Source organism: Phenylobacterium sp. Root700 (assembly GCF_001429025.1).
Taxonomy (GTDB): domain Bacteria; phylum Pseudomonadota; class Alphaproteobacteria; order Caulobacterales; family Caulobacteraceae; genus Phenylobacterium.
The window spans coordinates 184,361-240,839 of the sequence record NZ_LMHT01000012.1 but is presented as its reverse complement, the minus strand read 5'-3'; the positions used below and the strand labels follow the sequence as shown (position 1 = coordinate 240,839).

Sequence of the window (56,479 nt, the reverse complement as noted above, 5' to 3'; positions counted from 1 at the left end):
GCTCATGCACCAGCGCAGCGGCGCGGCGTGATAAAGCGGGGCGGGCGAGATGTAGACGCTGTCGTTCTGGAACCCGAACAGCCCCTGGGCCATCATCGCTAGCGCCACCGGGGCGTCGATTGGGGCCCCGCTCAGCGGCGGCTTGATGCCTTTGGGGCGGCCAGTCGTGCCCGATGAGTAGAGCATGTCGGCGCCGGAGGTCTCATCGGCGATCGGCGTCACCGGCATCTTGTCGCGCGCCGCTTCGAAGCTCTCGTAGGGCGCGCGGGCCTCGCCGACCATGAACAGCTTCACCCCCGGCAGCAGGGCGGGCATCTCGTCGATCACCGGGCCGACGCCGGCCGAGGTGATCAGCACCTTCGCCTCGCAGTCGGTCATGATGTACTCGATCTCGCCCGAGGTCAGTTTCGAGGAGATGCAGGCGTAGTAGAGGCCTGCGCGCTGGGCGGCCCAGGCGATCTCGAAGAAGCGTGGATGGTTGTCCATCAGGATCGCGATCACGTCGCCGCTCTTCAGCCCCATCGACCGGAACAGCTGCGCGCCCTGGTTCGAGCGCTCGTCGAGCTGCTTGTAGGTCACCGTCTCGCCGGAGCCCGCCATGATGTAGGCGGGGCGGTCGGGATGGGTCTGCGCGTGGGTAACCGGATGCATGAACTCTTCCTTGCGGCGGTCGGGCGCTTGTCTCGCGTCTCGACCGTCCTCCCTGAGTTATCGTTGTTCAGACGAATATGCGGCGCTTGACGGACCGTCCGTCAAGCGGGGCGGAATGAACAAAACCACGGGAGGATCAGATGGCGAACCACAGCTTCGAGACCTTGGCTTACGACCTTGAGGACGGGGTGGCGACGATCACCCTTAATCGTCCCGAGAAGCTCAACGCCTTCAACACCCAGATGATGAAGGACCTGATCGCGGTGTTCGACGTCACGGACGCCGACGACGCGGTGAAGGCGGTGATCGTGACCGGGGCCGGGCGCGGCTTTTGCGCCGGGGCCGACCTTTCGGCCGGCGGGGAGACCTTCGACTACGACAAGCGCGGCGGCGACGCCCTGGCGGCGCGTCAGCGGGACGGCGTGCAGCGCGATGGCGGCGGGCTGGTGTCGCTGCGTATCTATGAGAGCCTGAAGCCGGTGATCGCGGCGGTGAACGGGCCGGCCGTCGGGGTCGGGGTCACCATGCAGCTGCCGATGGATATCCGGCTGGCCTCGACCGAGGCGCGGTTCGGCCTGGTGTTCGCCCGGCGCGGCCTGAACCCCGAGGCGGCCTCGTCCTGGTTCCTGCCCAGGCTGGTCGGCGTCCAGACGGCGCTGGAGTGGTGCTACACCGGGCGGGTGTTCTCGGCCCAGGAAGCGCTGGAGCGCGGGCTGGTGCGCTCGCTGCACGCTCCCGACGAGCTGTTGCCGGCCGCCAAGGCCCTGGCTCGCGAGATCGTCGAGAACACCGCGCCGGTCTCGATCGCCCTGACCCGTCAACTGATCTGGCGGATGGCCGGCGCGCCGCATCCGATGCACGCCCACCGCGCCGACAGCCGCGGCATCCAGACTCGCGGGGCCATGGGCGATGCGCGCGAGGGCGTGATGTCGTTCCTGGAGAAGCGTCCGCCGGTGTTCCCGAACCGCGTTTCGACCGATTTGCCCGATATTTGGCCGCATTGGGAGGCGCCCGAGTTCAAGTGAACGCATGGTTAAGCGCATTGTGATTCGATGGTGGTCGGCTTCGATCCGGACCGACCATGAATCTGCCGCCGTTCCCGTCCGATCTTGAACCCACGCCGGAGGCCGCGCAGGCCTCCCGCGCGCGGGGCGTGCTGCTGAAGCGGCTCGCTGACGTCGTCTGTCTGCCGATGTCGCGAGTGAACGCCTTCGAACGCGCGATGACCGCCGACCTGCTGGTCGACATGCTGCGCGAGGCCGAGCCGGCCGAACGCAAGAAGGTGGCGCGCCGGCTGGCCGGCCTGGTGGAAATCCCGGCCAGCCTGGTGCGTCTGCTGCTGCGCGATGAGTCCGACGTCGCCGAAGAGCTGCTGATCAACGCCGTCGTGCTCTCCGACGCCGATCTGCTGGATTGCGCGCGGATGACCGGTCTGGAGCATCGGCGGCTGATCGCCTTGCGCCGAGGGGTCAGCGAGGTCGTCTGCGACGTCTTGATCGAGTTCGGTGAAATCCTGGTGCTGGAGTGCCTGCTGCGTAATGACGACGCGCGGTTCTCCACCGGCGGGGTCGAGGCGGTGGTGGCCCTGACGCGCGGCGACGCCCGGCTGACCGCCACCCTGCTCCGGCGGCCTGAACTGCGCCCGGCCCATGCCTATGTGCTGTTCTGGTGGGCCGACGCCGAGACGCGGATGATCATCCTTCAGCGTTTCGCGGTCTCTCGGGAAGTCTTGCAGGAGGCCGCCAGCGACATCTTCGCCATGGCGGCTGAAGAGAACTGGCAAGATGCGCTCTCACGCAAGGCTCTGCAGTTCATCGAGCGGCGCCAGCGCAATCGCGCGGCCATCGACAAGAGCCCCTTCGACAGCCTGGAGGACGCCATGGCGGCCGCCCAGCATGGTCTGACCCGCGAGATCGCCGAGGAGATTTCCTATCTCTCGGGCCTGAAACCCATGACTGGGGCGAAGATTTTCACCGATCCGGGCGGCGAGCCCATCGCCGTGCTCTGCAAGGCGACCGGTCTGCCCAAGCCGGCGATCCGCGCGCTCTGGCGCGGCTTGAAGCGATCGGAGAGCGACGGCGCAGGCGGCATGGCGCCTGCGCTGGAGCGGGCGATGCTGGTCTACGACATGATCGCGGTGGACCGGGCCCAGACGGTGCTTCGATATTGGAACTGGTCGCTGACCTCGGCGCTGACGCCTGCGCTGTTACGCGCCATTCGTGATGGTGACGAAGACTCTCTGGACGAATACTCGGCGCCTCAAAGAGCCGCCATGCTGGCCTTGTCCAAGGACTTCGGCCGCTAAACTCTGCCGTTGTGACATTTCATCGCACGGCAATAGTCACGCCTTGTGCAAGAATTTGTTGCGGTGCAGCACCCTAAACTTAATGGTGAACGTGTTCGTTGAAGAACAAGAGTCTGTTCCATGCTTGTGCTTGAGTTGGCTTCCAGATATTAACGCGATCACTGATGTCGTGAATCAGTCATCCCCCAACTTGGTGCAACCGCACTCACGGAACCGAGAAATATGGACGAGAAATCGGAAGTCATTGAGATGACGGCGGATATTGTTTCCGCGTATGTCGGAAACAATTCGGTCGCCGCGGCCGATCTCCCCAATCTGATCCAGAGTGTGCACCGCGCGTTGGCGGGTATTTCCTCGGGTTCCGATGTTCAGGAAGCCGCGCCCAAGGAACCGGCGGTTCCTGTGCGCCGTTCGATCACGCCTGATCATCTGGTTTGCCTGGAAGACGGCCGCAAATTCAAGTCGCTCAAGCGCCACCTGCGCACCAAGTACAATATGAGCCCTGAAGAATACCGTGCGAAGTGGGGTCTCCCGAAGGACTACCCCATGGTTGCACCGAACTATGCTAAGGCGCGTTCGGATCTGGCCAAGCAGATGGGCCTTGGTCAAGGTGGCCGTCAGGCGCCGCGTAAGCGCACCAAGTAAGACAGGCCGGCTAACCACCGACTTTGAAACGCCCGCCCTCACCGGCGGGCGTTTTGCTTTGGGGGGTGCGGCCGATGCGCTCGCCGAGGCGGGTCGGCCTACTTTTGGCCTGATTTCTTACTACGCGGAAAGATTTCCACTTGCCGCAGAATCACCCTCCGGGCGATAAGTGATTCGTCGTGATTCCAAGGGGTTGTTAAGGAATCTGAATATGGCCGCACAGATCGGAGCTTCGGCGGCGGCCGCCCGCGCACACGAGGAATTGTACGCCTATTGGGCCCGGCTTCGGCATGGCGCCCAGCTGCCTGGGCGAAGCGATATCCGCCCGGAGGACTTCAAACGCCTGCTGCCGACGGTCAGCCTGATCGACGTGCGCCGTGACCCGATGGAGTTCCGACTGCGCCTGGCCGGCACCGGCCTCTACGGCGTCTATGGTCGCGAGATCACCGGCCGGACCTTGGGCGAGGTCTACAACTCAGCCGCGTCGGATTACTGGCGGCACGAACTGACGAAGCTGGTTCAGGATCGTCGCCCGGCGGTCGGGGCGCACAGCCTGGCCTGGCGCGGCGCCGCCCACCTGTCGATCCTGTGGCTGCGCCTGCCGTTGGCGTCGAACGGCAAGGATGTCGACATGATCCTGGGTTACGACGCCGTGGTCGGCGTCCAGGGCGACTCGGTCATCAGCGGCATACGCGCCGCCTAGAAACCTTAGGCCGCGGTCAGCGCCTCGGCGTCGCGCCGCACCCGGCCAACCATCGAGGCCAGGCCATTCGACCTCTGGGCCGACAGGTGGCCGCTCAATCCCAGCTTCTCGAAGGCGGCCTTGGCGTCGAAGGCCAGGATGTCCTGCGCGGGCTTGCCCGAAAACAGCCGGAACAGCACCGCGATCAGGCCGCGCACGATGTGGGCGTCGGAATCGCCGCGAAACACCACGGTCCCATCGGCCTGCGGTTCGGTCACCAGCCAGACCTGGCTGGCGCAGCCGCGCACCTTGTTGGCGTCGTTGCGCTCGGTGTCGGTCAGCGGCTCCAGCTCGCGTCCCAGGTCGATCACGTAGCGGTAGCGTTCCTCCCAATCGCCCAGCAGGTCGAATTCTTGGGACAGCTCTTCGAGGTCTTGCGTGATCGTCGTCATATCAATTGCGACTTAGGCGCCGCGAGGCCCGAACGCAACCGGGGCCTTAAGCCGCGGGCAGGCGAACATTGGCCGTCAGGCCGCGACCTGGCGCCGACAGCAGCTTCAGCCGGCCGCTCATCGCCACGCACAGCAGTTCGACGATGGGCAGGCCAAGGCCCGCGCCCTCGCTACGCCGGGTCAGGGCGTTCTCGCCCTGCTCGAACGGCAGCAGCAGCCGGGGGATGTCGGCCGGATCGACGCCCGGACCGCGGTCGATGATCGAAATCTCCACGCTGTCGCCGAGCGGCTCGGCGCGGATCATGATCTCAGACCCCTCCGGGGCGAAGGTCACGGCGTTCTGGATCAGGTTGGTCAGGATGTTGCGAAGGCCGCGTGCGTCGGCGATCACCAAGGGCAGGGCGCCCTGGTTCTCGATCGCGATGGTCACGTTGTGCTGGGTGATCTCGTCGCGCAGCCCGTCGATGGCGTCGTCCAGGGCGTGATCGATCGACTCCGGGCGCAGGTCCAGGTCCATCGCCCGGCCTTCCAGCCGCGCGATCTCCAGGACCTGGTTCACCAGGTTCAGCAGCCGGGCGCCGCTCATGCGGATGATGCCGGCGTATTCCTTGTACTGCGGGGCGCCGAGCGGGCCGTAGAGCTCCGAGGCGATGATTTCGGAAAAGCCGAGAATGGAGTTCAGCGGCGTGCGCAGTTCGTGGCTGACCATGCGCAGGAACGAGCGCTTGGTTTCATCCAGCGCCGCCTCGCGGCGAGAACGCGCTGTCGAGCGCGGCGCCGCCTCGGCGGCGGGAACCGGTTCCGGCTCGGAGCCGTGGATCGGTCGTATGGGAGCCGCCTGGGCCATGGACTGTACTTAAGAGCCTCGCGGACTTTGACCCACTACCCCTAGAGGGCCCCGCTTACGATTTCGTTTCGACCAACAAGATCATGTGGTTGGCGCCCAGAATGGGTCGCGCGCAAGGCGAGCGGCCTCGCGGGGACTCACGACGACCGCTACAGTAGATCCTCGAGTCACCGCCCAGTGAAGGAGGCGTCGAGACATCCCGTGATCGAGAGCTCCCTGCCCAGGACGACGTCGAAGACTGGCCGCAGCGGCTTGGTCTCGGTCCTCGCTGTTCTGGGCCTGGGTCTGGCCGGCGCGGCCGCGGCGATCCTTACGGGCGGCGTCGCCGGCCCCTTGGCGGTCTGGTGCCTAGCGCCGCTGGCGGCGGCGGCGGTCATGAACCACGGCGAACGCCTGGCGCTCGGCGCGGCGGTTTCGCTGGCGGCGGTCGGCGTGGCGGCGCTGGCTGGACTGACCTTGCAGCTTCCGACGCCGGGCCCGGCGCTGGCCAACATCCTCGGCGTCGTGGCCATGACCACAACCGTGGTCGGCCTGGGCGCGGGGCTGGTGATCCTCCAGCGCGGCGCGGGGCAGGACGCGCGAGCGCGCCGTGAAACCGAGGCCCGCCTGCGTCAGGCGCTCGACGACCAGCCGCATCTGCTGGTGGCGATCAACCGCCTGGGCCGGATCATCGGCACCTGGGGGCCGGAACCGGCCGGTCTCGCCGCCGGCAATCGGCTGCTCATCGATTTGGTCTCGCAGGCCGACCGCGCCCGCGTGCAGGAGGCGCTCGCTGTCGCCCTGACGGACGGGTCCGCCGAGGTAGGGTTCGCGCCGGAACATGCGCCGGACGGCTGGCTGGCGCTCAGCCTGCGCCGGGTCGGCGGCGGCCGGCTGATGGGGTCGGTCCGCGACGCCGCCGCCGCGCGCGACCACGAGGCCGGCCTGGAACGGGCGCGCGCCGACGCCGAGGCGCAGAACGCGGGCAAGTCGCGGTTCCTGGCCAATATGAGCCACGAGCTGCGTACGCCGCTCAACGCCATCATGGGCTTCTCCGACATCATGCGGCAGGGCTTGTTCGGCCCGCTTTCGGGCCGCTACGCCGAGTATGCCGAGCTGATCCACGACTCCGGCGGACACCTGCTGGACCTGATCAGCGACGTGCTGGACATGTCGAAGATCGAGGCCGAGCGGTTCGAGCTGGCTCGTGACGTCTTTGATGTGCGCGATACGGTCGCCGGGGTCCTGCGGCTGATGCGCGGACAGGCCGACCGGGCGGGCGTGCAACTGCGCGGCCTGTTGCCGCGCGATCCGCTCGATGTCGTCGCCGACCGTCGGGCCGTGAAGCAGATCGCCCTGAACCTGCTGTCCAACGCCCTGAAGTTCACGCCGCGCGGCGGCGGCGTCACGGTGACGGTCCATGCCGATGGGAACGTGCTGGAGCTGGTCGTCGCCGACACCGGGGTCGGGATCGGCGCCGAGGATCTCCTGCGGCTGGGCCGGCCCTATGAACAGGCCGGAGGCCCGGCGCAGCGGGCGGCGGGCACGGGCCTTGGCCTGTCGCTGGTCAGGTCGTTCGCCGAACTGCACGGCGGCCAGATGGAGATCGAAAGCCGTCTGGGCGAGGGCACGACGGTGACGGTGCGGCTGCCGGTGATCGAACACCCGGTCGTCGCCAACGTCCCTTAGCGGCTGGCGACCTGCAGGAAGGCGCGGCCGGCGGCGAAGTCGCCGACCTCGACATAGGCGCGGCGCACGGCCTCGCCTTCTCCGGCCCCAAACAGGAATTCGACGGCGACGGCTTCGCGCGGGTCGAGCTGGGCCAGCGCTTGGGCGGCGCTCGGCGGGAAGCGGAAGGCCCAGGCGCTCTTCATGTCCTTGGGCGTCAGGTCCAGTCCGGCCGGGCTGCGGGCCTCGGCCGAATAGACGCTGCGGGCGGCCGGCGGCGGCAGCCGGCGCGCCAAGGGCAGGGTGGCGAGCGGTTGGCCGCGATTGTCCAGATACGGACCCTGGGTGGTCGAGGCGTCACGCAGCACCAGGTGCGCGGCGTAGGGGACCTGGCCGTCGGGAAAGTGCGCCACGGCCATGAGGGAGTTGGCCCCTTCGCGGCCGGCCAGCCCGAAGATCATCCGGTTCCAGCCGAAACTGGCGGTCTGTTGCAGGCGCCAGCGGATGGCCGGGCCGCTCGCCCGATCGGCGCGCCACTCGGCGAGTTCGCCCGGATAGGTCATTCGGCTGAGCTGGGCGTAGCCGTCGAAGGCGTGCCGCACGCGCGCCGCGGCGAGGCTGAGGTCGTCGGAATCACAGGGGCTGGAGGCCGCCTTGGCCCAGGCGCGCCGTTCGGTGGCCGCTAGGCTCGCCCTGTCGACGCCGGCGCGTACAGCCGCGCCCCGCGCCTGCATGCGGCTCGCCGCCAGCGCGGCCCCGATCGGAGCTTGGAACAGCCCACAGCGGGCGTCGGCGGCGGCCATCACCGTGCGCTCGTAGAAGAGGTCGGCGGCCTGCGCCATCGACACACCGGGCGCTGCGAGAAGCCCCCCCGCCGCGGCCAGACCCATCCATCCACACACGACGCGCCGCGCGGTTCTGCGCGTACTCGTCATGCTTCCTTCTTTTCTCGTATGTTCGAGAACTTCGGGCGACCGTAGAAGCACAGCCTTTCCGCTCCGTTATCGAGACCGCCAAAATGTTGCTTTCCACCGACATCTGGGTCGCGGCGCTGATCCGCCGCGTCGAACTGGGCGGCGGATATGCGGTCGTGGTGCGCAAGGGCGACGCGCGGGCCGGCAGCGTCCTGGTCAAGGTGATGAACCGAAGCGACCGCACGTTCAGGCTCTATGGCGAGGCCACCAGGGGCGACGGCGAGCGGGTCTGGATGCGCCCGGCCCTCTCCGACCAGGAGAGCGATCTCGACCGTTATATCGAGCGCGCCATCCGCATCGACCCCGACATCTGGGTCGTCGAGGTGGAGGACAAGGACGGCCGCCACTTCCTCACCGAGGCGGTGGAGGAGGGCTGAGCGGCAAGGTTAGCGGCCGATTCACCGCCTTCCTCAACCGCCGCGTAAGCACGGCCATGGCAAACAACCGCGTTCCCGAAACGTGAGCGCTTGCCGAGTATGCTCTTTCTCCTGAACGACGTTGTGATCAACCTCAGCGGCATGGCGCTCTCGCCGCAGATGGCCGGGCGGCGGTTCAGGGCTCTGCCGTTCAACGTCGTCAGCCAGCTTGGTCAGGAACTCTATTCCGAAGAGCCGCTGCTGCATTTCGACCGACCCGAGCGGGCCAGGCGGCTCGCCACCCTGATCAAGGCCAAGGCCCCGGCGATCAATGCGGCGCTGTTCGTGGCGCCTCGCTACGGCTGCACGCCCGACGAAGTCACCCTGCGCTACGCCAATGTCGACTTCGAGGTGATGGCGCGCCTGAGCAGCCGTCAAGACCAGGGCCTGATGGACACTGTCTGGACCGACCGTCAGGTCTGGCGGCGGTTGGCGGCTTAGAGCAACCTCACCATTCGCCGCGGCGGTGATTGGTGACCCACCGGTGCATGCCCATGACATTCAGGGTGTGCATGGTGTCGAACGCGATCCACGACTTCACCTCGTCGCTGAAACGCACATTGCGATAGAGCTGATCCCAGGACTGGCCGTTGCGCACCAGGTCCAGCACCTGCTGGTGCAGGTCGATCATATAGGTGCGCAGCGCCGCCTCATCGGACTTGGTGGCGGGGGTGTAGTGGCCGACGTCGATGAAATCCACGTCCTGCTGCAGGACCCAGTCGAGGGTCTCGATCCAGCCGGGATAGTAGAAGTCCAGGAAGTCGTTGTAGGGCATCGACTTGCTCTCGCAGACGTCAGTGCACTGCAGCGCTTTGTACTTGGGAAACAGCACCATGATCATGCTGTCGGAGTGGCTGGGCGCCACCCGGTGCAACAGCACGGTCTCGCCGCCCAGCGTGATGGTCATGTCCTTGTCGAAGACGCGGTCGGGAACCGCGGTGGGGATCTTCTCGCCGACGATCGGCTCGATCGCGCGCTGGTTGGCGACGACGATGGCCCCGTCCTTCTGGAAGACCTGCGCGCCGCTGACATGGTCGGCGTGCCCGTGAGTGTAGACTACGTACTTCACCGACACGTTGAAGCGGTTCTTGATCTCGTCGCGCAGCCAGCCGGCGGTGCAGGTCATGGCCGGATCGATGACCAGCGCGCCCTCCTTGGTGATCAGCACCAAGCCGCTGTGGACCGCCAAGCCGGCGCCGGTGGTGTGGCGGTAGAGGTTTCCCTTAACCTGCGTCAGGCCGCGCGGGTTGCTTGGGCAGTCGGGCGCGGTGAAATCGGGCAGGACGCTGCGGTTGGCGTACTGGGCCTGGTTTACCGGAATTCCGTTGTCGGCGGCCTGGGCGCTCGGGGCGAACGAAGATAGCGCCAGCGCGGTGAGCGCTGACATGGCTGGAAGCATCTTCATTGCGCCGTCCTCATGGCGATGGGGCTGGACCACCGTATGCCTCTTCTCGGGGACCGCAATCGCCTCACGCGGCGCTGATCGGCAGGGCTGAGACGACGCGCGGGCTTTCGCGCGGGGCGTGGCTGCGCTACCTGCGGGCCATGAGCAATTCTCCCGCCGCCGAGGCCGCCCGCCGGCGCACCTTCGCCATCATCTCGCACCCGGACGCCGGCAAGACGACCCTGACCGAAAACCTGCTGCTGGCGGGCGGCGCGATCCGCGCGGCTGGCGCGGTGCGCGCGCGCGGTGAGAACCGGCGGACCCGGTCTGACTGGATGAAGATCGAACGCGAGCGCGGCATCTCGGTCTCGGCCAGCGTCATGACCTTCGACCACGCCGGGCTGATGTTCAATCTGCTGGACACCCCTGGCCACGAAGACTTCTCGGAAGACACCTACCGGACCCTGACCGCCGCCGACGCCGCGGTCATGGTGCTGGACGCCGCCAAGGGCATCGAACCCCAGACCCTGAAGCTGTTCGAGGTCTGCCGCCTGCGCGACATCCCGATCGTCACCTTCATCAACAAGATGGACCGCGAGGCCCAGGACCCCATCGAACTGCTGGACGAGATCGCCTCGAAGCTGGCGCTGGATCCCGCGCCGCTGTTCTGGCCGGCGGGCTCGGGCGGACGGTTCAAGGGCATGCTGGACCTGCGGACCGACAAGTTCCTGCCCTTCGCCAAGAAGACCCACGACAACAAGGATGAGGGCCATCCGGACGCCATCGCCTTCCACGGCAATGCGGTCGACCGCTACCTCGATCCCGACGAACAGGCCGAACTGGAAGAGGGCTCCATGCTCGTCCAGGAGGCCTCCAAGCCCTTCGATCCCCAGTCGTTCCTCGAAGGCCACATGACGCCGGTGTTCTTCGGCTCGGCCCTGCGCCACTTCGGCATCGATCAGCTTCTGGAGGGCCTGGGCGCCTACGCTCCGCCGCCGAAGGCGATGTCTGCGGTGAAGGCCGGCGCATCCACCCATGTCGCGCCGGGCGACTCCGAGGTCACCGGCTTCGTCTTCAAGGTCCAGGCGAACATGGACCCCAACCACCGCGACCGGATCGCCTTCCTGCGACTGACCTCGGGCAAGTTCCAGCGTGGCATGAAGCTGAAGGTCCAGAACACCGGACGTCAGCTTTCGGTCAATGCGCCGATCATGTTCTTCGCCTCCGACCGCGAACTGGCCGAGGAAGCCTTCGCCGGCGACGTGATCGGCATCCCCAACCACGGCGTCCTGCGGGTGGGCGACAGCCTGTCGGAGACCGGGACCCTGCGCTTCGCCGGGCTGCCGAACTTCGCGCCGGAAATCCTGCAGCGGGTGCGCGTGAAGGACCCGCTCAAGGCCAAGCACCTGAAGAAGGCGCTGGAAGGCCTGGCCGAGGAGGGGGTGACCCAGCTGTTCCGCCCGGTGATCGGCGCCGACTTCATCGTTGGCGCGGTCGGACCGCTGCAGTTCGAGGTCATGGCCGACCGGCTGTCCAACGAGTACCAGCTCGACGTGATCTTCGAGCCGGCGCCCTATTCCGAGGCCCGCTGGCTGACCGGCGAAAAGGCCGAGGTCGAGGACTTCGCCAATAAGCACAAGGGCGCGATGGGGACCGACATCGACGAGCAGCCGGTGTTCCTGGCCAAGTCGTCCTGGGAAATCGGCTACGTGGCCGAACGCTTCCCGAAGATCGGTTTCGAGCGGTCGAAGGAACGCGCCTAGTCGGCGTCCGGCTGCGAGAACCGCAGCCGGTTCCCGAACGGGGCCAGGACCCCCATGGTCGTGTGGCCGTAGCCGGTCTCTTCCAGCCTGGGCGGGCCTACGCAAGTTCCGGGCCAGTTAGGGTTAATGTCCGTACACAAGAAATTCAGACTTCGTTAACCATAACCAGCAAGTTAACCACTTGTTTACGAACTCGGCTCCGGGTTTGCTCCGTCTGGTCTGAACCTTCCGTAGGCGTCCCGTGATGAGACGCCGCGAGGTGATCGGAGCCTGGTCATGTTCGAGTTCGGTCGAGAGCTAAAGCGTCTGTTCGGCTCTGACTCCCTCAACGCCCCGCGTGACGGGCTGACGGGCGGCGACGCCTCGTTGCTGGAGCTGCTCGATCTCAAAATGATCGCCCAGGAGGGCCGCGCCGCCGATATCGCCGCCGGCCGGGTGGGGGCCAAGGACAAGGCCCAGCGCCGGCTGGAAAGCGCCATTATCTGGCGCGAGGTCGCCCGCCGCTCGGGCGACGCGGCCGCGCTGCGCAAGGCCGCCGCCACCGCCGAGGCCGCCGCCGAGGCCTTCGGGCGCGACCGCCGGCCGGACGGCTGGGCGCGGGCGCGCTGCGAACAGGCCTTCTGCGCCATGCTGGGCGCCGAGCTGTTCGGCGATGAAGGCTTGAACGCCGCCGCCGACGTCGCTTTCCGTGACGCCCGTTCGGCCGCGCGCGGCGGGCTCTCCCTGCCATTGGCCGATGTCGGCATTGTCGCCATCGAAGCGCGCGAACAGATGGCGACCGGCGACGCCCAGGCCGCCCGCATCGCCGCCGCCCGGTTCGCAGGTCCGATCTCCGGGCTGGAAAGCCTGACCCGCCGTTGCCGCGCCGCGCGGCTGCTGGCGGTCGAGGCCCGCCTCGTGCTCGCCGACCTGCTGATCGGCTGGGGCGCGCGCCTGCGTGACACCGAACTTCTCACCATGGCCCACGACGAAGCCGACCGCGCCGCCGATGGGCTGGACGTCGCCTATGAGCCGCTGAGCTGGGCCCGCGCCGTGGCGCTGCGTGGCCAGGCGCTCAGCCTGCTGGGCGAGGTCACCGGCGAGGTCGAGGTGATGGCAGAGGCCGTCAGCGCCCTGGCCGAGGTGGTCAGCGAACTTTCCCGCGAACAGAGCCCGCTCGATTGGGCGCGGATTCAGACCGCCCTGGCCCAGGGCCTTCAGGCGCTGGGTGAAGCCGGCGCGTCGGAGCGCGCCTATGAGCAGGCCGTCACCTGCTACGATCGCGCCGCCTACGTGCTGAAGAACGCTCCGGCCCTGTCGCTGCGCGCGTTCGGCGCTTCTAACCGCGCCCTCTGCCTGGCGCGCTCGGCCGAGCTCTCCGGCGATCTCACCGTGCTGGACGCCGCTGAGTCCGCGTTCAAGATCGAACTGACCGCCATCGCCGCCAAGCGCGACCCGGCCGCCTGGGCCCTGCTGCAGGTGAACCTCGCCCGGCTCTATGAAGCCCGCATGGACATCACCGGCCTGGATCGCGGCGAACGCGCCTCGGCGGCCATGGCGCTGAACGCCGCCCTCGACGTGTTCGGCGAGATGGGGCTGCGCTCGCTGAGCGCGATCGCCGCCGACGCCCTGGAGCGTCTCAGCACCGCAGGAGCATCCGCAAAGTCGGCCTACTAGGCCGCTTGCTACCCAGGCGTGTTTGCGTCAAGCGTTACGCGGTTGTTCTGGGGGGAACATGCGAGCGCTTGGCCTAGCCACGGTCCTATTGGGCCTGATGACAATGATCGGGCCGGCCCTGGCCGTGGAAACTGAGGCGGACTGGCTGAAGAAGCCATCCGCCGAGGACTTGCTGGCCGTGTGGCCGACCCAAGCGATGAAGGCCGGCATCGGCGGCCGCGCTCAAATCGCCTGCAAGATCAGCACGCAGGGCGCGCTGTTTGACTGCATCGTGGAAAGCGAGACGCCAGCTGGCGCGGGCTTTGGCGCCGCAGCCATAGCCCTGACCCCGCAGTTCCTGATGAAACCAGCGACGCGCGATGGAAAGCCGGTGGTCAGCGGCGCCAGTATCCCGATCAATTTCGTGGCGCCGCGCACGGCCACCGGCTCGCACATCCCGGGCCAGGGCCTCTACGCGCCGCTTACGCGCGAGGTATTGAGCGATGTGTCCTGGCGCCAGGCGCCGACCTATGCCCAAGTCGCGGCAGTCTATCCGCTGAAGGCGCGGGAGGCGCAGGTCGGTGGGCGGGTCACGCTCGTTTGCAAGTTCAAGGAAGACGGCAAGATCGGCCGATGCGACGCCCTTCAGGAGGAGCCGAAGAGGCACGGCTTCGCTGCCGCCGCGAAGACGCTGGTCGGTGAGTTCCGCGGCCCGGCGGCCATGTCGGACGGCAAGTCGACGGTCGGCGTCATGACCCAGATCCCATTCACCTTCGCGGTCGAGATGCTCGATCCGGAAAGGCGCCTGATCGGCAAGCCCCGCTGGACCGCTCTCCCGAAGGGCGAGGACATGATGGCAGGCTATCCGAACGCCGCGATTCAGGCTGGCGTTCGCCAGGCCCGTGTGATCATCGCATGCGACGTGGCGTCCGGCGGGCGACTTTCCGGCTGTGCGCCTGAGAAGGAAGAGCCGGCGGGACTTGGCTTTGCAGCCTCGGCGCTTGCCCTGGCGAACGCGTTCGAGGTCAGCCGCTGGACGGCGGAGGGCCTGCCTACCGTCGGCGGTCGGATAAGGGTGCCGATCCGCTACGATCTGCCCTAGGCGGCGGCCATGTCGCCGGAGCGGCGGCGTACGCGCCAGAACCGGATGGTGCGCTGGGCCGCTTCACGCGGCAGGGCTTCGTAGAGCTCGCCGTATTCGCGCGCCCGGCCCATGGCGTTGGCGTCGCGGTCGAGGATCAGCACCGTGAAGGTCAGGTAGAGCGAGCGGTCGAAGCCGGCCGCCTTGCAGACGATCGACAGCGCGTCCAACTCGCGCCGCTCCAGGATCCGGCGGGCGGTGTGGAAATCGATGTCGGCCATTTCGCTGAGCGCGACCAGGAACTTGGTGGTTTCACGCGCGCGCAGGAAGCCGGCCAGCACCTGCGGGGTGATGGCGTCGCGTTGCCGCAGCAGGCGGACCTGGGTCTCGGCCTCGGCATAGTCGGCCGGCAGGGAGCCGTCGCGGGCGGCCAGCTGCTTGCGGCCGGCGGCGAGGGCGGCGTCCAACTCGGCCGGATCGACGGTCTCGTTGCGGGCGAGGATCTCGCCGCGCAGGCGGGCTTCGACCACGAAATACATCTCGTTCAGCAGGTCGATCGGCAGCGACTTGCGCGCCACGACGGCGGCGTGCAGGGCCGGATTGTCGCTGGCCCGGTCAACCACCAGCTCCTGGGTTTCGCGCGACAGCCGTGCGCCTTCGTTGGCCAGCAGGACGCCCAAGGTGGCGTCGTCGCCGCGCTCGACGATGGCTTCCGACACCGCCTCGGGAACCAGCGGGCGTTGCGAAATGGCGCGTAGATGGTCTTGGCCGCGCGTGCGGACGACGGACAGCAGGTCGTCCTCTGTCAGCGCCTTGGAGTTGGCCAGCACCGGCCGGGCGACCTCGATGGACACGTCGCGGGCCAGGTCCCGCAACAGCCCGCTCGGCGGCGTCTCGGCGCCGGCCATGCGGATGGCGAGCTCGGCGCGGACCGCCTCTTCCATTTCGCCGGCCAGTTGGCTCATCACGTCGTCGAACAGGCCCATCTCCTCGGGGCCGCGAACACCTTCGTTGGAGAAGAATAGGTCGGTCACGCCGCGCAGCAGCTCGCGGCGCCGTTCGCTGGATGGCTCCTGGGCCATCTCGATCAGGTCGTGAAGTTTGCTGCGCGCCATGGAAACGGTCTTCTTCAGAAGGCGGCCGGACGATTGTCCGGCGCGTCATCTTCAATGTTGGACTTCGCCTCGACGCCGCCGCCGTCAGGCGGACCGATCAGGACGTAACGATTACCGGCTGGCGGCTCTGGAATGGCGTCGGGCGTGAGGCCGTAGCCGCGATGCACCGAATAGAGCCGGGTGGCGCCGCCGACGGTTCGCGCGGGCGTAGGCGTTGGGGCCAAGGCGGCCAGCTTTTGCGGCGGGGCGGCCGGGGCGGGCGCGGCTTGCGGCGCGGCTTCGCCATAGATGCTGGTCGGCAGGGCCTTGCGCGGTTGCGCGGCGGCAGGCTGGACAGGCGGAGCGACGGGCGCGACCAGAGCGGCCTGCTGCATGGACAGCGGAACCTGCGGCTGGAAGGGGACATAGGTCGAGGCCGGCGGCGCGCGGTAGATGCCCGGAGCGGCGGGCAGGTTGCTCGCGGCGGTTGGCTGCGGGCGGATCTCAGCCTGCTGAGGTTTCGGGCCCGCGATCTGCTTGTTGGCCCAGCCGAGCGTCCGGCCCTGATAGGCTGCGCCCGCCGCGGCGGTCGCGGCGCTCTCGACGCGCGCGTTCGACCACGGCCCGTAGCGGTCCCCGGCGCTTTGCGCGGCGGCGGCCAGCGGGCATGCGAACACGACGGCTATGGCGAGGACAAGGCGCATGGCTCAAGAGCGTTAACCCACCGCCGCTTAATCCCCGCCTAACGGCTGAGCTTAACGCCCGCGCCACCATTTCAGGCCGGCCTGCTCGGCCCGGTCCAGCAGGGCGTGCAGAACCACGCCCATCAGCCCCAGGACCACCAGGGCGGCGATCATCCGGGCGGTCTGCAATTTGTTGCCCGCGTCGAGGATCTGCCAGGCCAATCCGCGAACGCCGCCCGACCCCGCGCCGAACTCCGCCACGACAGCGCCGATGATGGCCAGGCCCGCGCCCACCTTGTGGCCCTCCAGCAGGAACGGCACCGACGAGGGCAGGCGCAGGCGCATCACCCGCTGCCAGCGGCCGGCGCCATAGAGGTCGAACAGCCGCTCCAGGTCCGGATCGGCGGCGCGCAGTCCGGTGACCGCGCCCGAGAAGATCGGAAAGAAGGCCACCAGCACGGCCAGGGCGATGATCGCCCGCTCCGGGTGGTCGATCCCGGCCCAGATCAGCACCAGCGGCGCGATGGCGACCACCGGCGTCACCTGGAGCACTGAGGCGAGCGGACGGACGGCGGCCTCCAGGACCGGGTTGAGGCCGATGATGACGGCGACGGCGATGGCGACCAGGCTGGCGATGACCAGGGCGATGATCGCCGTCGACAGGGTGATCCAAGCCGCGGCCATCAGGCTGGGCAGGTTTTCGGCCAGGGCGACGGCGACCCCCGAGGGCGGGGGCAGGAAGTAGGCCGGGACCCCCATCGCCCGCACGGCGATCTCCCAGGCCGCCAGCAGGATGGCGATCAGCACGAAGGGTGCGAGCGCGCGGGTCATGCCGCGCTCTCCATGCCCTGGGCCAGCAGGTTCGTCACCTCTTCGACCGCCGCCCGGAAACCCTCCGAGGTGCGGAAGCCGGCGGGGCGGGGCAGGGCGCCGGCGACCTGGGTGATGCCGGCGATGCGGCCCGGGCCGCGGGTCAGGACCACGACGCGGTCGGCCATGTAGACGGCCTCCTCGACATTGTGGGTCACGAAGACGATGGCCGGACGCGAGGCGCTCCACAGCGCCAGCACATCGTCGGCCAGGGTGCGGCGGGTGATCTCGTCCAGGGCCGCGAACGGTTCGTCCAGCAGCATCAGGCGCGGCTCGGTGACCAGGGCGCGGGCCAGCGAGACCCGCATGGCCATGCCGCCGGACAGGGTCGCCGGGCGGGCCTGCACCGCGGCGGCCAGGCCCACACGCTCCAGTGCGAGCGCGGCACGGGCATAGGCCTCGGTCCGGGGAACGCGCGATAGCTCGAGGGGCAGGGCGACATTGGCCTGGGCCGTCAGCCAGGGCGCCAGGGTCGGCGCCTGGAAGACCACGGCGGTCTCGCCGCGACCGGCGGCGCGGGTCAGGGTTCCGCGCGTCGGGCCTTCCAGCCCGGCCAGCAACCGAAGCGCCGTGGACTTGCCGCAGCCCGAGGGCCCGACCAGCGCCAGGACCTCGCCGGCGGTGATGGTGAGGCTGACCGGCCCGAGCGCTCGCCCGCGCCCAGGATAGTCGACCTCGACCCCGTCTAACGTCGCAACGCTCACCGACACCCGCCTACTTCGCCGCAGGTGTCACGAATTGCAGGGTGTAGGCGCGCTTGTAGTCCATGGTCGGCGGGTAGACGCCTTGCTCGGAGGCGACCTTGAAGAACTCGGCCCAGCGCGCGTCGGTCATCACCCCGAGGCCGCCGGTCTTGGCGTCGCCGGAATCGACGATGCCGTAGGATTTCAGCTTTTCGCGGGCTTGATCGAGGACGTCCTGGGTCATTTCCGGATTGTCCTTCTTGATCAGGGCGTCGCCCGGCGCCGCGTCACCGTCGAGATAGCTCTTCCAGCCGGCGGCCGAGGCCTCGACGAAGGCCTTCACCGCCGCGGGGTTCTGGGCGATCAAGCTGTCGGGCATGAGGATCATGGTGGCGTAGCCGGGATAGCCCTCGTCGGCGAGCAGGAAGACCTTGGTCTTCAGTCCCGCCTGCTTTTCAATCGTATAGGGCTCGGAGGTGACGTAGCCCTGCTGGACCACGCGCTTGTCGGACAGGAAGGGCGCGGCGTTGAAGGTGTATTTGCGGACCTGATCGTCGGTGAAGCCGTACTTTGACTTCAGCCAGACCCAGAAGGCGGTGACCGAGGCGTCGGACAGCAGGATCGGGCGGCCTTTCAGGTCGGCGATCTTCTCCAGGCCTTGGCCGGGGTGGGCGATCAGGACCTGCGGGTCCTTTTGCATCATCGCCGCCACGGCCTTCACCGGAATGTTCTCCTTGGCGAGGTTCATGACGATGAAGCTGTTGGAGCCCATGCCCGCCTCGACCGCGCCGGAGGCCAGCAACTGCGGCACGTTCACGCCGGGGCCGCCCTGGACGATCTGCACGTCCAGGCCGCGCTTGGCGTACTCGCCGGTGGCCACAGCCTGGTAGAAGCCGCCCTGTTCGGCCTGGGCGCGCCAGTCGGTGGCGAAGCGGATCTTGGTGGGCGCGCCGTCGGCAGGGGCGGCGGCTTGTTTCTCAGTTGGAGAACAGGCGCACACCAGGGCCGCAAGCGCGACGGCGACGAGACGCAGGACCTTCATGGACATCCCCCAAACTGAACGGGCGCGAGCCTATGCGCTGGCGTGCGTCGTTCCAAGGTCGCAGTCGCGGAAGTTTAGGCCGCCGCCGCGTTGGGGTCGGGGGAGAGCCACTTGGCCAGCACGTCGTGCAGGGCCTGGATCTGGATCGGCTTGCCGACGGCGGCGTTCATGCCGGCCTTCAGGCAGGCGGCCTCCATCTCCGGCATGACGTCGGCGCTCATGGCGATGATCGGGACGACGGCGTTGACGCCGCCCAGGGCGCGGATGGCGCGGGTGGCCTCCAGTCCGTCCATGCGCGGCATGTGAACGTCCATCAGGATCAGGTCGCAATCGCCGATCTTGGCCGCCGCCACACCCTCTTCGCCGTTCTCGGCCAGGACCACCTCGCAACCGAGCAGCCCCAGCACCGTCGCGCCCAGCTCCCGGTTCATCGGGTGATCGTCGACCAGCAGGATCCGCGCCTTCAGCGGGCCGTCATCAGGGCGCGCCGGCTTGGCGGCCGCGCCGGTCTGCGCCCGAGGGGCGATCAGTTCGAACCAGAAGGTCGACCCGGCGCCAAGGGTGCTCGTGACGCCGATCTTGCCCCCCATCAGGTCGGTCAGACCCTTGCAGATGGCCAGTCCCAGCCCCGTGCCGCCATGGGTGCGGCTGACCGAGGAGTCGCCTTGGCTGAAGCGCTTGAACAGGCGCTCGACCTGGTCGGAGGGGATCCCGATCCCGGTGTCGGAGATCTTGAACCGCAGCAGATGGGCGCCGTCGCCCTGCTCGAAGACCTGGAGTTCCAGGCCGACCCGGCCGCGCTCGGTGAACTTGATGGCGTTGGACAGCAGATTGAGCAGGATCTGGCGCACGCGCAGGTCGTCGATCAGCACCGGGGATTCCACGGGTCCGATGAAGCTGAGCTGCAGGTCGATGTCTTTGCGGCGGGCGGCCTCGGTGACGATGGCCAGGGCGTCCTGGGCGATGGCGCGGGGCAGGGCCTGGTTCGGGCGTAGCTCCACCTCGCCGGCCTCGACCTTGGAGAAGTCCAGGATGTCGTTGACCACGGTCAGCAGCGAGGCGCCGGCCCGGTCGATCAGGGCCAATTGCCGCCGGGCGGGGTCGGGCAAGTCCTCGCGCTTGAGCAGCACCTCGGTGAAGCCGACGATCGAGGTCATCGGCGTGCGGATTTCGTGGCTCATCGTCGCCAGGAATTCGGTCTTGGCGAGGCCGGCGGCGACCGCGCGGGCCTGGGCCAGGCGGGCGATCCGGCTGCGGCTGGCCCACAGCCGCTTCATCCGCTTCTGGTTGGCGATGGCCATGGCGGTGGCCAGGCTGGTGAAGAAGCCGACCGCGATCAGGAACTGCAGGCCGCGGGTTTTTTCCGCCAGGGTCCAGGTCGCCTGGTTGGGCGGCGTCGAAACCACGATCACCAGACTGGAGAGGATGGCGGCCATGATCAAGGCGGAGACGGCGGCGCCTCTTGGCCCCAGCCGGAAGGACAGCAGCGCCAGGGCCGGGAAGATCAGCAGCGGCATGGGAAACCGCACCGGCAGGAAGATCAGCGTGCTGACCGCGGCGATCAGCGCATAGAGCCCGATTTCTTCCCAGGGGGAGCGGCGAAAATCGCGGACCATTTCGGGGCGGGCGATCAGCAGGACCGCCGGCAGCATGATCGCCATCCCCAGGGCGTGGCCGTAGAACCAGCTGGTCAGGACGCTGTCGAAGTTGCGGCCGTAGATCGTGAAGATGTCGGCCGCGGCCAGCGCGCTGGCCGCGGTGGCGGGAGCGACAGCCAGCAGGAGCAGGCGCGCCACGCGGTTGAAGCTGGTCAGGCGCACGGTCGCGCCGCAGGTCCTGCGGGCCAGCCAAGCGGCGCCGAACGCCTCCGAGAAGGTGAGCACCGGGAAGATGAAGGACGCTATCGGTGAGTTCCCGACCACCAGATTGTAGCCGAAATTGAAGCTGAAGCAGATGACGACCATGCCCAGGCTCCAGCGCCAGGGCAGCAGCAGGAATGCGGCCGCAAGGATGCCGCTGGCCAACCAGATGACGGCCACGCCTTCGCTGCCCCGGGTCAGGGTCAGGCTGAACAGCACGCAGGCGACGAAGGCCAAGACCAGGCCGCCGCTGAGCATCAGGTTGTGAGACCGGTTGGTCCGAGCCATCGGGCGTTCCCGCAAGTTCGAGAAAACCCTGCGCCCGCCTTAGGAACCAAAGGTTTAAGGCGCGCGCCCGCTGGACAGTATGTCGCAGCAGGCCAAGCCCCCAAAAACGATCCACAGGAATGCTGGGTTGCGCCGCGCCACGACTTCATTGCCGCCGACTCTGTTATGGCGAACCGATCTATGCGACGGCTTGACTGAATTAGCTTGGTTAAGAGAGGCCCACTGGCGTGAGAGTTCGAGTGCGGTTTGCGGCGGCGGTCGTGGTCATCGCGGGCGCGGCTTTTGCTCAAGGCGCGGCGGCTGAAGCGAGCGACGCGTCGTGGAGCGCCGTCGAACGTCGCGCGATCGCCGCCAGCGGCCTGGCTCGCGCCTCGGTCGTGTCGGTGAAGCCGGACATGGTGATCGCGATCCGCAGCCGTGGAACCCCCAGCGTCGGCGGCGGGGTCATCGAGGGCGTGGTCCTGCAGGGGGAAGTCGTCTCCAGCGACGCCGCCCAGATCATGGGCTATCGCTCCATGCAATCGACGGTGAACGTCGACTGCGTCCGCCGTCGCGAGATGGTGGTGAAGATGGCGGTGTTCAGCGAGCCGAAGGGCAAGGGGCAGGTGGTCAATCGCCAGACGCCTGGCGGATGGGTTCAACCCTCGCCCGGCGCCTATCTGTCCGACGTGATGGGAGACATCTGCGGTTCGGGGCCCCGGGTGGCGGCGGCCGCGCCCACGCCCGCCGCGCCTGCGCGACGTGCGACGGTCGCCGCGACACCGCCTAAACGTCCTGCGGTGACGGCGTCGGTCCCGGCTGCGGCCCCGGTCGTCGAACGCGCCCGGCCCGCACCGGACGAAGATCGGCCCTTCCGAACCTCGATCGACGCGCGGCTGGCTAGAGCCGGCGCGCCCGCGGCGACGCCGCCGCCGCTTCGTCCTGAAATCCCTTGGCCGGTCGCCGACAAGCCGGCGCCGAAGCCCGCGTTGAAGCCGGCCCCGGCCAAGCCTGCCGCGCCGAAGCCCGCGCCTGCGAAGCCTAAGACGCCCGGCAAGGTCAGCGTCCAGATCGCCGCCTCGTCCACCGAGAGCCAGGCTCGCGAAGCCTTGGCGCGGGTGAAGGGGAAGGTGAGCGCGCCGCTCTCCACCTCGGTTCGCAGCGTCACGGTGGACGGCAAGGTCTTCCACCGCGCGCTGATCACCGGCTTCCAGACCCGCGACGAGGCGCAGGCCTTCTGCGCCCGTTTGAGCGCGGCCTGCTTTGTTCGCTAGAGCCTAGCGGCTGGTCTCCAGGGCCTCGCGGCGTTCCTCCAGCGCCAACCATTCCTCTTCGGCGGCTGACAGCTCTTTGCGCGACGCCTCCAGGGTCTTGTTGATCTTGTCGAAAGCGGCGATGTCGCGGGCGTAGAGGCCGGGGTCGGCGAGGTCGGTTTCCAGTTTCTTGATCTTGCCGGGCAGGGCGGCGATGGCGCTGTCCAGTTCCTGCAACCGGCGCTGGTCCTTGTAGGAGAGCTTGGTCGGCTTGGCGGTTTCGGCCTTGGCCGGCGCGGCCTTGGACGCGGCGGGCGTCGACGTGGCCCCGATGGCGCGGAAGAAGCCGGGGTTCTGCGACAGGAAATCCTGCCAGCCGCCGGGGGTCTCGACCGAGTTCCCGCGGCCGTCCAGGGCGATGGTCGAGGTGGCCAGCCGGTCGATGAAGTCGCGGTCGTGGCTGACCAGGATCAACGTGCCCTCATAGTCAGCCAACAGGTCCTCGAGCAGGTCGAGGGTGTCCATGTCCAGGTCGTTGGTCGGTTCGTCGAGCACCAGCAGGTTGGCGGGGGTCGCCAGGGCGCGGGCCAGCAGCAGGCGGTTGCGTTCGCCGCCTGACAGGCTGCGGACCGGTTGGCGCAGTTGCTGGTCGGTGAACAGGAAGTCCTTGGCGTAGGCGGCGACGTGCTTGGGCTGGCCGCGCACCATCACCTGGTCGCCGCCCATCGGGGTCAGGACGTCCCGCAGCATCATGTCCGGCTTCAGGTCGGCGCGCGCCTGGTCGATATAGGCGATCTCCAGATTGGCCCCGAGGTTGACGCTGCCTTCGTCGGGGGCGAGTTCGCCCAGCAGCAGCTTGACCATCGTGGTCTTGCCGGCGCCGTTCGGCCCGACGATGGCGACCCGGTCGCCGCGCAGGATGCGGGTGGAGAACTCCTTCACCAGCGTCCGATCACCGAAGGACTTGGAGATGCCCTTCACCTCGGCGACCCGCTGGCCGGACATGCCGGAGGAGGCGATGCCCATCGACAGGTCGCCGCGCACCTCGCGCAGGCGTTCGACCTTGGTCTTGCGCAGGTCCATCAGGGCGCGGCGTCGGCCCTCGTTGCGGGCCCGGCGGCCGGTGACGCCGCGCTGCAGCCAGTATTCTTCCTTCTCGAGCAGCTTATCGAGCTTACGGCCTTCCTCGGCCTCGGCGGCCAGGACCCGCTCGACCCAGGCGTCGAATTCCACAAAGCCCTTATCCAGTCGGCGGATCTTGCGGTGCTCCAGCCAGAACGAGCGGTTGGTGACGCGGCCCAAGAAGGCGCGGTCGTGGCTGACGATGACCAGGGCCGAACGCGAGGAGGCGAGCTCGGTCTCCAGGGTTTCGATGGCCAGGATGTCCAGGTGGTTGGTCGGCTCGTCGAGCAGCAGGATGTCCGGCTCCTCGGCGAAGGCGCGGGCCAGGGCCGCGCGGCGGATCTCGCCGCCCGAGAGGCCCTTGGCGGACTTGCCCGGGTCCATGCTGAACAGTTCGAGGGCCGCTTCCCCGCGATGGGGTTCGGCGCCGCCGAGCGTGACGTAGTCCAGCAGGGTCTCGCCGGTGATCTCCGGCTCCTGCGGGACATAGGTGATGCGGGTGGCGGGCTGGATGCTGCGCTCGCCGTCGTCGGCCTGGATCTGGCCGGCGAGGATCTTCAGCAGGGTCGACTTGCCGGCGCCGTTGCGTCCGACCAGGCAGGCGCGCGAGCGCGGCTCCACGGCCAGATCGACGCCGTCGAACAACATCTTCGGCCCGTCGGCGAGACGGACGTTTTTAAGCGCGAGAATAGGGGGCTTCATGCGGCCAGGGACATAGCCGCACCGGGCGCTTCAAGCGACTCCTCAGTTCGGGATCGGCTCCATCGTGACCGGCGGCTGGGTGGTGGGGGCCGGCGGCTCGATCACTGGCGGCGGCGCGGGGGGCGGCTCAGCCTCGACCCGGGTTTCCTCGAAATCCTCGGCCAGACCCTGGAAGAAGCCGTTGCGCGGGTCCTCCTCATAGGTCGGGACCGGATCGGGCAGCAGCCAGTCGAAATCGCGCGCCGGCAGGCCGGCGTGGGCGACCACCATGTAGTCATGCCAGATCGCGGCCGCGACCTCGCCGCCGGTCACCTTGTTCATCGGCTTGTCGTCGTCGTTGCCGACCCAGACCCCGGCCACGTAGTCCGGGGTGAAGCCGATGAACCAGGCGTCGCGCCAGTTCTGGCTGGTGCCGGTCTTGCCGGCCGCCGGGCGATCGAAGGCGGCGCGCGTGCCGGTGCCGCTGGTGACCACCTTCTGCATCATCTTCACCATCATGCTGGCCCAGTGGATGTCATAGGCCGGGACCGGCGAGGCGGTCTGGTGAGAGAAGATGATCTGCCCGTCGATGGTGGCGATCTCGCTGACGATGAAGGGCGTGATGCGGTTCCCGGCCTGCTGGAACACCTGATAGGCCGAGGTCATCTCGATCAGCGGCACCTCGTAAGCGCCTAGCGAGACTGAGAGGTTGGGGTTCGGCGGCAGGGTGGTGATCCCGAACCGCGAGACCAGATTGGCGATCGCGGCGGTTCCGACCTCTTCGCCCAGCTTGACCGCCACGGTGTTGAGCGATTGCGCCAGGGCCGTCTCCACGGTCACCGCGCCGCGATAGCGGCCACCGTAGTTCTTGGGTTCCCAGTCGCCGATCTTCACCGGGCTGTCGACGCGGATGTCGGTCGGCAGGACGCCTTTCTCCAGGGCGGCGGCGTAGACGAAGGGCTTGAAGCTGGAGCCCGGCTGGCGCTTGGCCTGGACCGCGCGGTTGAAGACGCTGCGGGTATAGTCGACGCCGCCGACCATGGTGCGGATCGCGCCCCTGGCGTCGATGGAGATCATCGCCCCCTGGCTGGCGCCGCTGGCCTTGCCCTGGCCCTCGATGATGCGTCTCAGCACCTGGGCGCCGGTGGCCTGCAGCTTGGTGTCGATGGTCAGGCGCACGACCAGGTCGGGCGAGTTCGGACCCACCATCTTCAGGACCTCGCCGGTGGCGTAGTCGAGCGCGTAGCCGTTGTCGCCGTCATTGGCCAGGGCCGTGGCTGCGAGCTTCGGCGGCGAGGCGATCGCCGCGTTCATCTCGTCTTGGCTGATCCAGTTCTCGCCGACCATCCGTTCCAGCACCAGGCGCTGGCGCTTCAGCGCGCCCTCCATGTTGTGGTGGAGCGCCATCCGCGAGGGCGCCTTGGGCAGGGCCGCGAGCAGGGCGGCTTCGGCCAGGGTCAGCTGGCTGGCCGGCTTGCCGAAATAGGTGCGCGCCGCGCCGTCCAGCCCGAAGGTGTTGGCCCCGAAATAGATGCGGTCGAGATAGAGCTCGAGCACCTCGTCCTTGGTCATCACCTGCTCCAGCTTATAGGCCAGGGCGGCCTCTTGGATCTTGCGGCGCAGGTTCTGGTCGGGGCTGAGGAACAGGCCCTTGGCGAGTTGCTGGGAGATGGTCGAGCCGCCCTCGACCACCCGGCCGGCCTGGTGGTTGGCGCGCGCGGCCCGGGCGATGGCCCAGAAATCGACCGCCCCGTGCTGGTAGAAACGACGGTCTTCGGCGGCGAGGAAGGCCTTGGGCACATAGTTGGGCAGGCGGGCCAGGCGGACGTCCTCGCCGTATTGCGGTCCGCGTGAGGCCAGGAACACGCCGTTCATGTCGTAGAACTTGATCGCCGGGGCGCGGGTCGAGGCGTAGAGCGCCTGACGGCTGGGAACCTCGGGCAGATCCTGCAGGTAGTTCTTGTTGATGTAGTCGGCCGCGACCAGCACCGTGGCGAGGCCAAGCCCCCCGATCAGGGCCAGGGTGATCCACAACCAACGCAGGTTCAGCGGCCGCCGCGGCCCTTGGCCGCCGCCGCCGCGCTTGCCTTTAGCGCGCCCACGGGGCAGGTCGGCGCGGAACGGTTCGTCCGGCTTGGTTGCGGCGGACTTCCCGCGGCGCAGGCCGCCGGTGGGCGCCTTTGAGGCGCGCGGATCGTTATTATTGTCGGTCACGGATAGTCTGGGTCGGCTTCTGAGTTTGTGTAGGACGCCTGTAGCATGGCTTCGAGGCCTTTCTGGGAAACGAAGTCTCTCGCTGAGATGACGCCGCGCGAGTGGGAGAGCCTCTGCGACGGTTGCGGCCTGTGCTGCCTGATCCGTTTCGAAGATGAAGACACCGGCGAGATCATTCCCACCAGAGTGCATTGCCGTCTGTTTGATTCCGAGAGCTGCGCCTGTTCGAACTACGCCCAGCGCAAGCGCCACGTGCCTGACTGCATCAAGCTGACGCCGCAGAATGTCGACACCCTGAAATGGATGCCGCTCAGCTGCGCCTATCGCCGGGTGAACGAGGGGCGGGGCCTGGCCGACTGGCACCCGCTGATCTCGGGCGATCCGGAAAGCGTCCATAGCGCCGGGGTTTCGATCCGCGGCGAAACGGTCAGCGAGGAGACCCTCGCCGACCCCGACGACGCCATCCAATATGCCGCCTGGGATCTGCTAGAGGAGCGGGGCGACGACTAGCCGCTTCGCATATATGTGGCAAATATGTCACATTGAGGCTTGCGCGCCTCGCCAAACGGCCTAATTGAGGGCCCTGAGTTTCTTACACGTTTTCGAGAGGTCTTTTCCTTGGCGCGCGACCCCTATCTGGAACTCGGTGTGTCTCGCGGCGCGAGCGCCGACGAGGTCCGCAAGGCGTTCCGCAAGCTCGCCAAGCAGCATCACCCCGACACCAATCCGGGCAACAAGGCCGCCGAGGAACGCTTCAAGCAGGTCAGCGCCGCCTTCGACATCCTGGGCGACGTCGAGAAGCGCAAGAAGTTCGACGCCGGCGAGATCGACGCCGACGGCCGCGAGACCATGCGCGGCTTCGGCGGCGCCGGTGGCGGCGGTCCCTGGAATCAATCGCGCAACGCCGAAAGCATGGAGGGCGCCGATCTTGGCGACCTGTTCAGCGAGATCCTCGGCCGCCGGGGCGGCGGTGGCGGCGGGTTCGGCGGTTTCTCGCAAAAGGGCGCCGATGTCCGGGCCAAGCTCGAGATCGACCTGGAAGACACCATCCATGGCGCGAAGAAGCGCATCGCCTTTTCCGACGGCCGCACCATCGACGTCAGCATTCCGAAGGGCGCCGAAGAAGGCCAGACCCTACGCCTGAAGGGCCAGGGCTCGCCGGGACGATCCGGCCCGGGCGATGCGTTCATCGAACTGGTGATCAGGCCGCACCCGATCTTCCGGCGCGAGGGCGAGGCCCTGGTCATGGACCTGGCGGTTTCGATTCCCGACGCCGTGCTGGGCGGCAAGGTCGAGGCGCGCACGCCGGACGGCCCGGTGACGCTGACCGTGCCCAAGGGCGCCAACAGCGGCCAATCCCTGCGCCTGAAGGGCCGGGGCGGCTCGGATTCGCGCGGCAAGCGCGGCGACCTGCTGGCCCGCATCGTCCTGATGCTGCCCGAAAAGCCCGACGCCGAGCTCGAAGCCTTCGCCGAACGCTGGCGAAAAGAACGGCCATACACGCCCAAGAAGAAGTGATCGGGGTGCGGTCGGAGTGACAGACCGCCGCGGGCCATTCATAAACCTGCCATTCAGGCTCGGTTCAGTGACTTGGTTGTAATCCTTCTGACCATGAAACGCCTTCTCGTCATCGCCGCGCTGATGGTCGCCGTTCCCGCGGCGGGCCATGCACAGCCTGGCCCCGACTACGGCCGATCCTCATATGGCGGCGGTCGGGGCGATCAGGACACCGCTCGCGAGGCGGTGCGCGGTGGCCGGCAGGTGCCGCTGTCCCAGGTCATCGCCACGATTTCGGCCCGCACCCCGGGCCGGCAGCTCAACACAACCCAGGGCGAGGCCGGCGGACGTCCGGCCTATTTCGTCCAGTGGCAGACCAATGACGGCAGGGTGATCATTTTCGTCGTCGACGCCCAGAGCGGGGCGATCATCTCCCGTCAGGGCGGTTAAGGAGTCTCATGCGTATTCTACTTGTCGAGGACGATCCGGATCTGTCGCGCCAGTTGAAGTCGGCCTTGGGCGACGCCGGCTATGCGGTCGACCACGCGCCGGACGGCGAGGAAGCCCAGTTCCTGGGCGAGACCGAACCCTATGACGCGGTGATCCTCGACCTTGGCCTGCCCAAGGTGGACGGGGTTTCGGTGCTGGAGCGCTGGCGTCGCGAGAACATGGCCGTGCCGGTGCTGATCCTGACCGCCCGCGGCGCCTGGAGCGAGAAGGTCGCCGGCTTCGACGCCGGGGCCGACGACTATCTGACCAAGCCCTTCCACACCGAGGAGCTGCTGGCTCGCCTGCGCGCCCTGCTGCGCCGCTCGGCCGGCCACGCCGCGCCCAGCCTGGCGCTGGGCGGCCTGCGCCTAGATCCCCGCGCCGCGCGGGCCAGCGTCAACGGCGAGCCGCTGCGCCTCACCTCGCTGGAATATCGCCTGCTGCACTATCTGATGATGCACCAGGGCCGGGTGATCAGCCGCACCGAGCTGGTCGAGCACCTGTACGACCAGGACTTCGATCGCGACTCCAACACCATCGAGGTGTTCATCGGCCGGGTGCGCAAGAAGATCGGCTCCGACCGGATCGAGACGGTCCGGGGCCTGGGCTACCGTCTGACGGCGCCGGCCGATGAACTGGGAAGCGAGGCGGCCAAGCCGTGAGCATGGAGGCCCTGCGCCAGCCCTCGCTCGTCCGGCGGCTGGTGATCCTGGCCGCTGGCTGGAGCCTGGCGGTGCTGCTGGTCTCGGCGATCGTGCTGGCCATGCTGTTCCAGCAGGCGGCGATCCGGCGCTTCGACCAGGGCCTGTCCGAGCTGATCGACAACCTCACCGCCGGCACCACCATCGCCGACAAGGGCGAGGTGATCGCGCCGGCCCTGACCGATCTGCGGGCGCTGCGGGCCTTCTCCGGCAAGTACTGGCAGATCGCCGAGCCGGCGGCGGGCGGCAAGCTGCGCGTCCTGGTCCGCTCGCGCTCGCTGTGGGACAGCGAACTGAAGGCCCCGGCCGACATCGTCGCGCGGCTGAACGCCGAGCCGGGGCGGCCGGTCTCCTACGATACGCGCGGGCCGTTGAACGAGCCGCTTCGCGCCATGTCGACCCAGGCCAAGCTGCCCAACCGCGCCGCGCCGGTGATCTTCATGGCCGCCGAGGACCGCAGTCCGGTCGACCACGATGTTCGCGGCTTCATCACCGCCACGGCGGTGGCGTTCCTGCTGCTGGGCGTGGGCATGATCGCCGCGGTGGTCATCCAGGTCCGCGTCGGCCTGAACCCGCTGTTCGCCCTGCGCCGCGAGGTGGCCTCGGTGCGCCGGGGCAAGGCCGAGCGGGTGCAGCGGACCTATCCGACCGAGCTTTCGCCCCTGGCCGAGGAGCTGAACGCCTTGATGGCCCACAATCAGGAGGTCGTGGAGCGTCAACGGACCCATGTCGGCAATCTGGCCCATGCCCTGAAGACCCCGCTGTCGGTGATGCTGACCGAGGCGCGGCAGACCGGCGGCCCGTTGGCCGACATCGTCGAGGCCCAGGCCGAGGCCATGCGTCTGCAGGTGGATCACCACCTGCGCCGCGCCCGCGCCGCGGCGCGCACCCAAGGTTCGGGCGAGCGCACCTCGGTGGCCGACGTGCTGGACGAGCTGTCGCGCACCCTGGAGCGGATCTTCCTCGACAAGGGCGTGGAGATCGACTGGGACGCCGAGGACGACCTCTATTTCCTGGGCGAACGCCAGGACCTGCTCGAACTGGCCGGCAACGCCATGGAGAACGCCGGCAAGTGGTGCACCGGCCGCGTGCGGGTGCGGGCGATCCCCTCCAGCGCCGAGCGGCTGAAGCTGACGATCGAGGACGACGGCCCCGGCCTGACCGCCGAGCAGCGCGACGAGGTGGTGCAGCGCGGCGCCAGGCTGGACGAGACCGCGCCCGGCTCGGGCCTTGGCCTGTCGATCGTCGACGAGCTGGCCCGCGCCTATGGCGGTTCGCTGAAGCTGGGGCAGGCGCGGTTGGGCGGCCTGCTGGTCGAGTTGGAGCTGCCCCGCGCCGAGGCCTGAATTTTCAGGCGTTTTGGAAAACCTTAACTCGGCGGGCGCATGGTCGGCGCCGCGTGGGGCATGCGTCCGCGCGCGTGGAGCGTACTGTTCATGGCCGGGTTGCCCGACGCCAAGATCGATATTGTCCGCACCCTTGTCCGGGACGCGCCCGACAAGGTGGTCACCGGCCTGCGCAACGCCTTGGCCCTGGCCGACGGCGACACTGCGCTCGCCGGCGTTCGGCGTGTCGTGGACGCCGAGGTCGACGACCGTAACCTGCGCAACAAGGTCCTGGAGCCGATCGCGCCGCTGTTCGTCGGCGACGGCAGCGCGAGCGACAGGCTCAATTTCCCCGCCCGCGCCTTGACCCTGCTCTGGCGGGGCCTGAAGGCGCAGGCGCCCGACGAGATCGGGGCGGCCGCCCGCTTCCTACCCGACTACCAGCCCGACGAGAGCTCCACCGAACCGTTCGACAGTCTGGTCGAGCAACTGGCCTATGGCCTTCAGGTGGGCGAGCAGCGCGACTATGTCGCCGCGCTCGAAATGATCGAAGGCGCGAAACCCGGCGGGACCGGCGTCTTGCTCTCTTGCCTCGCGATGTCAGCGGTGGTGCGCCGCGCGACGCTTCGCCTGCCCGAATGGATCAGCCGCACGACCCAGGAACGCGCCGCCGCCGCGCGCCTGGCCTACCGCGACGCCTGCCGGTTCGGCGACGACGCCGGCCCATGTTTCTTTGAAATGCTTGGCGCCCAGCTCGCCGAACCCTGGACCATCCTGCGCATCGTGTCGGCGGTGATGGATCGCCCGGCCGAAGGCTATCTGGCGGGATCGGAGCTTTCGGTGTTCGCGACCCGGCTGATGGACCAGCTCGACGTCAACCTGAAGAAGGTGTCCGGGTTCGATCTGAACGGCGGCGTGGCCGCCGGCGCTGCTGCTGCTGCGACGGTCGAAACCCTGACCCTGCAGATCACCGAGCTGGAGAACGCCATCGACCTTGGCCGTGAAGGCGGCTGGGGCGGGCGCATCCACAAGCAGAAGCTGTCCCTGGCCGGGGTGGTCGAGAGCAGGCTGCGCGAATTGCCCAAGCTGCAGAACGCCGCGCTGCCGAGCCACAAGGTCCGCGTCGCCCGCGCCACGGTTTCCGAGCCGCGCCTGACGATCGAGCCGGACATGAAGCTGGTCGATCGTTGCCGCAGCCTGCTGGCTTTCGCCGAAGGCATCCGCGCTAGCGCCAACTATGGCGGCTTCTCCTCAACCCGCGCCAAGGTGATCGAGGCGGCGGGCGAGACCCTGGACCAGTACGTCGAGGACGTGCTGTCGCTGGTGCGCGACGACGAGGTTCCGGACCGCGAAATCGCCGGGCGTTTCCTGCAGGTCGCCGCCGAGTTCGCCAGCCCGATTCATGAGCCTCGGGCCGGCGATATCGTCCGTCGCCGGGCCGCGACCGCCTTCGGCGCCGTCAGGCCGCAGCGCCCCAATCTCGAAGATCCCGCCAAGCTGCTCTGATTTGCACAGCCTGCGCCCTTCGGGCCTGTAGAACTCGCTCTCTCTTTCCGCTACACGCGCCTCATGATCGCTTTTTGGGTGGTCGCGGGCGTGCTTTCGGCCGCTTGCGCCGGTGTCATCCTGTCCAGTGCCGCCCGTGCCGCTACGCGCGCCGGGGCCGCGGATCCGACGACTGAACTCTATCGCCGCCAACTGCGCGAGATCGACGATCTCGCCGACCGTGGCCTGATCCCAGAGACTGAACGCACGACGACCCACGCCGAGGCCGCGCGCCGTCTGCTGGCGGCGACCGACAACCAGGCCCAGGCCTGGACGGCCGACACCAGCCTGCGCAAGCCGGTCCTGGTCGTCGCGGCCCTGACCCCGCTGCTGGCGCTGGGCTGCTACATCGCGGTCGGATCGCCCGGCCTGCCTGACCAGCCGTTCAAGAGCCGCGTCGCGGCTTGGCGCGCCGCCGAACCGGCGACCCTGACGCCGCCGGAAATGGCCGTGGTCCTGCAGGAGTTGATCAAGGAACGCGGGGGCGACCCCGAGGCCTATGGCTATCTGGCTCAGGCCGAGATGGCGTCCGACAATCCTTCGGGCGCGGCCCGCGCCCTGCGCCGAGCCATCGAGCTCGACCCCAACCGCGCCGACCTCTGGGAGGGCCTGGGCGAGGTGTTGTTGGTCGAGGCGCAGGGAGATGTCTCGCCGCAGGCCGAGCGCGCCTTCCTGGAGGCGCTGAAGCACGATCCGAAATTGGTGAACGCTCGCTTCCATGTCGGCCGCGCGCGGATCGCGGCGGGCCAGCGCGACGTGGGCCTGGCCGACTGGCGCGCGCTGGTCGCCGAACTGCCGACTGGCGATCCGCGCCGCGCGGCTGTGCAAAGCGCGATCGCCTCGGCCGAAGGCCAAGCTGCGCCGGCCGCCGGTCCCGCGCTCGGCGGGCAGTTGGCCGCGGTCCAGGGAATGGTGGCTAGCCTGGCCGCGCGTCTTGAGGACAATCCCGACGACGAAGAGGGCTGGGTCCGGCTGGTGCGCTCCTATGCGGTGCTGGGCGATCAGGCTAATCGCGACGCGGCCCTGGCCAAGGCGCGGACGAAATACGCCGCCAACCCCGATGTGCTGAAGGCGCTGGACCTGGCGGCCAAGACGGAACCGATGCGATGAGCGGCTGGCTGCCCAAGTCTCCGAAGGCGCGCAGGCGCCTGACCCTGATCGCGGCCATCGCGCCGGTGCTGGCCCTGGCGGTCGGGCTGACGCTGTGGGGCCTCTCGGATTCGATCTCCTATTTCTACACCCCGGCCCAGGCGGCCGAGGCCAAGCCGCCGGTCGGGCGTTCGATCCAGCTCGGCGGGCTTGTCGAGGGCGGCAGCGTGGTTAAGCATTCCGATGGCCGGGTCGAGTTCACCGTCGCCGACCAGAAGGCGACCACACGGGTTCATTTCTCCGGCGACCTACCGGACCTGTTCCGTGAGGGACAGGGGATCGTGGCGACCGGCGCCTTCCGCGCCGACGGCGACTTCCAGGCCAAGCAGGTGCTGGCCAAGCACGATGAGCGCTACATGCCGCGTGAGATCACCAAGGCGCTGAAGGAACAGGGCGAATGGCGCGGCGAAGGCGCGCCTCAGCCCAGCTATCAGACCGGCGCCGCCCAGCAATGATCGTTGAAATCGGGTCGTTTTCGCTCGCCCTGGCCCTGGCGCTGTCGCTTGCGCAGGCCCTGCTGGCCGGCGTCGCGCGCATACGGCGCTCGGTGGTGCTGGCCGGCGCGGGGCAGGGCGCGGCTATCGGAGCCTTTGCGGGTCTGGTCGTCGCCTTCGCCGCCCTGATGTACGCCTTCGTGACCTCGGACTTCTCGGTCTCGAACGTCGCCGCCAACTCCCACACCGCCAAGCCGCTGCTCTATCGAGTGGCCGGGACCTGGGGCAGCCACGAGGGCTCGATGCTGCTCTGGTGCCTGGCCCTGACCGGCTGCGGCGCGGCCGTCGCCGCCGTGGGCCGCGACCTGCCGGCCGGGCTCAAGACCCTGACCATCAGCGTCCAGGGCCTGCTGGGCGTGGTCTTCCTGGCCTATACGGTGTTCGCTTCGAACCCGTTTGTTCGGCTGGCGCAGCCGCCGATCGAGGGCCGCTCGCTGAACCCGCTGTTGCAGGACCCGGCGCTCGCCTTCCACCCGCCCATGCTCTACCTCGGCTATGTCGGCATGTCGGTGGTGTTCTCCTTCGCCGTCGCCGCCCTGATCGAGGGCCGCGTCGACGCCGCCTGGGCCCGCTGGGTCCGGCCGTGGACGCTCGCCGCCTGGAGCGCGCTGACGGTCGGCATCACGCTCGGCGCCTTCTGGGCCTATTACGAACTGGGCTGGGGCGGCTGGTGGTTCTGGGACCCGGTCGAGAACGCCAGCTTCATGCCCTGGCTGATCGCCACGGCGCTGTTGCACTCGGCCATCGTCACCGAAAAGCGCGGAGCGATGTCCGGCTGGACGGTGTTCCTGGCGCTGGCGGCCTTCACCTTCTCGATGCTGGGCGCCTTCCTGGTGCGTTCGGGCGTTCTGACCTCGGTCCACGCCTTCGCGGTCGATCCGACCCGCGGCGTCCTGCTGCTGGCCATCCTCGGCGTTACGGCCGGCGCGGGCTTCGCCCTGTTCGCCTGGCGCGCCCCGGCCCTGAAGCGGGGCGGGGTCTTCGCGCCGGTCAGCCGCGAGAGCGCGCTGGTCCTGAACAACATCCTGCTGGCGGCGGCCACCGCCACCGTCCTGCTGGGCACGCTCTATCCGTTGATGCGGGAAGCTGCGACCGGCGAGGCGATCTCGGTCGGCCCTCCCTTCTTCAACCTGACCTTCACGCCGCTGATGGCGGCGCTGGCCATCCTGCTGCCGGCGGGACCATTGCTCGCCTGGAAGCGCGCCGACGCCCAGGGCGTGATGCAGCGGCTGTGGGTCGCGGCCCTGATCGCGGCGGCCTGCGGCCTGGCCGCCTTCGCCCTGATCAGCCCGCGCAAGGCTTTCGCCTCGGTGGGCGTGGCCATGGGCGCCTGGCTGGTGATCGGCGCCCTGGTGGAGATCGGCGAGCGCACGCGCGCCTTCCGCACCTCGGCCGCGGAGTCCTGGCGGCGACTGATCGGCCTGCCTCGCGGCGCCTGGGGCATGACCCTGGCCCACCTGGGCCTTGGCGTGTTCGTGCTTGGCGCCTGTTTCGAAACCGGCTGGAAGCTGGAAGCCGCCGAGGCCCTGCCGGTCGGCGGCCGCCTGAACCTTGGCGAATATCACCTGGTGCTGGACGAGGTGCGCGGCCTTGAAGGGCCGAACTACGACGCCGAACGTGGTCAGTTGCGGGCCTTCAAGGGCGACAAGCAGATCTGCGCCCCGACCCCGGAGCGCCGGCTCTATCCGACCGGCGGCCAGACGACGTCCGAGGTCGCGATCTGCACGCTCGGGGTCAACCATCTCTATGTGGTACTGGGCGAGCGCCGTCCCACGACCGGCGCGCCGGTCTGGCTGGTGCGGGCCTATTGGAACCCCTGGGCGCTGCTGATCTTCATCGGCCCGGGCATCATGGCCCTGGGCGGGGTGGTGTCGCTCAGCGACCGTCGCCTGCGGTTGGCGGCCGGGCGCAAGGCGGAGGCCGCCGCGTGAGGCGGGTCCTGGCCATACTCGGCGCGGTGCTGTGCCTGGCGGCGGCGTCGGACCCGGCCGACCGGCTGCCCGATCCGGCCCAGGAAGCGCGGGCGCGCGAGCTGTTCCGCGAAGTCCGCTGCATGGTCTGTCAGAACGAGTCGATCGACGACTCCAACGCCGAACTGGCCGGTGATCTGCGCCGACTGGTCCGCGACGAGATCAAGGCCGGCAAGACCGACGAGCAGGTCCGGGCCCACCTGACCGGCCGCTACGGCGAGTTCGTGCTGTTGAAGCCGGCCTTCTCATGGGGCAACGCCGTCCTCTGGGGCGCGCCCTTCGTCGTGGTTATCCTTGGGCTGCTGCTGCTGTTCCAGAGTTTCCGGAACCGTCCGGCGGACGAGGAACTGACCCCCGAAGAAGCCAAGCGGCTGGACGGCTTGTCGCGGGATTGAGGGGCATGACAAGATTGCGCCAAAGAATGAGCGCTATGAAGCTCGTAGCGTGACCTAAACGTAACTTGAGAGACATTGCACTCTAAGGCATCGAACCTAGGTTGTCGGGGACGTGCGCGTGTTATGTGACCACGGGCGCCCACAGGGAAATTGAAGGCTTATGACCTCGAAGAAGACCGGTTATCTCCTCGGCGCCCTGGCGGGTGTCGGCGTCGCCACCGCGGCCCTCGCTGGCGCCAACTTGGCCGACAACCCCTTGGCCGACTCCAACGTGCAGCGCGGCCTGCTGATGAAGACCTCGACGGCGCCGATCTTCGCGCCGCCGCCCGGCGCGCCGTTGTCGTTCGCCGACATCTTCGAAAAGGTTTCGCCGGCCGTTGTGTCGATCAACGTGACCTCGGAAGTCGACGCCTCGGCGTTGCGCCGGGTCCCCGGCTTCGAGAACTTCCCCTTCGACATCGTGCCGCGCCAGGGGCCGGGCGGTGAAGAGGGCGAAGACGCTCAGCCCGGTCAGCCGGCGCAACCGGGCCCTGGCGGCCGTGGCGGCCAGCCGCGCCTGCCCAGCCAGCAATCCTCGGGCTCGGGCTTCTTCATCTCGGGCGACGGCTACATCGTGACCAACAATCACGTCGTGGAGAACGCCAAGGAGATCAAGGTCGTGCTCAAGGACGAGCGCGAACTCGACGCCGTGGTCGTGGGCCGCGACGAGGGCACCGACCTGGCCGTCCTGAAGGTCAAGGGTTCGGGCTTCCCGTTTGTGAACTTCGAGAACGCGGGCAAGCCTCGGGTCGGCGACTGGGTCATCACCGTCGGCAACCCGTTCGGCCTCGGCGGCACCGCCACCGCCGGGATCATCTCGGCCTATGGCCGTGACATCGGCGAGACCTTCGTCGACTACATCCAGATCGACGCCCCCATCAACCGGGGTAACTCCGGCGGCCCGACCTTCGACGTCTATGGCCGGGTGATCGGGGTGAACACCGCGATCTTCTCGCCCTCGGGCGGCTCGGTCGGCATCGGCTTCGCCATTCCGGCCGACGTCGCCGACTCGATCACCAAGCAGCTGATCTCCGGCGGCAAGATCACCCGCGGCTATATCGGCGCCTCGATCCAGAACTTCACCGCCGAGATGGCCGAAGCCCAGGGTCTCGGCGCCCAGCGCGGCGCCATCGTCGCCAATGTGACGCCGGGCGGTCCGTCGGATCGCGCCGGCCTGCTGTCGGGCGACATCGTGACCTCGGTCAACGGCGTGGGCGTGAAGACCTCGTCCGAACTGACCCGCGAAGTCGCCAAGGCCAAGGCCGGCGACGTGCTGCGCCTGGACCTGCTACGGGCCGGCAAGCGCAAGGTGGTCGAGATCCGTTCAGGCGTGCGCCCGACCGAGAAGGAACTGGCGGCCAACGACAACCCGCAGGGCGGTCCGAACCGCGGCGGCGGCGAAGGCTCCGGCGCCCAGGCTCAGCGTCCGGTGGTGCTCGGCCTGGCGCTTGCGCCGCTGGACGAGGCCGCGCGTCGTCGTCTCAGCCTCGATCCGGCGGTTCGCGGCGTGCTGATCGCCAGCATCGACCAATCGTCGGACGCTGCCCAGCGCGGCCTGCGCAAGGACGACATCATCGTCCAGGCCAGCGGCGAACCGGTGACGACGGCGGCGGAGTTCTCCGCGGCGGTCACGGCGGCCAAGAAGGCCGGACGCCCGAGCATCCTGGTCGGGGTGCATCGCGGTGGCCGCACCTCCTTCCTGCCGCTGAAGATTTCCGGCTAGTCTGACGTAACGCCCGGGGGCTCTGAAGCACGATGCGTATTCTGATTGTCGAGGACGACCTCGAGGCCGCGGAAGTCATGGACCGCGGTCTCACCGAGGCGGGTCACGAATGCGTTCGCGCGCCGGACGGCGAGGACGGCCTGGCCGCCTCTCGCGCCGGCGAATACGACGTGATGATCGTCGACCGCATGATGCCGCGGATGGACGGGGTCACCATGATCCAGACCATCCGCCGCGAAGGCGATCAGACCCCGGTGCTGTTCCTGTCGGCCCTGGGCGAGATCAACGACCGCGTCGAGGGCCTGAAGGCCGGCGGCGACGATTATCTGGTCAAGCCCTACGCCTTCGCCGAACTGATCGCCCGGGTCGAGGCGCTCTCGCGCCGGCGCGAAACCGGCTCGGTGCAGACCATGCTGCGGGTCGGCGAATTGGAGATGGACCTGATCGGCCGCGCCGTGCATCGCCAGGGCAAGGAGATCGACCTGCAGCCGCGCGAATTCCAGCTGCTGGAGTTCATGATGCGCCATGCCGGGCAGTCGGTGACGCGCACCATGCTGCTGGAGAAGGTCTGGGAGTATCACTTCGATCCTCAGACCAACGTCATCGACGTCCATATTTCCCGTCTGCGCTCCAAGATCGACAAGGGCTTCGACAAGCCGATGCTGCAGACGGTCCGCGGCGCGGGCTATCGTCTCGATCCTTAAGGGCCGGCGCACGCCATGCGCCTGCCCAGGCTTTTCAGAACCACGCCGTTCCGGCTGACCCTGCTGTTCCTGGCGTTGTTCGCCGCGGCGGCCAGCGCCTTCCTGGCCTACATCTACCTGGCGACCGCCGGGGAGGCGACGCGGCGGACCGACCAGAACATCACGCGCGAGATGCGCTCGCTGGTCGCGGCCTATGACCGGGCCGGCGTCGACGCCGTGAACCAGTCGCTGATCGAGCGCGCGGCCAGCGAACGGCCGTTCCTCTACCTGCTCATGAAGCCGGACGGGACGCGGATCTCGGGCTCCATCGCCGAGTCGCCGTTGGAAGACGTCCGCGGCGCCCCTTCGCGCGCCAGTTTCTCGGTCACTGATTACGACGCCCAGGGGCGGCTGGTGAAGCACCCGGCGCGCGGCTTCCAGGAGCGGCTGAGCGGCGGCGAGATCCTGTTCGTCGGCGCCGACGTCAGCGAAGACCAGGCCTATGTCGTCAAGATCGTCCGGGCCCTGTGGGGCGCGGGCGCCCTGGTCATCGTGCTCGGCTTGGCCGGGGGCCTGCTGGTCAGCCGCAACGTCTCGCGCAGCATGGGGGCGTTGAACGATGTCGTCGCCGCCGTGCGCAACGGCGACTTCGGCGCCAGGGCCACGGTGCGCGGCACCCGTGACGAGTTCGATGAACTCTCCGAGGGCGTCAACGAGATGCTCGACCGGCTGGAACGCTCGATGGCCGGCCATCGTCACGCCGGCGACGCCATCGCCCACGACCTGCGCTCGCCCCTGACCCGCCTGCGGGCGCGGCTGGAGACGGCCTATCTCGACGTCGAGGCCGGCAAGGGCAACGCCGAGGAAGCGCTGGGCCAGGCGCTGGACGACACCGACGGCGTGCTGAAGACCTTTGGCGCGGTGCTGTCCATCGCCCGGCTGCAGGCGGCGGGGCAGGCCCCCGACCAGGTGCTGTTCGACCCGGCCGATCTCGCCGCCGATCTCGCCGAACTCTACGAGCCGACCTGCGAGGACAAGGGGCTGGAGTTCGACGCCGAACTGACCCGGGACCTCCAGGTGCGCGGTAACCGCGAGTTCCTGGCCCAGGCCCTGGCCAATCTGCTGGACAACGCCGTGAAGTACACCCCGGCTGGCGGCGCGATCATGCTGCGGGTCCGTCGCCGTTCGTCCGGCGAGGTCGAATATTCGATCACCGACACTGGGCCAGGCGTGCCCGACGAGGACCGCGCGCGGGTAGTCGAACGTTTCGTCCGCCTGGAGAACAGCCGGAGCGAACCGGGCTCGGGCCTTGGCCTGTCGCTGGTCGCCGCCGTCGCCGAGGCGCATGGCGGGCGGCTGGAGCTGTCGGAGGGGCCAGGCAAGGTCGGTGAGATGGGCCCAGGCCTCCGCGTCGCCCTGATCCTGCCGCGCCCGGCCTAAGCGCTAGTGAAATCTCTATCGCCACCCGGCTAGAGTGTTTGCGATGACTCATCTTCTGGACGTTCTCAAACCCTGCGGTCCGGTGGCCGACCTCAAGGCCGCCGACCGTGCGCGTAACGTGCTGGTCGAGGCCGCCACGCGCGACGGCTGGATGGAGTTGCTGGACGCCGCCTGGCCCGCCCTGGCGCCGGTGTTCGGCGCCTCGCCGTACCTGACGAGCCTGGCCCGCCGCGACCCGGTGCGGCTGCGCGTCCTGCTGGAGAGCGACCCGGATGTGCGCTTCGCCGACCTGCTGGCGCGGACCACAGCCCTGGCGTCGTCCGATTGGGAAGGCGCCAAGTCGGGCCTGCGCAAGCTGAAGGCCGAGGCCCACCTGCTGATCGCCCTGGCTGATCTGGGCGGGGTCTGGGATCTGGACGCGGTCACCGGCGGGCTGACCCGCTTCGCCGACGCCGCCCTCTACACGGCCCTGACCGTCGCGGCCCAGGCCGAGCTGGAGGCCGGCCGCCTGACGCGGATCGGAACGGGCGACGAAGGTCCGGTGCCCGGCTGGTTCTGCATCGCCATGGGCAAGCACGGCGCCTATGAGCTGAACTATTCCAGCGATATCGACATCTCGGTCTTCTACGAGCCGGAGGCGCTGCCCCTGGCCGAGGGGATCGAGACCCAAGGCTTCGCGGTCCGCCTGACCCACCGGCTGGCCGAACTGATGCAGGACAAGACCGGCGACGGCTATGTCTTCCGCGTCGACCTGCGGCTACGGCCCGATCCGTCCTCGACCCCGCCGGCGATTCCGGCGGCGGCGGCCTTCGACTACTACGAGAGCGTCGGCCAGAACTGGGAGCGGGCGGCCTTCATCAAGGCGCGCGCGGCGGCCGGAGACGTCGGGCGGGGCCGGGCGTTCCTGGCCGAACTGGCGCCGTTCATCTGGCGCAAGAACCTCGACTTCGCCGCCATCGCCGACATCCACTCCATCAAGCGCCAGATCCACGTCCACAAGGTCGACGACCGCCTGACCGCCAAGGGCGTGGACCTGAAGCTCGGTCGCGGCGGCATCCGCGAGATTGAGTTCTACGTCCAGACCCAGCAATTGATCCTGGGCGGCCGGCACCTCGAGCTGCGCTCGCCGCGCACCCTGGACGCCCTGCGCGCCCTGGAAGCGGCGGGTCACGTCTCCAGCCAGGCCGCCGACGAACTGACCGAGGCCTACCGGCAGCTGCGGTCCGCCGAGCACCGCATCCAGATGCTGGCCGACGAGCAGACCCATCGGCTGTCGGAATCCGATGGTGAGCGCAAACGGGTTGCGGCGCTGTCGGGCTATGACCGGGTGCGCAGCTTCGACGCGGCCATCGAGCGGACCTTGAAGACCGTCAATCGCCGCTATGGCGAGCTGTTCCCCGACGAGGAGCAGCTGTCGTCGAAGTTCGGCAGCCTGATCTTCACCGGCGTCGACGATGATCCAGAGACCCTGGCCACGCTCAGCCGGATGGGGTTCTCCAACCCCGCTCGCGTCTCCCAGACCATTCGCAACTGGCACCACGGGCATATCCAGGCCACGCGGACCGAACGCGGGCGGGAGCTGCTCACCCGGCTGGCGCCGCGCCTGCTCGACGCGGCTCAGGCCTCCGGCGCGGCCGACACCGCCTTCACCCGCTTCGAGGATTTCTTCTCCAAGCTGTCGTCGGGGGTGCAGCTGCAGTCACTGTTCCTGGCCCAGCCGAAGCTGTTCGAACTGATGGTGCAGGTGATGGCCTTCGCGCCGCGCCTGGCCAACACCCTGGCCCGGCGGCCAGCCGCCCTCGACGCCCTGCTGGACGGCGCCTTCTTCGCCAATCTCGATTCCGAGGAAGACCGCAGCATGATGGCGGTCGCGGTGGCGCGGGCCGACGGCTTCGAAGGCGTCATGGACGCTGTGCGCCGGGTGCATCGCGAGCAGGCCTTCCGGGTCGGCGTCCAGGTGATGAGCGGGGCGGCCAGCGCCGAGACCGCCGGCCGGGCCTTCGCCGACCTCGCCGATATCTGCATCGAGACCCTGGCCCCGGCGGCGCTGGCCGAGGCCGAGCGGCTGGGCGGCCAATTCGAGGGCGAGGCGGCGGTGATCGCGCTCGGCAAGTGCGGCTCGCGCGAGATGAGCGCGGGCTCCGACCTTGATCTGATGACCCTCTATCGCGCGTCGTCGCCCGGTGCGGTGTCGTCGGTCAAGGAGTGGGGAGCGGAGACCTTCTATGGCCGGTTCACCCAGCGCCTGATCGCCGCGCTGTCGATCCCAACCGGGGAGGGGGAGCTCTACGAGGTCGACATGCAGCTGCGCCCTTCCGGCACCAAGGGGCCGGTGGCGGTCAGCTTCCCGGCCTTCGAGGAATATTACGAACGCGAGGCCGAGACCTGGGAATTGATGGCCCTGACCCGCGCGCGGGTGGTTTGGGCCTCGTCCGAGAGCTTCGCGGCCGACGCGGCGGCGGCGATCGAGGCGGCGTTGCGGCGCTCGCGCGATCGCGCCCGCACCGCCAAGGACGTCCGCGAAATGCGCGAGCTGCTGGAGCAGGAACGTCCGCCGAAGGGGCAGTGGGACCTGAAGCTCTCGCCGGGCGGCCTGGTCGATATCGAGTTCGCCGCCCAGTTCCTGCAACTCGCCCACGCCGGAGAGGGCGGACCGCTCAGCCAGAACACCGCCCAGGCCCTGGCTGCGGCGGGCGCTGCGGGCCTGGCCTCCACTGAGGCCCTGGCGGCGCTGCGCAAGGCCTGGACCCTGCAGCAGAACCTGACCCAACTTTTGAAGGTGGCGCTGGCCGACAACACCGATCCGTCCGGCGAGCCGAAGGCGTTCCGCGCCTTGCTGGCGCGGGCGGGAGAGGCGCGCGATTTCCGGGCTCTGACGGCCAAGCTCGACACCGCCCGCAAGGGCGCGCGTCAGGCCTATGACGTCATTCTGCGATCCTGAGCGACGGAAGGCGTCGCGCGCGACGTTAGAGGAATAGACGGGCGCTTGGCCGCCCCAAGGAAATTCCATGAAGCACGCCCTGCGCCGGAATCGCGGCCGTGACGTCGGTTGAAGGACATAGCAAGCTTGAACCCGACAAGGGTGAGGTGAGGCTTGGATCCTGGCGACCCGGACGAGGCGTTGCTGGCGCGCGTGGGCGAGGGCGACCCTGCGGCCGTGCGCGCCCTGGTGGCCCGCAAGCTGCCGCGTCTGCTGGCGCTGGCCGGACGGATGCTGGGCGATGCGGCCGAGGCCGAGGATGTCGCTCAGGAGACCTTCGTGCGGGCCTGGAAACAGGCACGGGACTGGCGGCCGGGCGTGGCCAAGTTCGACACCTGGCTGCACCGGGTGGCGCTGAACCTCTGCTACGACCGGCTGCGCCGCCGCCGCGAGGTGGCGACCGACAATCCGCCGGAGCAGATCGACGAGGGGCCGGCCCCCGATCGCGGCCTGCAGGCGCGGGACGTGGGCCTGCGCGTGGCCGCCGCCATGCGCGCCTTGCCCGACCGTCAACGCGAGGCTGTCAGCCTCTGTCACTATCAGGAGCTTTCCAATATCGAGGCCGCCGCCCTGATGGGCGTCAGTGTCGAGGCCTTGGAGAGCCTGCTCTCGCGGGGGCGGCGCGCCCTGCGCGCGGCCCTGTCGGATATGGTGGAAAGCTAACGTCATGACCCGCGAACGCTTCGAGGACCTGGCCGAGATCTATGGCGGCGACATCGCCCGCTGGCCGCTGGCCGAACGGGACGCCGCCGCCTTGCTGCTGGCGGCCGATCCCGATTTCGCCAAGGCGGCGCTGGCCGCGCCCGCCGGGTTGGACGACCTGCTCGGCGCCTGGGCGCCGCAGCCGGTTACGCACCAACTGCGTGAGGCGGTGATCGCCTCGGCGCCGCGCTCCCGCGCGCGGTCTGGCGTGCGGGGATGGTTCTGGCGTGCCGGGTTGGGCGTGGGCCTGGCCGGCGCCTGCGCGGCGGGCCTGGTGGTCGGGGTGCGGCTGTCGGACACGGTGGTCCAGCAGGACGACACCGTCAGCGCCGCGCTCAGCGGCTATGACGATCTTTCGGAAGTCGTGGTCGGGGAGGGCGCCTGATGAGCCGTCGAACGCAGATCGTTCTTTTCGTCTCGCTGGCCCTGAACCTGTTCCTGATCGGCGGCGTGGTCGGCGGTCTGGTGGTCGGCCAGCGCCTGCGCTCCGACCGCCCGCCGCCGATGGCGCGCATGAATCAGCCGGTCTGGGCGGCGGCGGAGGCCTTGAGCCCAGAACAGGCGCGCGCCTATCGCACCATGCTGCGCGGCGAGGGCATGGAGGCCCGCGCCAATATGCGCCAGATGCGCGAGGCCCGGACGCAGGCCTGGGGAACCTTGGGCGCCGAACCGTTCGATCCGGCCCTGAGCAAGCACAAGCTCGCCGAGATCCGCAGCCGGGAGGCCGCGACGCGCGGCGAGATTGACGCCCGCATCGTCGACTTCGCCGCCGGCCTGACGCCGGGCGAGCGGCGGAAGCTGGCCAAGGCCCTGGCCGAACGGCCAGGGCATGGTCAGCCGCAAGGACCGAACGGTCCGCGCTAGTTGCGGAAGCTGGGATCGATGCGATCGAGCTTGCGCAGCAGGGCCGGCCAGGCGAGCCGGTCGGCGAGCTTCTTCATGCCCGCGGCGCCCGACTGCATCTCGACCTTTTCGGCCACGCCCTGGGGCGGGGTGTTCAGTCCGTCCCGTCCGGCGCTCAGCATCAGCACCTGCGCCTCGCAGGCGCGCTCCAGATAGTACATGCGCAGGAACGCCTGGGCGACGGACTCGCCGACCGTCAGGGTGCCGTGATTGCGCAGGATCATGGCGTTCTTGGCGCCCATGTCGGCGACCAGGCGCTCGCGCTCCTCCAGCTCCGTCGCGATGCCCTCGAAGTCATGATAGGCGACGTCGTGCATCGCGATCATCGCAGTCTGGGTGTGGGGCAGCAGGCCCTCGGCCATGGCCGAGACCGCCTGGCCGTGCGGCGTGTGCAGGTGCAGCACCGCGTGGGCGTCCTCGCGGCCCATATGGATCGCCGAATGGATGACAAAGCCGGCCCGGTTCACATAGGCTGGGCGGTCGACGATCTTGTTTCCCTCATGATCGATCTTCACCAGCGACGAGGCGGTTATCTCCTCGAACATCAGGTCGTAGGGGTTGATCAGGAAGTGATGCTCGGGCCCCGGCACGCGGGCGCTGAGATGGGTGAAGATCAGGTCGTCCCAGCCATAGAGGGCCACCAGCCGATAGGCGGCGGCCAGATCGACGCGAACCGCCCACTCCTCCTGCGAGACTTGGTCGCGCAGGCTGGGGGTCAGCTTCAGGGCGGTGGTCATGGGCGGCTCCGGTGTCTGGGGATGGGCTTACCTGCCACCGATCGGACGGCGACTCTGTCGCCAAGTTGACAATCTCGTCGTAACTGGCAGATCAAGCCGATGACGCCGGCTGAACGCGAGACGCTGTCGAGGGACCGTTGGTTCGGCGCCCTGCCGCCCGAACGCCAGGCGTTGCTGCTCGACATCGGCCATGTCCGGGCGGTGCGGGACCGCGCGCTGCTCTACGGCGTCGGCGACGAACCCGACGGCCTGTGGGCGGTGCTGCAGGGCGAGGTGCGGCTGGTCAGCTATCCGGCCGTGGGCATGGAGCTGGTCGGGTTGATCGTCGGAACCGGCGGCTGGTTCGGGGAGCTGTCGGTCCTGGACGGCGGGCCTCGGCCGCACGACGCCATCTGTTTCGGCCCGGCCCGGGTGGTGAACCTGCCGATGGACGAGGTCTCGCGGCTGGCGGCGGCGCGGCCCGAGATCTACCGCGACATCGCGCTGCTCGGCTGCGCCCACCAGCGCGGAGCCCTGGCGGTTGTCGGCCAGAGCCTGGCCCAGCCGGTGCGGGTGCGGTTGGCCCGCACTTTGGCCGCGTCGGTCCGGGCGGCGGCCGACGCCTCGCCCGGCGTGCTGCGCATTCGTCAGGAGGACCTGGCCGCGATGGTGGGCGTATCGCGCCAGACGTTGAACAAGCTGCTCAAGTCGCTGGAGCGGGCCGGGATCGTTGAGCTGTCCTACGCCCAGATCACTATTCGCGATCCGGCGGCCCTGCGCGCGGCTGGCCATCCGAAGGCAAGGCTCTAGGCGACCGCGAAGCCCGGCACGGTGCGGACGGCGCCGCTCTGACGGATGGGCAGGGAGAAGCTGACCATGGTGCCCTCGCCGGGCGCGCTCTGCATGTCGAGCGAGCCGCCGTGCATCTCCACCAGCGACTTGGTGAGCGCCAGGCCCAGGCCCGTGCCCTGGGTGGTCTTGGAGTGCTGGTTCTCGACCTGCTCGAAGGGCTTGGCCAGCCGGGCCAGGTCGTCCTGGGCGATGCCGATGCCGGTGTCCTGCACGCTGACGCGGATGCGCTCGCCCAGCGGATCGTGGCGGCCCTCGGCGCGGATCGTCACCCGGCCGCCGCGCGGGGTGAACTTGATGGCGTTCGACAGCAGGTTCAGCAGCACTTGCTTCACGGCGCGGTAGTCGGCCTCGACCTCGGGCAGGTGCGGGAAGTCGATGGTCAGGGCCAGGCCCGCGGCCTCGGCCCGGTTGCGGACCAGGCGCACGGCGTCCTCGGCCACCTCTTCCAGCGCCAGGGGCTCGAACTTGAGCGCCATCTTGCCAGCCTCGATCTTCGACATGTCGAGGATGTCGTTGATCAGCGCCAGCAGGTGCTGGCCCGACGAGAGGATATCCTGGGCGTAGCCCTTGTAGCGGGTGTCGCCGAGTTGGCCGAACATCTCGCCGACCATGATCTCGGAGAAGCCGTTGATGGCGTTCAGCGGGGTGCGCAATTCGTGGCTCATATTGGCCAGGAACTCGCTCTTGGCCTTGTTGGCGCCCTCGGCCCGGACCTTCTCCATCTCGTATTTGCGGGCCAGTTCCGAAAGCTGCTCCTGGCTGCGCTCCAGACTGACGATGGCCTTCTGAAGCTGTTCTTCGTTGAGCCGGCGCGCCTCGTCCTGGGTCTTGATGGCGGTGATGTCGGCGGCGGTCATCACCAGGCCGCCCTCGGCGGTGCGCCGCTCGGAGATCTGGATCCAGCGGCCGTCGGCCAGTTCGGCCTCGCGCACGCCCTTGCGGCCGTCGGGGCTCGGCATCTCCTGCTGGATGGCGAGCTGGGCGAAACGATTGACCTCTTCGCGCCCGGCGCCCGGCTTCAGCAGCTTGGGCTCCAGCGAGAAGACGTTGCGGTAGTTGTGGTTGCAGAGCAGCAGGCGGCCGTTGCGGTCCCACAGCACGAAGGCTTCCGACACGCTTTCGATGGCGTCGCGCAGGCGGCTCTCGGCGGCCTGGGCGCGGGCCTGGGCCATGCGCTCCTCGGTGACGTCCAGGGCCACCCCGATGATCCGCGAATAGCCCGACTCTTCCGAGCGGCCGAAGGCCTGGCCGCGGGCGTCGATCCAGATCGGCCGGCCGCCCTGAAGCGAGGGCACCCGGAACGACACGTCGAAGCCGCCATAGACGGCGGCGGTGGACAGCGCCTGGCGGACCCGCTCGCGGTGGTCGGGGGAAACGCGGTCCAGCACGTCCTGGCCCGGCACGACGCCGCCGCCGCCCCAGCCGAATATCGCGCCGGTGACGTCGGACATGAACATCTGGTCGGTGGTCAGGTCCCACTCCCAGATGCCGCAGCGGGCGGCTTCGACGGCCAGCCGGAAGCGTCGCTCGGAATCGATGACCGCCTGCTGGGCGTCCTCCATCTTGCGGCTCTGGTTAAGCAGCAGCAGGCCCAGCATGAAGGCTACGGCGAGGGGGGCGGTCAGCCAGCCGAGTTGCCGGGCGGTGGAGTTGATCTCGTGCGCGCTGGACGGCGTCGCCGACACGGCCAGCAGCGCCCCGTCCATCGCCGGGCGACCGACCAGATCCTGTGCCGCGCCGTCGGGCTTGGTCCCGCGCACCAGGCCGCTCGCGCGGCTCAGCTGCGCCGCCGTCAGGCCGAACGCCTCGTTCACGTCGCGGGCCTGGGCCAGGCCGCCGGCTCCGGCGGCGGCGAGGATCTGGCCCTTGGTCGTGGCCACGACCTGATCGGCGGCGAGCAGCGCGCTCAGGCGGGCCGGATCGCCGACCAGGATGATCTGGCGGCGGCCCTTGCTGGTGGCGACGCTTCCGGCGACGACCAGCGACGCCGGGGTCTGGTTCGAGGCGCCGATCCAGACGTTTCCGCCAGCCTGCTCGGCTTCAGTCGCCAGTTCGCCCCAGTTCACGCCGGCGGCCTTGCCGCTCACGGCGACGACGCCCTGGTCGTCCGTCACGGCCACGGCCAGGGCCGCGCCGCCGGCCACCGCAAGGGCGGTCTCGGCCGCGTCGATGGGAGGATCGGCCTTGCGCTGCAAGGTTTCGCGCGCGGCGGCCAGACCGCCGCGCAACGCCGCGCCCTCGACGTCGACGCGGGCGGCCAGGGTTTCCGTCCGGCTGGGCAGGGCTGCGTTCGCCAGCGTGCCGGCCTGCGGCTCACGGCTGATCTTGAAGATGGCGATGGTGGTGTAGATGGCCAGCAGCAGCAGGGTCGAGAGGATCGCGATCCGCACGAAACCCTGACTCACGCCTCTCCGGCCGTCGGGCGCAGCAGCGCTCTTCGGTTGGCTTGGCCCAGTCTCAGCCGCGTCTTTGCCCCCGCGTCTGGCCAAAGCCCGCCGCTCCCTTGCGCCCTATCCCGAGTCACTCGCGCGGGTGAGTCTACGCAAGCGCGCGTGGCGCGTCACGAGGCACGTGGTCTCAGGACGATCACGGTTTCCTTTGGCGCTCGGCCCGGCGTTCCGGCCCCTTGTAGTTGGGGTCGTCGTGACGGCGCCTGTCAGGCCCAAAATAGCTCTCGCTGCGCACGAACGGGCGGGCCCGATCGATCACCCAGACGATCCGTTTCATCAGGTCGGCGGGGGTGACGGGCTTGACGCAGAACTCGTTCACCCCGGCGTCGCGCGCCGCCATGATCCGTGAGCGGTCGGCATGACCGGTCAGCAGGATGATCGGGGTGTAGGGGGCCGGGCTCTCGGGATCGTTGCGCAGCCACTGGGCGAAGGCGACGCCTTCCTCGGCGTTCAGCATGTAGTCGAGGATGACAATGTCGCACGGCGTCATCTTCATCCGACGCTTGGCGGCGTCGACGGTCTGGGCGTCGTAGAGCTGATCGGCGCCGAACCCCCGCAGCATCGCTTTGACGAGGTTTACCGCGTGGGTGTTGTCGTCGACGATCAGGAACCGGACCCGGTTGAGTGAGACCGACATAGGCTGGCTGTCTCCCGAGTTACGCGCCTCCGTACGAAGTTGCGGATTTAACGTAAAGATTCGGTTTTCCCTAACGCGGGAGACAGCCTGCTCAATTCATTCGGCGAGCGCCTTGGCGGCCAGCTCGTAGACGTTCTTCGAAAGTCCTTCGGTCGCCGCGATCCGGGCCAGTTCACGCTTCATCAGCGCGCCCAGTTCCGGCTTGTAGCGCCGCCAGCCGCCCAGGGGCTCGACCAGCCGCGCCGCGGTCATCGGGTTGAAGCTGTCGACGACCAGGATCTGGTCGGCGAGGAACCGGTAGCCGGCGCCGCTCGCATCGTGGAACCGCGACGGATTGAAGTTGGCGAAGGTCGAGACCAACGCCCGCAGGCGGTTGGGGTTCTTCTGCTCGAAGGCCGGATGGGCGGTCAGGCCCATGACCCGGCCCAGGGCGCTTTCGTCGGGGTCGCGGGCCTGCAGGGCGAACCACTTGTCGATGACCATAGGCTCGGACTTCCAACGATCGAAGAAGTCGGCCAGGGCGGCCTCATAGGCTTCGCCGCCGACCAGCATCAGGGCCGAAAGGCCGCCGATGGCGTCGGTCATGTTCGCCGCGGCGCGGTAGTGGCCCTCGGCCAGTTCGCCGATTTCGGCGCGGGGATTGGCGGCCAGCAGGTCCAGGGCTGCGTTGCGCAGGGCGCGGCGGCCGGCGCTGGCGGCGTCCGGCGAGAACTCGGCCAGTTCCTGCAGGCCGATATGCAGGCGCTTCAGGTCCTCGGTGAGATGCAGCGACAGGCGGGTGCGCAGGGCCTCGCGGGCGGCGTGGATCGCGGCCGGGTCGGCGGGCTGGATCGCCAGCGCCAGGTCGGACTCGCTGGGCAGCGAGAGCAGCAAGGCCTTGAAGGCTGGATCGGACGCCTGGTCGTTCAGGGCCCGGCCCATGGCCTCGGCGAAGCGTTCCTCGCCGACCTCGTCGGGCGCGCCCTTGGCGCGGGCCACGATCAGGGCGCGGGCCAGATCCTGGCCGGCCTCCCAACGGTTGAACAGGTCAGGGTCCGAGGCCAGCTGGACATAGCGGTCCTTGGCTGGGGCGTCGGTGGTCAGCGTCACTGGGGCGGAGAAGCCCCGCAGCGCCGAGATCACCGGGGCCGCATCGACGCCGCTCAGCGTCACGCTGGCCTGGGCGGCGTCCAGCACCACCACGGTCTGGTCCAGCGCCTTGCCGTCGCGCTCGAAGGCCAGGGTCCGGCCTTCGCCGTCCAGCAGGCCGATGGTGACCGGGACCGGCAGCGGCCGCTTGTTCGGCTGGCCAGGGGTCGGCGCGGTGTGCTGGCTGAGGTCGATCTGCAGGGTGCGGGCGCCGGCGTCATAGCTGTGCTTCAGCGAGACCTTCGGCGTGCCGGCCTGTTCGTACCAGGCGAAGAAGTCGCTCAGATCCTCGCCGGTCACCTCGGCGAAGCAACGGATGAACTCCTCGACTGTGGTGGCGTGGCCGTCCCAGCGGTCGAAATAGAGGTCCATGCCCTCCCGGAATTTTTCAGGACCGATCAGGGTCTTGAGCATCCGGATCACTTCGGCGCCCTTCTCGTAGATGGTCGCGGTGTAGAAGTTGTCGATCTTGAGGTAGCTGGACGGCCGCACCGGGTGGGCCAGCGGCCCCTGGTCCTCAGGGAACTGGCGCGCGCGCAGGGCCTTCACGTCCTTGATCCGCTGGACGGCCGCGCCGCGCATGTCGGCCGAGAAGCTCTGGTCGCGGAAGACCGTCAGGCCCTCCTTCAGGCACAGCTGGAACCAGTCGCGGCAGGTGATCCGGTCACCGGTCCAGTTGTGGAAATACTCGTGGGCGACGACGCTCTCGATGCGCTCGAAGTCCATGTCGGTGGCGGTGGCCGGGTCGGCCAGCAGCAGCGAGGAGTTGAAGATGTTCAACCCCTTGTTCTCCATCGCGCCGAAATTGAAGTCGCGAACGGCGACGATCATGAACAGGTCCAGATCGTATTCGCGCCCAAAGGTCTGCTCGTCCCAGACCATCGAACGCTTCAGGGCGTCCATGGCGTAGGCGGCGCGCGCGGCCATGCCGGTGTCGACGAAGATGCGCAGGTCGACCGTGCGACCGCTCATGGTGACCAGCTTGTCTTCCAGAACGTCCAGCTCGCCGCCGACCAGGGCGAACAGATAGGCCGGCTTGGGGAAGGGGTCGTTCCAGACGGCGAAGTGACGCCCGCCCGGCAACTCGCCCGAGCTCATCAGGTTGCCGTTGGACAGCAGGTGGCGGAACGTCTTGTCGGCCTCGATGCGCACGGTGAAGCGCGACAGCACGTCGGGCCGGTCGGGATACCAGGTGATCTTGCGGAAACCCTCGGCCTCGCACTGGGTGCAGAACCGGCCGCCGGACATGTAGAGCCCTTCCAGCGCCTTGTTATTCTCCGGGTCGATCTCGACCTCGGTTTCCAGCACGAAGGCGTCCGGCACGTCCGGAACGGTCAGGAACTCGGCGTCGATGGTGCGCTCGCCGTCGCCCAGGACGCGGCCGTCGACCGCGACCGAGATCGGCTTCAGCCGCTCGCCGTTCAGCACCAGCGGTCCGGTGTGGTCGCCGTTGCGCCGGATCGTCAGCTTCGCCTTGACCCGCGTGGTGTTCGCCGCGAGCGCGAAGTCCAGATGGACCTCATCGATCAGGAAGGCGGGGGGCGTGTAGTCGGCGAGCGAGATCGGCTGGGGAGTGTCTGTACGCATGGGGGGCATTTAGCCACGGCCAGCGCCAATCGCCAGTGCGCTGGTGGATCAAAGCCTCCGGCTTCCGCCGATCTCGGGGGTGATATCTAGGCCACTTCCACGCGTGTGGCGGCAGGGCCGGCCACCGGCGTTTCGTTGAACAGCCGATCGAGCCTGGAGATGTCCTCGGCGATGCGCTGCAACTCGGGCGGCGCGTCGCCGGCGCTTTCATCGACGATGCGAACGATCCGGCGGGCCAGCGCCAGCAGATGCGGCGCGCTGGTGATCAGCCGCGCCTGAAACTCGATCTTGTGCGGATCGCGGTCGTACTCGGCGCCCGGCACCCGCCAGCCGCCCCAGTCGGCGGCGTCGGTCACCACCACCGGATAGGTCCCCGGATAGGGGTGATGGGCGGAGTCTTCCTCGGCCTGCCACTTGTTGCGCGCCCGCAGCAGCCGCCATTGCGGCGCGCCGTCGGCCAGGGCGTCGGCGCCGCTGCCCTGTTCCGGCTTAAGCTCGTGTCCCTGGAAGTCGCGGCCCAGGCCCACGTCGTAGGTCACCCGGACCGGTTCGTCGAAGCCCTTGGCCCAGACAGGCACGATCTTCTCGATCATCGCCCAGACGCCGACGCTCTCGACCCAAACCTTCTGGTTTCGCTGGAATATCGCCTTGGCCATGCGCGCGCCTTCGGAACCTCTTGGTCAGATCGGCCATAAGACCCTGAAATTCTTGACGCGAGGTCAATCTTTTCAAGGTGCGCCGGGCGCGTATGGTGGCCGCCAAGCAAGCATTGAACCGGCCGACAAACGGCGGAATGGGCGGAAATGAATTTCGATTTCTCAGACGATCAGAAATTTCTGAAGGGCGAGGCTCGCAAGTTCCTCGAAGCCAACAGTCCGACCACCCGCGCGCGCGCCGTGCTGGACGACAAGGACAAGGCCTACGACGAGGACCTCTGGAAGGCGGTCGCCGCGCAGGGCTGGCTGGGCGCTGCGATCCCCGAGGCCCATGGCGGTCTTGGGTTGGGGCACCTGGAACTCTGCGTTATCGCCGAGGAACTGGGCCGCGTCGTCGCGCCGATTCCGTTCGCCTCGACGGTCTACTTCCTGGCCGAGGCGATCATGTTGGCCGGCAATGAAGAGCAGAAGGCCTATCTGCTGCCGAAGATCGCGGCGGGCGAGATCATCGGCGCCGTCGCCACCTCCGAAGGTCCAGGCGTGGTGACGGCCGGCACGCTCCAATCCACCGTGACCGACGGCAAGCTGACCGGCGTGAAGATCCCTGTCACCGACGGCGATATCGCTAATGTCGCCCTGGTGCTGGCCAAGGAGAACGGCAAGCCCGGCCTGTTCCTCGCCGACCTGACCGACAGCTCGGTGACCCGTGAGGCGGTGAAGACCCTCGATCCGACCCGCGACGCGGCCAGGCTGGTGTTCAAGAACACGCCGGTGCGCCGGGTCGGGAACGCCGGCGAGGGCTTCGAGTTGGTCGAGCAGGTCTTCGACCGCGCGGCGGTTCTGCTGGCCTTCGAACAGACCGGCGGCGCCGACCGCTGCCTGGAGATGGCCAAGGAGTACGCGCTGGAACGCTACGCCTTTGGCCGGGTCATCGCCTCGTATCAAGCGATCAAGCACAAGCTCGCCGACATGTATGTGAAGAACGAGCTGTCCCGTTCCAACGCCTATTACGGCGCCTGGGCGCTCAACACGAACGCGCCGGAGCTCACGGTCGCCGCCAGCGCCGCCCGGATCGCGGCCTCCGAGGCTTTCTGGTTCGCGTCGAAGGAAAACATCCAGACCCACGGCGGCATCGGCTTCACCTGGGAAATGGACTGCCACCTCTATTATCGCCGCTCGCGGCAGCTCAGCCTCGTGGCCGGCGCGCCGCGGGTCTGGAAGGAACGCCTCGTCAGCCACCTCGAACGCCGCAATGCGGCGTCGGCCGCTTGAGCAGGAGATAGGTCATGGATTTCAACGACACCCCCGAAGAAGCCGCCTATCGCCAACAGGTCCGTCAGTGGCTGGACGTCAATGCGCCCAAGAAGCGCGAGGGCGCCGATCCCGAGGGCGGCGACAGCATGGGCGCCTCCAAGGCCTGGCAGGCCAAGAAGGCCGCGGCCGGCTACGCCTGCATCACCTGGCCCAAGGAGTGGGGCGGCCAGGGCGGCACCCCGGTCCAGAACGTGATCTTCGGCCAGGAAGAGGCCAAGCATCCGATCCCGCCCAACCCCTTCCAGATCGGGCTGGGCATGTGCGTGCCCACGGTCATGACCTTCGCCGACGACGAGACCAAGAAGCGCTTCGTCGGGCCGGCCATTCGCGGCGAGGAAATCTGGTCGCAGCTGTTCTCCGAGCCCTCCGGCGGCTCCGACGTGGCGGCTTCACGCACCAAGGCCGAGCGGGTCCCGGACGGCTCCGGCGACTGGCTGATCAACGGGCAAAAGGTGTGGACGACCGGCGCCCAGTTTTCCGACTATGGCATTGTAATCGTTAGGACAAATCCGGAAGTGCCCAAGCATAAGGGCCTGACGATGTTCTGGCTGGACCTGAAGGATCCGGGGGTCGAGATCAAGCCGATCCACCAGATGTCGGGCGGATCGGGGTTCAACGAGGTGTTCTTCACCGACGTACGGGTCAAGGACAGTCAGCGGCTGGGGGCTGAGGGCGAGGGCTGGAAGGTCAGCCTGGTGACCCTGATGAACGAGCGGCTGGCGGTGGGCGGCGCGACGGGGGCGGGCTGGAGCCAGTTCATGGAGACGGCGCGCAACACGCCCAGTATGGACGGCGCCTCGGCGCTGCAGGACCAGGCGGTGCGCGAGAAGCTGGCGGACTGGTATGTCCAGGCCGAGGGGCTTCGGCATACCCGGAACCGGACCATGACGGCTTTGTCGCGCGGTCAGACGCCGGGGCCGGAGAGCTCGATCGGCAAGATCATCTCGGCCGTGCAGATGCAGGAGCTGGCCAACACCGCCATCGAGATGCTCGACCAGTATGGGATCATCAACGACGGCGACCTGGCGCCCGAGGACGCGGCGTTCCACTGGTCGCTGATGTTCGCGCCGGGCCTGCGGATCGCCGGCGGCACCGACGAGATCTTGCGCAACATCATCGCCGAACGCGTGCTGGGCCTGCCCGGGGACATCCGGGTCGACAAGGACATCGCGTTCAAGGACATGCCTACGGGGAGGTGACCCCCTCAGTCAGCTTTGCTGACAGCTCCCCAGCGGGGGAGCATCTGGCGGGCGTTAAGCCCTTAGCGGTGTCGGGGCGGCGTTGGAGCGGCCGACGACGAGCTCGCCATAGATCCGGGTCAGGCCTTCGAAGGTCGTGTCCCAGCTATGGCGCTGCTCGGCCCGCCGACGGGCGGCGACCTTGATCGGGGTCTGCTCGCGCGCGAACAGGGCCTCGATCGCCTCGGCCATGCCTGCCGGATCGACGGTGAGCGCCTGCTGGCCGACCCGCTCGTCGATCAGTTCGGCGATACCCCCGCGCGAGGGGCCGACCACCGGAACCCCGGCGGCCAGGGCCTCCAGCACGATCAGGCCGAAAGGCTCGTTCTCGTTGGCGTGGACCAGGGCGTCGCAGCTGGCGATCAAGGTCGCGAGCTTCAGCGGGTCGCGCTCATAGGCCAGCGGGATCACACGCGGCGAGTAGTGGGCGTCCTTGCCGGCGCCGACCAGCAGCAGGTGATAGGGCGCGCCCAGGCGCTCGACGGCGCAGATCAGGCTCTCGATGTTCTTCTCGCGGGCCGGGCGGCCGGCGAAGACCAGCAGCCTGGCGCTGGAGGGCAGGCCCAGGCTGCGCTTCAGCTTGGCGGCCTCGGCGCGGTCGGGATGGAACAGCTCGGTGTCGACGCCCAGCATCTGCACGCTGACCTTCTCGACCCCGGCCTCGCCCAGGCGGGCGGCGATATGGCGGCTGGGGGCGACGACGCGGTCGAAGCGGGCGAAGGTCGCGGCCCAGTGCTTCATAGCCGGGGCCTCGGCCCATTCGCCAAAGTGCAGGGCGGCGAGGGCGGCCGCGTCGGTGTGGCAGAACCCGACCACGGGAACGTCCAGCGCCTCGCCGGCCTCAAGCGCGGCGTGGCCCGGCACGAACATGTCGCCGGCCTCGATGATGTCGGGCTCCAGCATCCGCAGGACGGTCTCCCACTTGGTGGTCGAGGCCGGCATCCGGTAACCGTCGCCAAACGGCAGGCGGGCGGCGGCGACGCTGACGACGCCAGGCGCCGAGAGGCCGGTGGTCGGCCCAGGAACAACCAGGGTGTGGGTGATGTCGGGCCGGCGCTTGGTCAGCCAGTCCCGCTTTTGCAAAAGGTAGCGCTTCACGCCGCCGGAACGCGGCGCGTACATCATGGTGGTGTCGATCAGGTGGAAACCCATGCGACCCGGAGCGCCAAAATGAGGAGCCTCTGACAGGTTCAACCGTATCAGATTCTCCGACCGCGCGTCGGTGACGTCGAACACTCGCCGCCTCCCTTACAATAGGACACTGCGACTAACGAACGGCGGGCGGTTTGGTTCTGACGATCTTGCCGCGAATGGGCTGAAAAAGTCGGGGCGCGCTGAAGGAGTCAAAGTCCCCCTCAGTCGGCTTCGCCGCCAGCTCCCCCAGTGGGGGAGCATCTTCTTCTCATGTTGGTCATCCTCCGGTCTCGCGCGGCGAGATCTGAGGAACCCATGTGCGGAGGATGACGATGTGTTGGGCTGGGTCGCCCAGATCCTCCTCCGCTGGGGGCCTATTGCGAAATTCGCTGATCGTGATTCCCTGTTGCTGAGCCAGGGAGTGGTCGATGTCGGTGAAGGGTACTGGTCAGTTCAGCTTTATGGATGCGCTGCTGCCGGCT

50 protein-coding genes (1 of these 50 only partly in view) are annotated in these 56,479 nt (G+C 68.5%); 31 read left to right on the top strand and 19 right to left on the bottom strand.

The annotated features are described in order from the left end of the window. Positions 1-651: the beginning of an acyl-CoA synthetase gene (locus ASE02_RS08585; RefSeq protein ID WP_056733156.1), read on the bottom strand. Its footprint begins 888 nt before the window's first position; 651 of the gene's 1,539 nt are visible here — the first part of the coding sequence; its start codon is at positions 649-651; its stop codon lies off the left edge, out of view. A 140-nt stretch (positions 652-791) separates the two neighbouring features. Between ASE02_RS08585 and ASE02_RS08580 the strand changes: the two genes are divergently transcribed. The 4 genes from ASE02_RS08580 (at position 792) to ASE02_RS08565 (ending at position 4,304) form a co-directional block, all read left to right on the top strand. Further along, on the top strand, positions 792-1,676 hold the full coding sequence (locus ASE02_RS08580; protein WP_056733154.1) for a crotonase/enoyl-CoA hydratase family protein: 885 nt from the start codon (positions 792-794) through the stop codon (positions 1,674-1,676). 56 nt (positions 1,677-1,732) lie between these two features. Further along, entirely contained in the window at positions 1,733-2,956 is a 1,224-nt protein-coding gene (locus tag ASE02_RS08575; RefSeq protein ID WP_056733152.1) for a DUF2336 domain-containing protein, read from the top strand. 222 nt (positions 2,957-3,178) lie between these two features. Further along, a complete protein-coding gene (locus tag ASE02_RS08570; RefSeq protein WP_056733150.1) occupies positions 3,179-3,601 on the top strand; it encodes a MucR family transcriptional regulator in 423 nt (140 codons plus the stop codon). Between the two features lie 211 nt (positions 3,602-3,812). Beyond that, a complete protein-coding gene (locus ASE02_RS08565; RefSeq protein WP_056733148.1) occupies positions 3,813-4,304 on the top strand; it encodes a PAS domain-containing protein in 492 nt (163 codons plus the stop codon). A 5-nt stretch (positions 4,305-4,309) separates the two neighbouring features. Here ASE02_RS08565 and ASE02_RS08560 read toward each other — a convergent pair whose 3' ends face one another. Next, a complete protein-coding gene (locus ASE02_RS08560) occupies positions 4,310-4,735 on the bottom strand; it encodes a SufE family protein (protein ID WP_056733146.1) in 426 nt (141 codons plus the stop codon). Positions 4,736-4,781: 46 nt separating this feature from the next. Beyond that, on the bottom strand, positions 4,782-5,582 hold the full coding sequence (locus ASE02_RS08555; RefSeq protein WP_056733144.1) for a sensor histidine kinase KdpD: 801 nt from the start codon (positions 5,580-5,582) through the stop codon (positions 4,782-4,784). A 201-nt stretch (positions 5,583-5,783) separates the two neighbouring features. Here ASE02_RS08555 and ASE02_RS08550 point away from each other — a divergent pair, with 201 nt between their 5' ends. Then, on the top strand, positions 5,784-7,250 hold the full coding sequence (locus ASE02_RS08550; RefSeq protein WP_056733142.1) for a HAMP domain-containing sensor histidine kinase: 1,467 nt from the start codon (positions 5,784-5,786) through the stop codon (positions 7,248-7,250). Here ASE02_RS08550 and ASE02_RS08545 read toward each other — a convergent pair. Beyond that, positions 7,247-8,071 (bottom strand): hypothetical protein, encoded by an 825-nt coding sequence (locus ASE02_RS08545; RefSeq protein ID WP_235536645.1) that lies wholly within the window; start codon positions 8,069-8,071, stop codon positions 7,247-7,249. The genes ASE02_RS08550 and ASE02_RS08545 overlap by 4 nt on opposite strands. Before the next feature lie 176 nt (positions 8,072-8,247). On the opposite strand from ASE02_RS08545, the gene ASE02_RS08540 reads away from it, so the two are divergent. Both ASE02_RS08540 and ASE02_RS08535 read left to right on the top strand, forming a co-directional pair. After that, positions 8,248-8,580 (top strand): DUF1491 family protein, encoded by a 333-nt coding sequence (locus ASE02_RS08540; RefSeq protein ID WP_056733138.1) that lies wholly within the window; start codon positions 8,248-8,250, stop codon positions 8,578-8,580. Between the two features lie 99 nt (positions 8,581-8,679). After that, positions 8,680-9,060 (top strand): hypothetical protein, encoded by a 381-nt coding sequence (locus tag ASE02_RS08535; protein ID WP_056733136.1) that lies wholly within the window; start codon positions 8,680-8,682, stop codon positions 9,058-9,060. Positions 9,061-9,067: 7 nt separating this feature from the next. Here ASE02_RS08535 and ASE02_RS08530 read toward each other — a convergent pair whose 3' ends face one another. Next, positions 9,068-10,024, bottom strand: a complete 957-nt coding sequence (locus tag ASE02_RS08530) for an MBL fold metallo-hydrolase (RefSeq protein ID WP_156405973.1) — start codon at positions 10,022-10,024, stop codon at positions 9,068-9,070. A gap of 140 nt (positions 10,025-10,164) precedes the next feature. On the opposite strand from ASE02_RS08530, the gene ASE02_RS08525 reads away from it, so the two are divergent. The 3 genes from ASE02_RS08525 to ASE02_RS08515 all read left to right on the top strand — a co-directional run bounded on the left by ASE02_RS08525 (position 10,165) and on the right by ASE02_RS08515 (position 14,503). After that, on the top strand, positions 10,165-11,766 hold the full coding sequence (locus ASE02_RS08525) for a peptide chain release factor 3 (RefSeq protein ID WP_056733134.1): 1,602 nt from the start codon (positions 10,165-10,167) through the stop codon (positions 11,764-11,766). A gap of 276 nt (positions 11,767-12,042) precedes the next feature. After that, positions 12,043-13,422 carry a hypothetical protein gene (locus tag ASE02_RS08520; RefSeq protein ID WP_056733133.1) on the top strand — a complete coding sequence of 460 codons (1,380 nt, stop codon included), beginning with the start codon at positions 12,043-12,045 and terminating at the stop codon, positions 13,420-13,422. A gap of 103 nt (positions 13,423-13,525) precedes the next feature. Then, positions 13,526-14,503: a TonB family protein gene (locus ASE02_RS08515; protein ID WP_162257158.1), complete on the top strand. Its 978-nt coding sequence runs from the start codon at positions 13,526-13,528 to the stop codon at positions 14,501-14,503. On the opposite strand, the gene ASE02_RS08510 is transcribed toward ASE02_RS08515, so the two are convergent. The 6 genes from ASE02_RS08510 to ASE02_RS08485 all read right to left on the bottom strand — a co-directional run bounded on the left by ASE02_RS08510 (position 14,500) and on the right by ASE02_RS08485 (position 21,001). Beyond that, complete coding sequence (locus ASE02_RS08510) at positions 14,500-15,597, bottom strand: DUF2336 domain-containing protein (protein WP_056733128.1); 1,098 nt, start codon at positions 15,595-15,597, stop codon at positions 14,500-14,502. The two genes, ASE02_RS08515 and ASE02_RS08510, sit on opposite strands and share 4 nt — an antisense overlap. A gap of 14 nt (positions 15,598-15,611) precedes the next feature. Continuing rightward, on the bottom strand, positions 15,612-16,280 hold the full coding sequence (locus ASE02_RS08505) for a hypothetical protein (protein ID WP_056733126.1): 669 nt from the start codon (positions 16,278-16,280) through the stop codon (positions 15,612-15,614). A 51-nt stretch (positions 16,281-16,331) separates the two neighbouring features. Then, positions 16,332-17,090: an ABC transporter permease gene (locus ASE02_RS08500; protein ID WP_056733125.1), complete on the bottom strand. Its 759-nt coding sequence runs from the start codon at positions 17,088-17,090 to the stop codon at positions 16,332-16,334. Next, positions 17,087-17,833, bottom strand: coding sequence for an ABC transporter ATP-binding protein (locus tag ASE02_RS08495; RefSeq protein WP_369818531.1), 747 nt, complete (start codon positions 17,831-17,833; stop codon positions 17,087-17,089). The genes ASE02_RS08500 and ASE02_RS08495 overlap by 4 nt, the downstream gene beginning before the upstream one ends. A gap of 10 nt (positions 17,834-17,843) precedes the next feature. After that, positions 17,844-18,854: an ABC transporter substrate-binding protein gene (locus ASE02_RS08490; RefSeq protein ID WP_082601960.1), complete on the bottom strand. Its 1,011-nt coding sequence runs from the start codon at positions 18,852-18,854 to the stop codon at positions 17,844-17,846. Positions 18,855-18,928: 74 nt separating this feature from the next. Then, positions 18,929-21,001: an ATP-binding protein gene (locus tag ASE02_RS08485; RefSeq protein ID WP_056733119.1), complete on the bottom strand. Its 2,073-nt coding sequence runs from the start codon at positions 20,999-21,001 to the stop codon at positions 18,929-18,931. Positions 21,002-21,228: 227 nt separating this feature from the next. Between ASE02_RS08485 and ASE02_RS08480 the strand changes: the two genes are divergently transcribed. After that, a complete protein-coding gene (locus tag ASE02_RS08480) occupies positions 21,229-22,254 on the top strand; it encodes an SPOR domain-containing protein (protein ID WP_156405972.1) in 1,026 nt (341 codons plus the stop codon). Positions 22,255-22,257: 3 nt separating this feature from the next. Here ASE02_RS08480 and ASE02_RS08475 read toward each other — a convergent pair whose 3' ends face one another. Together ASE02_RS08475 and ASE02_RS08470 are read right to left on the bottom strand one after the other, a co-directional pair. After that, positions 22,258-24,057, bottom strand: coding sequence for an ABC-F family ATP-binding cassette domain-containing protein (locus ASE02_RS08475; RefSeq protein ID WP_056733115.1), 1,800 nt, complete (start codon positions 24,055-24,057; stop codon positions 22,258-22,260). Between the two features lie 42 nt (positions 24,058-24,099). Then, positions 24,100-26,250: a transglycosylase domain-containing protein gene (locus tag ASE02_RS08470; protein ID WP_156405971.1), complete on the bottom strand. Its 2,151-nt coding sequence runs from the start codon at positions 26,248-26,250 to the stop codon at positions 24,100-24,102. Positions 26,251-26,295: 45 nt separating this feature from the next. Here ASE02_RS08470 and ASE02_RS08465 point away from each other — a divergent pair, with 45 nt between their 5' ends. From ASE02_RS08465 to ASE02_RS08385, 17 genes are all read left to right on the top strand, one after another. Next, on the top strand, positions 26,296-26,760 hold the full coding sequence (locus ASE02_RS08465; RefSeq protein ID WP_056733113.1) for a YcgN family cysteine cluster protein: 465 nt from the start codon (positions 26,296-26,298) through the stop codon (positions 26,758-26,760). A 108-nt stretch (positions 26,761-26,868) separates the two neighbouring features. Continuing rightward, positions 26,869-27,768, top strand: a complete 900-nt coding sequence (locus ASE02_RS08460; protein ID WP_056733111.1) for a DnaJ C-terminal domain-containing protein — start codon at positions 26,869-26,871, stop codon at positions 27,766-27,768. A gap of 93 nt (positions 27,769-27,861) precedes the next feature. Continuing rightward, entirely contained in the window at positions 27,862-28,197 is a 336-nt protein-coding gene (locus ASE02_RS08455; RefSeq protein WP_056733109.1) for a PepSY domain-containing protein, read from the top strand. Positions 28,198-28,205: 8 nt separating this feature from the next. Next, entirely contained in the window at positions 28,206-28,898 is a 693-nt protein-coding gene (locus ASE02_RS08450) for a response regulator transcription factor (RefSeq protein WP_056733107.1), read from the top strand. 2 nt (positions 28,899-28,900) lie between these two features. Continuing rightward, positions 28,901-30,283, top strand: a complete 1,383-nt coding sequence (locus tag ASE02_RS08445; protein WP_056733106.1) for a sensor histidine kinase — start codon at positions 28,901-28,903, stop codon at positions 30,281-30,283. A 90-nt stretch (positions 30,284-30,373) separates the two neighbouring features. Continuing rightward, the gene (locus ASE02_RS08440) at positions 30,374-31,768 is read left to right on the top strand and encodes a hypothetical protein (RefSeq protein ID WP_156405970.1); all 1,395 of its coding nucleotides are present in this window, start codon (positions 30,374-30,376) and stop codon (positions 31,766-31,768) included. Between the two features lie 63 nt (positions 31,769-31,831). Further along, positions 31,832-32,917: a c-type cytochrome biogenesis protein CcmI gene (gene ccmI, locus ASE02_RS08435; protein WP_056733101.1), complete on the top strand. Its 1,086-nt coding sequence runs from the start codon at positions 31,832-31,834 to the stop codon at positions 32,915-32,917. Beyond that, positions 32,914-33,411, top strand: coding sequence for a cytochrome c maturation protein CcmE (gene ccmE / locus ASE02_RS08430; protein ID WP_056733099.1), 498 nt, complete (start codon positions 32,914-32,916; stop codon positions 33,409-33,411). The genes ccmI and ccmE overlap by 4 nt, the downstream gene beginning before the upstream one ends. Continuing rightward, positions 33,408-35,381 (top strand): heme lyase CcmF/NrfE family subunit, encoded by a 1,974-nt coding sequence (locus tag ASE02_RS08425; RefSeq protein ID WP_056733098.1) that lies wholly within the window; start codon positions 33,408-33,410, stop codon positions 35,379-35,381. The genes ccmE and ASE02_RS08425 overlap by 4 nt, the downstream gene beginning before the upstream one ends. Then, positions 35,378-35,815, top strand: a complete 438-nt coding sequence (locus ASE02_RS08420; RefSeq protein ID WP_056733096.1) for a cytochrome c-type biogenesis protein — start codon at positions 35,378-35,380, stop codon at positions 35,813-35,815. Before ASE02_RS08425 ends, ASE02_RS08420 begins: the two co-directional genes overlap by 4 nt. Before the next feature lie 160 nt (positions 35,816-35,975). Then, positions 35,976-37,577 carry a Do family serine endopeptidase gene (locus ASE02_RS08415; RefSeq protein WP_056733094.1) on the top strand — a complete coding sequence of 534 codons (1,602 nt, stop codon included), beginning with the start codon at positions 35,976-35,978 and terminating at the stop codon, positions 37,575-37,577. Between the two features lie 32 nt (positions 37,578-37,609). Continuing rightward, on the top strand, positions 37,610-38,281 hold the full coding sequence (locus tag ASE02_RS08410; RefSeq protein ID WP_056733092.1) for a response regulator transcription factor: 672 nt from the start codon (positions 37,610-37,612) through the stop codon (positions 38,279-38,281). 15 nt (positions 38,282-38,296) lie between these two features. After that, positions 38,297-39,700 carry a HAMP domain-containing sensor histidine kinase gene (locus tag ASE02_RS08405; RefSeq protein WP_056733091.1) on the top strand — a complete coding sequence of 468 codons (1,404 nt, stop codon included), beginning with the start codon at positions 38,297-38,299 and terminating at the stop codon, positions 39,698-39,700. 43 nt (positions 39,701-39,743) lie between these two features. Then, a complete protein-coding gene (locus ASE02_RS08400) occupies positions 39,744-42,641 on the top strand; it encodes a bifunctional [glutamine synthetase] adenylyltransferase/[glutamine synthetase]-adenylyl-L-tyrosine phosphorylase (protein WP_056733089.1) in 2,898 nt (965 codons plus the stop codon). A 153-nt stretch (positions 42,642-42,794) separates the two neighbouring features. Next, positions 42,795-43,343, top strand: coding sequence for an RNA polymerase sigma factor (locus ASE02_RS08395; protein WP_056733087.1), 549 nt, complete (start codon positions 42,795-42,797; stop codon positions 43,341-43,343). Between the two features lie 4 nt (positions 43,344-43,347). Continuing rightward, a complete protein-coding gene (locus ASE02_RS08390; protein WP_056733085.1) occupies positions 43,348-43,767 on the top strand; it encodes a hypothetical protein in 420 nt (139 codons plus the stop codon). Then, a complete protein-coding gene (locus tag ASE02_RS08385) occupies positions 43,767-44,246 on the top strand; it encodes a periplasmic heavy metal sensor (RefSeq protein WP_056733083.1) in 480 nt (159 codons plus the stop codon). Before ASE02_RS08390 ends, ASE02_RS08385 begins: the two co-directional genes overlap by 1 nt. Here ASE02_RS08385 and ASE02_RS08380 read toward each other — a convergent pair. Further along, positions 44,243-45,022: a class II aldolase/adducin family protein gene (locus tag ASE02_RS08380; protein WP_056733081.1), complete on the bottom strand. Its 780-nt coding sequence runs from the start codon at positions 45,020-45,022 to the stop codon at positions 44,243-44,245. The genes ASE02_RS08385 and ASE02_RS08380 overlap by 4 nt on opposite strands. Before the next feature lie 99 nt (positions 45,023-45,121). Between ASE02_RS08380 and ASE02_RS08375 the strand changes: the two genes are divergently transcribed. Next, positions 45,122-45,811 (top strand): Crp/Fnr family transcriptional regulator, encoded by a 690-nt coding sequence (locus ASE02_RS08375; protein ID WP_056733079.1) that lies wholly within the window; start codon positions 45,122-45,124, stop codon positions 45,809-45,811. On the opposite strand, the gene ASE02_RS08370 is transcribed toward ASE02_RS08375, so the two are convergent. The 4 genes from ASE02_RS08370 to ASE02_RS08355 form a co-directional block, all read right to left on the bottom strand. Then, complete coding sequence (locus tag ASE02_RS08370) at positions 45,808-48,258, bottom strand: ATP-binding protein (RefSeq protein WP_304438355.1); 2,451 nt, start codon at positions 48,256-48,258, stop codon at positions 45,808-45,810. The genes ASE02_RS08375 and ASE02_RS08370 overlap by 4 nt on opposite strands. Before the next feature lie 181 nt (positions 48,259-48,439). Then, entirely contained in the window at positions 48,440-48,940 is a 501-nt protein-coding gene (locus ASE02_RS08365; protein ID WP_056733075.1) for a response regulator, read from the bottom strand. Positions 48,941-49,036: 96 nt separating this feature from the next. After that, the gene (pepN, locus tag ASE02_RS08360; protein WP_056733073.1) at positions 49,037-51,655 is read right to left on the bottom strand and encodes an aminopeptidase N; all 2,619 of its coding nucleotides are present in this window, start codon (positions 51,653-51,655) and stop codon (positions 49,037-49,039) included. Positions 51,656-51,741: 86 nt separating this feature from the next. Then, positions 51,742-52,311: a hypothetical protein gene (locus ASE02_RS08355; RefSeq protein WP_056733071.1), complete on the bottom strand. Its 570-nt coding sequence runs from the start codon at positions 52,309-52,311 to the stop codon at positions 51,742-51,744. 147 nt (positions 52,312-52,458) lie between these two features. On the opposite strand from ASE02_RS08355, the gene ASE02_RS08350 reads away from it, so the two are divergent. Then, entirely contained in the window at positions 52,459-53,583 is a 1,125-nt protein-coding gene (locus ASE02_RS08350; RefSeq protein WP_056733069.1) for an acyl-CoA dehydrogenase family protein, read from the top strand. Positions 53,584-53,597: 14 nt separating this feature from the next. Further along, complete coding sequence (locus ASE02_RS08345) at positions 53,598-54,824, top strand: acyl-CoA dehydrogenase family protein (RefSeq protein ID WP_056733068.1); 1,227 nt, start codon at positions 53,598-53,600, stop codon at positions 54,822-54,824. 54 nt (positions 54,825-54,878) lie between these two features. Here ASE02_RS08345 and ASE02_RS08340 read toward each other — a convergent pair whose 3' ends face one another. Then, positions 54,879-56,015: a glycosyltransferase gene (locus ASE02_RS08340; RefSeq protein ID WP_156405969.1), complete on the bottom strand. Its 1,137-nt coding sequence runs from the start codon at positions 56,013-56,015 to the stop codon at positions 54,879-54,881. Positions 56,016-56,479 lie beyond the last annotated feature (464 nt).

What these genes read in the sequence shown, in the direction of transcription:
- ASE02_RS08580 (WP_056733154.1), top strand. Translation starts at nt 792, where the DNA reads ATGGCGAACCACAGCTTCGAGACCTTGGCTTACGACCTTGAGGACGGG.
- ASE02_RS08575 (WP_056733152.1), top strand. Translation starts at nt 1,733, where the DNA reads ATGAATCTGCCGCCGTTCCCGTCCGATCTTGAACCCACGCCGGAGGCC.
- ASE02_RS08570 (WP_056733150.1), top strand. Translation starts at nt 3,179, where the DNA reads ATGGACGAGAAATCGGAAGTCATTGAGATGACGGCGGATATTGTTTCC.
- ASE02_RS08565 (WP_056733148.1), top strand. Translation starts at nt 3,813, where the DNA reads ATGGCCGCACAGATCGGAGCTTCGGCGGCGGCCGCCCGCGCACACGAG.
- ASE02_RS08560 (WP_056733146.1), bottom strand. Translation starts at nt 4,735, where the DNA reads ATGACGACGATCACGCAAGACCTCGAAGAGCTGTCCCAAGAATTCGAC.
- ASE02_RS08555 (WP_056733144.1), bottom strand. Translation starts at nt 5,582, where the DNA reads ATGGCCCAGGCGGCTCCCATACGACCGATCCACGGCTCCGAGCCGGAA.
- ASE02_RS08545 (WP_235536645.1), bottom strand. Translation starts at nt 8,071, where the DNA reads ATGGCGCAGGCCGCCGACCTCTTCTACGAGCGCACGGTGATGGCCGCC.
- ASE02_RS08540 (WP_056733138.1), top strand. Translation starts at nt 8,248, where the DNA reads ATGTTGCTTTCCACCGACATCTGGGTCGCGGCGCTGATCCGCCGCGTC.
- ASE02_RS08535 (WP_056733136.1), top strand. Translation starts at nt 8,680, where the DNA reads ATGCTCTTTCTCCTGAACGACGTTGTGATCAACCTCAGCGGCATGGCG.
- ASE02_RS08530 (WP_156405973.1), bottom strand. Translation starts at nt 10,024, where the DNA reads ATGAAGATGCTTCCAGCCATGTCAGCGCTCACCGCGCTGGCGCTATCT.
- ASE02_RS08525 (WP_056733134.1), top strand. Translation starts at nt 10,165, where the DNA reads ATGAGCAATTCTCCCGCCGCCGAGGCCGCCCGCCGGCGCACCTTCGCC.
- ASE02_RS08520 (WP_056733133.1), top strand. Translation starts at nt 12,043, where the DNA reads ATGTTCGAGTTCGGTCGAGAGCTAAAGCGTCTGTTCGGCTCTGACTCC.
- ASE02_RS08515 (WP_162257158.1), top strand. Translation starts at nt 13,526, where the DNA reads ATGATCGGGCCGGCCCTGGCCGTGGAAACTGAGGCGGACTGGCTGAAG.
- ASE02_RS08510 (WP_056733128.1), bottom strand. Translation starts at nt 15,597, where the DNA reads ATGGCGCGCAGCAAACTTCACGACCTGATCGAGATGGCCCAGGAGCCA.
- ASE02_RS08505 (WP_056733126.1), bottom strand. Translation starts at nt 16,280, where the DNA reads ATGCGCCTTGTCCTCGCCATAGCCGTCGTGTTCGCATGCCCGCTGGCC.
- ASE02_RS08500 (WP_056733125.1), bottom strand. Translation starts at nt 17,090, where the DNA reads ATGACCCGCGCGCTCGCACCCTTCGTGCTGATCGCCATCCTGCTGGCG.
- ASE02_RS08490 (WP_082601960.1), bottom strand. Translation starts at nt 18,854, where the DNA reads ATGAAGGTCCTGCGTCTCGTCGCCGTCGCGCTTGCGGCCCTGGTGTGC.
- ASE02_RS08485 (WP_056733119.1), bottom strand. Translation starts at nt 21,001, where the DNA reads ATGGCTCGGACCAACCGGTCTCACAACCTGATGCTCAGCGGCGGCCTG.
- ASE02_RS08475 (WP_056733115.1), bottom strand. Translation starts at nt 24,057, where the DNA reads ATGAAGCCCCCTATTCTCGCGCTTAAAAACGTCCGTCTCGCCGACGGG.
- ASE02_RS08465 (WP_056733113.1), top strand. Translation starts at nt 26,296, where the DNA reads ATGGCTTCGAGGCCTTTCTGGGAAACGAAGTCTCTCGCTGAGATGACG.
- ASE02_RS08455 (WP_056733109.1), top strand. Translation starts at nt 27,862, where the DNA reads ATGAAACGCCTTCTCGTCATCGCCGCGCTGATGGTCGCCGTTCCCGCG.
- ASE02_RS08450 (WP_056733107.1), top strand. Translation starts at nt 28,206, where the DNA reads ATGCGTATTCTACTTGTCGAGGACGATCCGGATCTGTCGCGCCAGTTG.
- ASE02_RS08445 (WP_056733106.1), top strand. Translation starts at nt 28,901, where the DNA reads ATGGAGGCCCTGCGCCAGCCCTCGCTCGTCCGGCGGCTGGTGATCCTG.
- ASE02_RS08440 (WP_156405970.1), top strand. Translation starts at nt 30,374, where the DNA reads ATGGCCGGGTTGCCCGACGCCAAGATCGATATTGTCCGCACCCTTGTC.
- ccmI (WP_056733101.1), top strand. Translation starts at nt 31,832, where the DNA reads ATGATCGCTTTTTGGGTGGTCGCGGGCGTGCTTTCGGCCGCTTGCGCC.
- ccmE (WP_056733099.1), top strand. Translation starts at nt 32,914, where the DNA reads ATGAGCGGCTGGCTGCCCAAGTCTCCGAAGGCGCGCAGGCGCCTGACC.
- ASE02_RS08425 (WP_056733098.1), top strand. Translation starts at nt 33,408, where the DNA reads ATGATCGTTGAAATCGGGTCGTTTTCGCTCGCCCTGGCCCTGGCGCTG.
- ASE02_RS08415 (WP_056733094.1), top strand. Translation starts at nt 35,976, where the DNA reads ATGACCTCGAAGAAGACCGGTTATCTCCTCGGCGCCCTGGCGGGTGTC.
- ASE02_RS08410 (WP_056733092.1), top strand. Translation starts at nt 37,610, where the DNA reads ATGCGTATTCTGATTGTCGAGGACGACCTCGAGGCCGCGGAAGTCATG.
- ASE02_RS08405 (WP_056733091.1), top strand. Translation starts at nt 38,297, where the DNA reads ATGCGCCTGCCCAGGCTTTTCAGAACCACGCCGTTCCGGCTGACCCTG.
- ASE02_RS08400 (WP_056733089.1), top strand. Translation starts at nt 39,744, where the DNA reads ATGACTCATCTTCTGGACGTTCTCAAACCCTGCGGTCCGGTGGCCGAC.
- ASE02_RS08390 (WP_056733085.1), top strand. Translation starts at nt 43,348, where the DNA reads ATGACCCGCGAACGCTTCGAGGACCTGGCCGAGATCTATGGCGGCGAC.
- ASE02_RS08385 (WP_056733083.1), top strand. Translation starts at nt 43,767, where the DNA reads ATGAGCCGTCGAACGCAGATCGTTCTTTTCGTCTCGCTGGCCCTGAAC.
- ASE02_RS08380 (WP_056733081.1), bottom strand. Translation starts at nt 45,022, where the DNA reads ATGACCACCGCCCTGAAGCTGACCCCCAGCCTGCGCGACCAAGTCTCG.
- ASE02_RS08375 (WP_056733079.1), top strand. Translation starts at nt 45,122, where the DNA reads ATGACGCCGGCTGAACGCGAGACGCTGTCGAGGGACCGTTGGTTCGGC.
- ASE02_RS08365 (WP_056733075.1), bottom strand. Translation starts at nt 48,940, where the DNA reads ATGTCGGTCTCACTCAACCGGGTCCGGTTCCTGATCGTCGACGACAAC.
- pepN (WP_056733073.1), bottom strand. Translation starts at nt 51,655, where the DNA reads ATGCGTACAGACACTCCCCAGCCGATCTCGCTCGCCGACTACACGCCC.
- ASE02_RS08355 (WP_056733071.1), bottom strand. Translation starts at nt 52,311, where the DNA reads ATGGCCAAGGCGATATTCCAGCGAAACCAGAAGGTTTGGGTCGAGAGC.
- ASE02_RS08350 (WP_056733069.1), top strand. Translation starts at nt 52,459, where the DNA reads ATGAATTTCGATTTCTCAGACGATCAGAAATTTCTGAAGGGCGAGGCT.
- ASE02_RS08345 (WP_056733068.1), top strand. Translation starts at nt 53,598, where the DNA reads ATGGATTTCAACGACACCCCCGAAGAAGCCGCCTATCGCCAACAGGTC.
- ASE02_RS08340 (WP_156405969.1), bottom strand. Translation starts at nt 56,015, where the DNA reads ATGGGTTTCCACCTGATCGACACCACCATGATGTACGCGCCGCGTTCC.